The sequence below is a fragment of the uncultured Helicobacter sp. genome (genome assembly GCF_937906905.1).
Taxonomy (GTDB): Bacteria; Campylobacterota; Campylobacteria; order Campylobacterales; family Helicobacteraceae; genus Helicobacter_B.
In genome coordinates, this window is the sequence record NZ_CALERY010000002.1 from 230,685 (window position 1) to 287,610 (window position 56,926).

At 45.5% G+C, this 56,926-nt stretch carries 54 protein-coding genes, 1 tRNA gene and 2 pseudogenes (1 of these 57 running past the window's edge); 25 read left to right on the forward strand and 32 right to left on the reverse strand.

Going from position 1 to position 56,926, the window contains the following annotated elements; genetic code table 11:
* The 4 genes from glnA to Q0171_RS01150 all read left to right on the forward strand — a co-directional run.
* On the forward strand, positions 1-578 hold the 3' portion of the coding sequence (gene glnA / locus Q0171_RS01135) for a type I glutamate--ammonia ligase (protein WP_299325794.1). It extends 859 nt beyond the left edge of the window; 578 of the gene's 1,437 nt are visible here — the last part of the coding sequence; its start codon lies beyond the left edge, outside the window; its stop codon occupies positions 576-578.
* A gap of 60 nt (positions 579-638) precedes the next feature.
* A complete protein-coding gene (locus Q0171_RS01140) occupies positions 639-962 on the forward strand; it encodes a histidine triad nucleotide-binding protein (protein ID WP_299325795.1) in 324 nt (107 codons plus the stop codon).
* 271 nt (positions 963-1,233) lie between these two features.
* Positions 1,234-2,283 carry an AI-2E family transporter gene (locus tag Q0171_RS01145; RefSeq protein WP_299325796.1) on the forward strand — a complete coding sequence of 350 codons (1,050 nt, stop codon included), beginning with the start codon at positions 1,234-1,236 and terminating at the stop codon, positions 2,281-2,283.
* A 50-nt stretch (positions 2,284-2,333) separates the two neighbouring features.
* Positions 2,334-2,549, forward strand: coding sequence for a hypothetical protein (locus tag Q0171_RS01150; RefSeq protein WP_299325798.1), 216 nt, complete (start codon positions 2,334-2,336; stop codon positions 2,547-2,549).
* Positions 2,550-2,560: 11 nt separating this feature from the next.
* Here the strand turns inward: Q0171_RS01150 and Q0171_RS01155 are convergent, their stop codons facing one another.
* Positions 2,561-2,782 (reverse strand): hypothetical protein, encoded by a 222-nt coding sequence (locus Q0171_RS01155; RefSeq protein WP_299325894.1) that lies wholly within the window; start codon positions 2,780-2,782, stop codon positions 2,561-2,563.
* Between Q0171_RS01155 and Q0171_RS01160 the strand changes: the two genes are divergently transcribed.
* The 8 genes from Q0171_RS01160 (at position 2,735) to Q0171_RS01195 (ending at position 11,612) form a co-directional block, all read left to right on the forward strand.
* Positions 2,735-3,382 carry an alpha-1,2-fucosyltransferase gene (locus Q0171_RS01160; RefSeq protein ID WP_299325885.1) on the forward strand — a complete coding sequence of 216 codons (648 nt, stop codon included), beginning with the start codon at positions 2,735-2,737 and terminating at the stop codon, positions 3,380-3,382. The two genes, Q0171_RS01155 and Q0171_RS01160, sit on opposite strands and share 48 nt — an antisense overlap.
* A 163-nt stretch (positions 3,383-3,545) precedes the next feature.
* A complete protein-coding gene (locus tag Q0171_RS01165) occupies positions 3,546-5,192 on the forward strand; it encodes an ABC transporter substrate-binding protein (protein WP_299325800.1) in 1,647 nt (548 codons plus the stop codon).
* A gap of 23 nt (positions 5,193-5,215) precedes the next feature.
* Positions 5,216-6,295, forward strand: a complete 1,080-nt coding sequence (locus Q0171_RS01170) for an ABC transporter permease subunit (RefSeq protein WP_299325801.1) — start codon at positions 5,216-5,218, stop codon at positions 6,293-6,295.
* A 9-nt stretch (positions 6,296-6,304) separates the two neighbouring features.
* On the forward strand, positions 6,305-7,216 hold the full coding sequence (locus tag Q0171_RS01175; RefSeq protein ID WP_299325802.1) for an ABC transporter permease subunit: 912 nt from the start codon (positions 6,305-6,307) through the stop codon (positions 7,214-7,216).
* Complete coding sequence (locus Q0171_RS01180) at positions 7,206-9,023, forward strand: ATP-binding cassette domain-containing protein (RefSeq protein WP_299325803.1); 1,818 nt, start codon at positions 7,206-7,208, stop codon at positions 9,021-9,023. Before Q0171_RS01175 ends, Q0171_RS01180 begins: the two co-directional genes overlap by 11 nt.
* A gap of 122 nt (positions 9,024-9,145) precedes the next feature.
* Positions 9,146-10,471 carry an ankyrin repeat domain-containing protein gene (locus Q0171_RS01185; RefSeq protein ID WP_299325804.1) on the forward strand — a complete coding sequence of 442 codons (1,326 nt, stop codon included), beginning with the start codon at positions 9,146-9,148 and terminating at the stop codon, positions 10,469-10,471.
* A 35-nt stretch (positions 10,472-10,506) separates the two neighbouring features.
* A complete protein-coding gene (locus Q0171_RS01190; protein WP_299325805.1) occupies positions 10,507-10,692 on the forward strand; it encodes a hypothetical protein in 186 nt (61 codons plus the stop codon).
* A gap of 5 nt (positions 10,693-10,697) precedes the next feature.
* Complete coding sequence (locus tag Q0171_RS01195) at positions 10,698-11,612, forward strand: glycosyltransferase family 2 protein (protein ID WP_299325806.1); 915 nt, start codon at positions 10,698-10,700, stop codon at positions 11,610-11,612.
* Positions 11,613-11,658: 46 nt separating this feature from the next.
* On the opposite strand, the gene Q0171_RS01200 is transcribed toward Q0171_RS01195, so the two are convergent.
* The 3 genes from Q0171_RS01200 to Q0171_RS01210 form a co-directional block, all read right to left on the reverse strand.
* Entirely contained in the window at positions 11,659-12,453 is a 795-nt protein-coding gene (locus tag Q0171_RS01200) for a hypothetical protein (protein WP_299325807.1), read from the reverse strand.
* Between the two features lie 68 nt (positions 12,454-12,521).
* Positions 12,522-14,366 carry a M20/M25/M40 family metallo-hydrolase gene (locus Q0171_RS01205; RefSeq protein ID WP_299325808.1) on the reverse strand — a complete coding sequence of 615 codons (1,845 nt, stop codon included), beginning with the start codon at positions 14,364-14,366 and terminating at the stop codon, positions 12,522-12,524.
* Entirely contained in the window at positions 14,363-15,070 is a 708-nt protein-coding gene (locus Q0171_RS01210) for a 3-methyladenine DNA glycosylase (protein ID WP_299325809.1), read from the reverse strand. The genes Q0171_RS01205 and Q0171_RS01210 overlap by 4 nt, the downstream gene beginning before the upstream one ends.
* A gap of 134 nt (positions 15,071-15,204) precedes the next feature.
* On the opposite strand from Q0171_RS01210, the pseudogene ribD reads away from it, so the two are divergent.
* Positions 15,205-16,017 (forward strand): annotated as a pseudogene (gene ribD / locus Q0171_RS08585) (bifunctional diaminohydroxyphosphoribosylaminopyrimidine deaminase/5-amino-6-(5-phosphoribosylamino)uracil reductase RibD); the annotation flags it as partial.
* 491 nt (positions 16,018-16,508) lie between these two features.
* The gene (locus Q0171_RS01220) at positions 16,509-17,507 is read left to right on the forward strand and encodes a 50S ribosomal protein L11 methyltransferase (RefSeq protein ID WP_299325811.1); all 999 of its coding nucleotides are present in this window, start codon (positions 16,509-16,511) and stop codon (positions 17,505-17,507) included.
* A gap of 404 nt (positions 17,508-17,911) precedes the next feature.
* Here the strand turns inward: Q0171_RS01220 and Q0171_RS01225 are convergent, their stop codons facing one another.
* From Q0171_RS01225 to fliW, 7 genes and pseudogenes are all read right to left on the reverse strand, one after another.
* Entirely contained in the window at positions 17,912-20,320 is a 2,409-nt protein-coding gene (locus Q0171_RS01225; protein WP_299325812.1) for a hypothetical protein, read from the reverse strand.
* A 59-nt stretch (positions 20,321-20,379) separates the two neighbouring features.
* Positions 20,380-21,816, reverse strand: a complete 1,437-nt coding sequence (argJ, locus tag Q0171_RS01230; RefSeq protein ID WP_299325813.1) for a bifunctional glutamate N-acetyltransferase/amino-acid acetyltransferase ArgJ — start codon at positions 21,814-21,816, stop codon at positions 20,380-20,382.
* Positions 21,809-22,144, reverse strand: coding sequence for a GNAT family N-acetyltransferase (locus Q0171_RS01235; RefSeq protein ID WP_299325886.1), 336 nt, complete (start codon positions 22,142-22,144; stop codon positions 21,809-21,811). Before Q0171_RS01235 ends, argJ begins: the two co-directional genes overlap by 8 nt.
* Before the next feature lie 96 nt (positions 22,145-22,240).
* Positions 22,241-22,402 (reverse strand): annotated as a pseudogene (locus tag Q0171_RS01240) (GNAT family N-acetyltransferase); the annotation flags it as partial.
* Positions 22,403-22,476: 74 nt separating this feature from the next.
* Positions 22,477-23,541, reverse strand: coding sequence for an N-acetyl-gamma-glutamyl-phosphate reductase (argC, locus tag Q0171_RS01245; protein ID WP_299325814.1), 1,065 nt, complete (start codon positions 23,539-23,541; stop codon positions 22,477-22,479).
* A gap of 89 nt (positions 23,542-23,630) precedes the next feature.
* Positions 23,631-24,818, reverse strand: a complete 1,188-nt coding sequence (locus Q0171_RS01250; RefSeq protein WP_299325815.1) for a UDP-N-acetylglucosamine--N-acetylmuramyl-(pentapeptide) pyrophosphoryl-undecaprenol N-acetylglucosamine transferase — start codon at positions 24,816-24,818, stop codon at positions 23,631-23,633.
* A 30-nt stretch (positions 24,819-24,848) separates the two neighbouring features.
* The gene (fliW, locus tag Q0171_RS01255; RefSeq protein ID WP_299325816.1) at positions 24,849-25,256 is read right to left on the reverse strand and encodes a flagellar assembly protein FliW; all 408 of its coding nucleotides are present in this window, start codon (positions 25,254-25,256) and stop codon (positions 24,849-24,851) included.
* Between the two features lie 145 nt (positions 25,257-25,401).
* On the opposite strand from fliW, the gene Q0171_RS01260 reads away from it, so the two are divergent.
* The gene (locus tag Q0171_RS01260; protein WP_299325817.1) at positions 25,402-26,187 is read left to right on the forward strand and encodes an SDR family NAD(P)-dependent oxidoreductase; all 786 of its coding nucleotides are present in this window, start codon (positions 25,402-25,404) and stop codon (positions 26,185-26,187) included.
* A complete protein-coding gene (locus Q0171_RS01265; RefSeq protein ID WP_299325818.1) occupies positions 26,184-26,747 on the forward strand; it encodes a hypothetical protein in 564 nt (187 codons plus the stop codon). Before Q0171_RS01260 ends, Q0171_RS01265 begins: the two co-directional genes overlap by 4 nt.
* 157 nt (positions 26,748-26,904) lie before the next feature.
* Here the strand turns inward: Q0171_RS01265 and Q0171_RS01270 are convergent, their stop codons facing one another.
* A complete protein-coding gene (locus tag Q0171_RS01270; protein WP_299325888.1) occupies positions 26,905-27,168 on the reverse strand; it encodes a helix-turn-helix transcriptional regulator in 264 nt (87 codons plus the stop codon).
* Between the two features lie 229 nt (positions 27,169-27,397).
* Between Q0171_RS01270 and Q0171_RS01275 the strand changes: the two genes are divergently transcribed.
* Together Q0171_RS01275 and Q0171_RS01280 are read left to right on the forward strand one after the other, a co-directional pair.
* On the forward strand, positions 27,398-27,664 hold the full coding sequence (locus Q0171_RS01275) for a hypothetical protein (RefSeq protein WP_299325819.1): 267 nt from the start codon (positions 27,398-27,400) through the stop codon (positions 27,662-27,664).
* A gap of 23 nt (positions 27,665-27,687) precedes the next feature.
* Complete coding sequence (locus Q0171_RS01280; protein ID WP_299325820.1) at positions 27,688-28,641, forward strand: HTH domain-containing protein; 954 nt, start codon at positions 27,688-27,690, stop codon at positions 28,639-28,641.
* 79 nt (positions 28,642-28,720) lie between these two features.
* On the opposite strand, the gene Q0171_RS01285 is transcribed toward Q0171_RS01280, so the two are convergent.
* From Q0171_RS01285 to hisF, 12 genes are all read right to left on the reverse strand, one after another.
* Positions 28,721-30,607, reverse strand: coding sequence for a hypothetical protein (locus Q0171_RS01285; protein WP_299325821.1), 1,887 nt, complete (start codon positions 30,605-30,607; stop codon positions 28,721-28,723).
* Positions 30,595-31,356 (reverse strand): hypothetical protein, encoded by a 762-nt coding sequence (locus tag Q0171_RS01290; protein ID WP_299325822.1) that lies wholly within the window; start codon positions 31,354-31,356, stop codon positions 30,595-30,597. The genes Q0171_RS01285 and Q0171_RS01290 overlap by 13 nt, the downstream gene beginning before the upstream one ends.
* Before the next feature lie 28 nt (positions 31,357-31,384).
* On the reverse strand, positions 31,385-33,766 hold the full coding sequence (locus Q0171_RS01295; RefSeq protein WP_299325824.1) for a hypothetical protein: 2,382 nt from the start codon (positions 33,764-33,766) through the stop codon (positions 31,385-31,387).
* A gap of 9 nt (positions 33,767-33,775) precedes the next feature.
* Positions 33,776-34,585, reverse strand: coding sequence for a rod shape-determining protein MreC (gene mreC / locus Q0171_RS01300; RefSeq protein ID WP_299325826.1), 810 nt, complete (start codon positions 34,583-34,585; stop codon positions 33,776-33,778).
* Positions 34,585-35,625 carry a rod shape-determining protein gene (locus tag Q0171_RS01305; protein WP_023929674.1) on the reverse strand — a complete coding sequence of 347 codons (1,041 nt, stop codon included), beginning with the start codon at positions 35,623-35,625 and terminating at the stop codon, positions 34,585-34,587. The genes mreC and Q0171_RS01305 overlap by 1 nt, the downstream gene beginning before the upstream one ends.
* Positions 35,626-36,906 (reverse strand): ATP-dependent protease ATP-binding subunit ClpX, encoded by a 1,281-nt coding sequence (clpX, locus tag Q0171_RS01310; protein WP_299325831.1) that lies wholly within the window; start codon positions 36,904-36,906, stop codon positions 35,626-35,628.
* A complete protein-coding gene (lpxA, locus tag Q0171_RS01315; protein ID WP_299325832.1) occupies positions 36,903-37,688 on the reverse strand; it encodes an acyl-ACP--UDP-N-acetylglucosamine O-acyltransferase in 786 nt (261 codons plus the stop codon). Before lpxA ends, clpX begins: the two co-directional genes overlap by 4 nt.
* A 2-nt stretch (positions 37,689-37,690) precedes the next feature.
* Positions 37,691-38,176, reverse strand: coding sequence for a 3-hydroxyacyl-ACP dehydratase FabZ (gene fabZ, locus Q0171_RS01320; protein ID WP_299325834.1), 486 nt, complete (start codon positions 38,174-38,176; stop codon positions 37,691-37,693).
* A 508-nt stretch (positions 38,177-38,684) separates the two neighbouring features.
* Complete coding sequence (locus Q0171_RS01325) at positions 38,685-39,944, reverse strand: epoxyqueuosine reductase QueH (protein ID WP_299325836.1); 1,260 nt, start codon at positions 39,942-39,944, stop codon at positions 38,685-38,687.
* A 240-nt stretch (positions 39,945-40,184) separates the two neighbouring features.
* The gene (gene rlmN / locus Q0171_RS01330; RefSeq protein ID WP_299325889.1) at positions 40,185-41,312 is read right to left on the reverse strand and encodes a 23S rRNA (adenine(2503)-C(2))-methyltransferase RlmN; all 1,128 of its coding nucleotides are present in this window, start codon (positions 41,310-41,312) and stop codon (positions 40,185-40,187) included.
* A 74-nt stretch (positions 41,313-41,386) separates the two neighbouring features.
* Positions 41,387-42,004 carry a purine-nucleoside phosphorylase gene (locus Q0171_RS01335; RefSeq protein WP_299325838.1) on the reverse strand — a complete coding sequence of 206 codons (618 nt, stop codon included), beginning with the start codon at positions 42,002-42,004 and terminating at the stop codon, positions 41,387-41,389.
* A gap of 17 nt (positions 42,005-42,021) precedes the next feature.
* Complete coding sequence (gene hisF, locus Q0171_RS01340) at positions 42,022-42,786, reverse strand: imidazole glycerol phosphate synthase subunit HisF (RefSeq protein WP_299325840.1); 765 nt, start codon at positions 42,784-42,786, stop codon at positions 42,022-42,024.
* Between the two features lie 187 nt (positions 42,787-42,973).
* On the opposite strand from hisF, the gene rsmA reads away from it, so the two are divergent.
* From rsmA to Q0171_RS01360, 4 genes are read left to right on the forward strand one after another with little or no spacing between them, the layout of a single operon-like run.
* Complete coding sequence (gene rsmA, locus Q0171_RS01345) at positions 42,974-43,810, forward strand: 16S rRNA (adenine(1518)-N(6)/adenine(1519)-N(6))-dimethyltransferase RsmA (protein ID WP_299325842.1); 837 nt, start codon at positions 42,974-42,976, stop codon at positions 43,808-43,810.
* The gene (locus Q0171_RS01350; protein WP_299325844.1) at positions 43,807-45,822 is read left to right on the forward strand and encodes a ribonuclease J; all 2,016 of its coding nucleotides are present in this window, start codon (positions 43,807-43,809) and stop codon (positions 45,820-45,822) included. The genes rsmA and Q0171_RS01350 overlap by 4 nt, the downstream gene beginning before the upstream one ends.
* A gap of 10 nt (positions 45,823-45,832) precedes the next feature.
* Positions 45,833-46,849 carry a KpsF/GutQ family sugar-phosphate isomerase gene (locus Q0171_RS01355; protein ID WP_299325846.1) on the forward strand — a complete coding sequence of 339 codons (1,017 nt, stop codon included), beginning with the start codon at positions 45,833-45,835 and terminating at the stop codon, positions 46,847-46,849.
* 9 nt (positions 46,850-46,858) lie between these two features.
* Positions 46,859-47,098 carry a DUF2443 family protein gene (locus Q0171_RS01360; protein WP_023929689.1) on the forward strand — a complete coding sequence of 80 codons (240 nt, stop codon included), beginning with the start codon at positions 46,859-46,861 and terminating at the stop codon, positions 47,096-47,098.
* Positions 47,099-47,141: 43 nt separating this feature from the next.
* On the opposite strand, the gene Q0171_RS01365 is transcribed toward Q0171_RS01360, so the two are convergent.
* Both Q0171_RS01365 and Q0171_RS01370 read right to left on the reverse strand, forming a co-directional pair.
* Positions 47,142-47,981, reverse strand: coding sequence for a hypothetical protein (locus Q0171_RS01365; protein ID WP_299325848.1), 840 nt, complete (start codon positions 47,979-47,981; stop codon positions 47,142-47,144).
* Positions 47,982-48,083: 102 nt separating this feature from the next.
* Positions 48,084-48,159, reverse strand: a tRNA-Phe gene (locus Q0171_RS01370).
* A 119-nt stretch (positions 48,160-48,278) separates the two neighbouring features.
* On the opposite strand from Q0171_RS01370, the gene Q0171_RS01375 reads away from it, so the two are divergent.
* Positions 48,279-49,034 (forward strand): exodeoxyribonuclease III, encoded by a 756-nt coding sequence (locus Q0171_RS01375; RefSeq protein ID WP_299325850.1) that lies wholly within the window; start codon positions 48,279-48,281, stop codon positions 49,032-49,034.
* A 137-nt stretch (positions 49,035-49,171) separates the two neighbouring features.
* Here the strand turns inward: Q0171_RS01375 and Q0171_RS01380 are convergent, their stop codons facing one another.
* The 4 genes from Q0171_RS01380 to dnaA all read right to left on the reverse strand — a co-directional run bounded on the left by Q0171_RS01380 (position 49,172) and on the right by dnaA (position 54,383).
* Complete coding sequence (locus Q0171_RS01380) at positions 49,172-49,420, reverse strand: superinfection immunity protein (RefSeq protein ID WP_299325852.1); 249 nt, start codon at positions 49,418-49,420, stop codon at positions 49,172-49,174.
* 25 nt (positions 49,421-49,445) lie between these two features.
* Entirely contained in the window at positions 49,446-51,773 is a 2,328-nt protein-coding gene (gyrB, locus tag Q0171_RS01385) for a DNA topoisomerase (ATP-hydrolyzing) subunit B (protein WP_299325854.1), read from the reverse strand.
* Between the two features lie 26 nt (positions 51,774-51,799).
* Entirely contained in the window at positions 51,800-52,912 is a 1,113-nt protein-coding gene (gene dnaN, locus Q0171_RS01390) for a DNA polymerase III subunit beta (RefSeq protein WP_299325856.1), read from the reverse strand.
* Positions 52,913-53,066: 154 nt separating this feature from the next.
* Complete coding sequence (gene dnaA / locus Q0171_RS01395; RefSeq protein ID WP_299325858.1) at positions 53,067-54,383, reverse strand: chromosomal replication initiator protein DnaA; 1,317 nt, start codon at positions 54,381-54,383, stop codon at positions 53,067-53,069.
* A gap of 212 nt (positions 54,384-54,595) precedes the next feature.
* Here dnaA and ruvC point away from each other — a divergent pair, with 212 nt between their 5' ends.
* Positions 54,596-55,072, forward strand: a complete 477-nt coding sequence (gene ruvC / locus Q0171_RS01400) for a crossover junction endodeoxyribonuclease RuvC (protein WP_299325860.1) — start codon at positions 54,596-54,598, stop codon at positions 55,070-55,072.
* 97 nt (positions 55,073-55,169) lie between these two features.
* Positions 55,170-55,997 carry a prephenate dehydrogenase gene (locus Q0171_RS01405; protein ID WP_299325862.1) on the forward strand — a complete coding sequence of 276 codons (828 nt, stop codon included), beginning with the start codon at positions 55,170-55,172 and terminating at the stop codon, positions 55,995-55,997.
* Between the two features lie 18 nt (positions 55,998-56,015).
* Here Q0171_RS01405 and Q0171_RS01410 read toward each other — a convergent pair whose 3' ends face one another.
* Both Q0171_RS01410 and Q0171_RS01415 read right to left on the reverse strand, forming a co-directional pair.
* Entirely contained in the window at positions 56,016-56,294 is a 279-nt protein-coding gene (locus Q0171_RS01410; RefSeq protein ID WP_299325864.1) for an acyloxyacyl hydrolase, read from the reverse strand.
* Entirely contained in the window at positions 56,257-56,703 is a 447-nt protein-coding gene (locus tag Q0171_RS01415) for a hypothetical protein (protein WP_299325866.1), read from the reverse strand. Before Q0171_RS01415 ends, Q0171_RS01410 begins: the two co-directional genes overlap by 38 nt.
* Positions 56,704-56,926: the final 223 nt, after the last annotated feature.

The window sequence follows — 56,926 nt, forward strand, 5'->3', positions numbered from 1 at the left end:
ATCTCTTCTGCGGAGATAAATATCAAGGACTAAGCGATACAGCACTCCACTTCCTTGGCGGAGTGCTGAAGCACGCAAGGGCATTAGCCGCTTTCACAAACCCTAGCACAAACTCCTATAAACGCTTAATCCCGGGCTTTGAAGCGCCAAGCATTCTTAGCTACTCCGCGCAAAATCGAAGTGCTAGCATTAGAATCCCGCACAACAGCGGAGGCAAAGCAAAACGAATGGAGTTTCGATTCCCTGATAGCTCGGCAAATCCTTACCTCGCCTTTGCAAGTCTTTTGTGCGCGGGGCTTGATGGGATTAGGAACAAAATCGATCCGGGCAAGCCTATGGAGATCAATCTCTTTGAGCTAACATTAGATGAAATTAGAGAAAAGGGCATTAAGCAGCTGCCCCACACGCTACGCCACGCTATTGAAGAAATGCTCGTAGATAAGGCGTATTTGAAAGAGGGTGGGGTGTTTAGCGAAGAGTTTATCCAAACTTATAAAGCCTATAAGTTTGAGACAGAAATCTGGCCCTGGGAAGCCCGCCCGCATCCATTTGAGTTTTTGACGACTTATAGCTGCTAGATTCTAGCGGCTATAAGTTGCGCAGTGCAAGTCTTATATACATATCCCAAAGGAGTAGCGATGACAATCTTTAGCAAAATTGTGCGAGGCGAGCTTCCTTGCAAAAAAGTCTATGAGAGTGATGAGTTTTTGGCATTTTATGACATCGCCCCAAAGGCAAAGGTGCATATCCTAGCGATCCCAAAGCGCGAGCTAAAAGACTTCAACGACATCACCCCAGAGCTTATGGGGCGATTTAGCGCGTTTATCTTAGAGGTTGTAGAAGTTGCAGGGATTAAGCAGAGCGGCTATCGGCTTATCACCAATACAGGCACAGATAGTGGGCAGGAAGTGCCGCATTTGCATTTTCATATACTAGGCGGAGAGCGGCTAGGGGGGATATGATGGATTTGGCTTTTGCTAGTAGGGATTCAGCTTTGGGTGAGCAATGCGGTTGATTGCGCTATTTTTGGGGCAGTCATTACCGCTCTAGGTAACTCCTACCTCAAAAATAGCGCAAAGCAGCCACAGCCCCACCGCAATTCCTAGAATCCTTTGAAGAAGAACAAGGGGCTGAGTGTGAAAAGTGGATTCTAGGGAAACGCCTATTTTCTGTCATCGCGAGGCTTGAAAAGTGGCGTGGCAATCATAAGTAACAAACACAAAAGGAGCAAAAGTGGATTCTAACCCACAATCGCAGCAAAAAAAGATATTTTTCGCCTGTGCGTTTGCACTATCTCTTGGGCTAATTATATGGCTTTACTACGCCTTTTTATACACGATAATTATCGCGGCACTGCTTTGTATCGCGACTTATTGGATCAAGGAGTTTTGCTACCACAAGACTAGGAGCAATCTGCTTGCCTCTGCCCTTAGCGTGCTTATCTTGCTGGCATTATTTATTATCCCGCTGTATTTTGTGATCCATCGTGGGGCAGTGGGGATTCTAGGGGTGGATTGGAAGCAAGCAGAAGTGTGGTTTCTCCAAATCAAAGAGCTTATCCGCAGTGCGCTGCATTATCTGCCCTTTATCCAAGCCCAAGATGTGCTAGCAAACTTTTCTTTCTCATCAATCGCTGGCTTTGTGAGTCGCCTTAGCACCATAGTGGGCAAAAGTAGCGTGGGCTTTGTGGTTGATGCGTGCTTCATCGTGCTGTTTTTATCGGTGTTTTTCTACTATGGTGGGGCGTGGTATGGGTATGTGCGTAAGCTCCTGCCCGTGCGCGATGAGCAAATCGACCTTATAGCCGCAGATGTAAGTGGCGTGCTACGCGTGGTGTTTTTCTCTACAATCTTAAATGTCTGTTTGCAGGGCTTTACCTTTGGGGTGCTAGCAAGTGCCTTTGGGCTAGATGGTGTGCTGCTTGGCGTGCTATATGGGCTTTGCTCACTTATCCCAATCGTGGGCGGTGCGCTTGTGTGGCTGCCTGTGGGGCTTGTTTTGTATGCGCAAGGCGAAGTGGTGCAAGCGGTGGTTTTGGTGATATATAGCGTTATTTTTATCGGCTTTGTTATCGATAATATTATCAAGCCCTTTCTTATCCGCATAGTCAATCGCAAGCTCTTAGATAAGCCGCTCAATATCAATGAATTTGTGATATTTTTTGCCATTTTTGCAGGACTCTCTGCGTGTGGATTCTGGGGCATTATCATAGGACCTGCGATCACGGCGTTTTTCATCGTTATGGTTAGAATCTATGAGCGCGACTTCGCACAGGGCAAATGACAGAGCAGCGCAAGCAAATTGCCCAAAATACAGATCACAAGGAATAGAGTATGATGAAAGTTTTACTTCAAGGTGGGCTTGGAAACCAAATGTTCCAATATGCTTTCGCGCGTGCTCTTGCGCATCGTGGGTTTGACATCGCGCTCGATGCGAGCTGGGGTTATACCAAACGCCCCAATATACGCGCCATCACAAAGAATGCAAAACTCATAGCCCCAGCCACTGCCCATGAGCAGATAGGGGGGGGGACTCTAAATATTCTTTAGATTCCAGCACACTAAACTCCAACCCCCACACTCGCAATCTCGAGCTTACTAGATTTCAAATTAGCCTGCCGATCTTGCACCATGAGTGCAACTCCTGGCTTGATTACTATAGCTGCATATATCATAAGGCATGGCAAAGACTTCTCCATAGAAACAAGCCCTATGCTAGAGCCATCTACGCCCTCATACATACTCGAGATTCTGCCAAGCTCGAGCAAGATTTTCATGCACATCGCCGATTCCATCAGTATAAATATTTTGAAGGAGATTTTACAAATCTTTGCTATTTCGCCCAGATAGATTCTATCCTACGCAAGGAATTTACCCCATGCCATATGAGAGAATCCACAAAAACCCTCCAAACCCAAATAAAACGCACAAGCAATTCTGTCTTCCTCCATATCCGCCGAGGAGACTATCTGCGGGCAGAAAACTGGGAGTATGTCAAGGCTGGAAGTGCTTACTACAACGGCGCGCTTAGGCTTATCACTTCATATTTGCATCGCCCGGTGGTGTTTGTGTTTAGTGATGATCTGGCATGGTGCAGAGAAAATCTCCTCTCCCTCCTAGATTCTAGGCTATGCGAGAAAGCCGAATTTGTCTTCATGGGCAATGATGATGAAAGCAACGCCACAGATGATCTGGCTCTCATGGCAAGCTGTGAGCACGCTATAATCGCAAACTCGACTTTCAGCTTCTGGGCTGCGTATCTCATCGCAAACCCAGATAAAATCGTTTGCGTCCCTAGCGTATACCTCTGGAATGGCGCTATGCCTAAATGCTATCCACAATCTTGGCATAAACTTGATGTGCATTGGGGACAAAAAGCTTGAAAAGAGCTTAAAAATCACTGCCAAGCACGCTGCTAGATCTAGCCATATAATCCAGACCCTCACCTAGCTCCACTTGACTAAATATTACATAAATAAAAATTTTAATAATATAATTGCGTCTCATGTATCCTAAGTGGATATTCCAATAAACTAGGGGACGATAATGAGACTTTCAATATTTCGCAGATTTTATGGGCAATTGGGGAAGATTCTCCATGCGGCGCTTCCAATACCCCTTGCCATAGCAATCTATCTGCCAGCAAGCCTAAGCGCCCAATCTACCAAAACACTCACTATCGCCATATCCTCCCCTGTGGGCGCGATAAATCCCCAAGGCTATGGGAGTAATGCAATGTTTGCCCAAGACCTTGTCTATGAGGGGCTAACCAAGCTTGATACCAAGGGTGATATTATCCCAAGTCTCGCCATCTCATGGAAGATAAGCCCTGATGGCAAACGCTATACATTTCGCCTGCGAGAGGGTGTTAGATTCTCTAACGGCGAGGTGTTTGACGCTGATGCTGTGATTCTCAACTTCCAATCAATCCTGCGTCATAGAGAGGCGCACAGCTGGGCAGGGCTCACGCGCGCACTGGAATCTGTCCAGAAGCAAGATAGCCACACAATCACGCTCATACTCAAATACCCCTACACTCCCACGCTAAATGAGCTTTCTTTCGTGCGACCATTTCGCTTTCTCGCTCCTAGCGCATTCCCAAGCGATCTTGACTTAAGCAAACACGACCCTACCCCCATAGGCACAGGCGCTTATACCCTAGCTAGCCATGAGAAATCTCAAGAAATATTCACAATAAATCCCTACTATACGGATAGAGAGAGTGGAAAAGTGCCATATTTTGACACGATCATCGCACGCATAATCTTTGACCCAAACTCCAAGCTCGCCGCGCTTAAGACCGGGCAAGTCGATGTCATCTATGGACAGGATTCTATCTCGCTTGATAGTTTTAGCCAGATTGTCCGCGCACAAAGCGCGCAGCCCAAGAATCCAAGCAACTCCACAAGCCGCGATTCAGTCTTGCGCGCATATACAAGCCCGAGTGCCTTTACAATCTCGCTTGTGCTAAACCCAAACTCCCCCGCTCTCGCCACACAATCCACCCGCGAAGCACTCATCAGCTTGATTGATGTCGATACGCTTATCCACTATGTCTATGGAAATCTCGCTACCAAAGCGCATTCTCTCTATGCGCCAAACTCAACCTTGCTTGCCAGCCTAGATACCAAAACCCCAGAATCTAAATCACCCAGTGCGACTAACCATACCCACGCTCGCACACTTTCTGCGCTTATAAACCCAGCTAAACCACTAGAGCTAATATTTATCAGCAATAACCCAGCCCAAAAAATGCTCGCAGAGATTATCCAAGCCCAAGCCAAATCCTACCATATCCCCATAGCACTCAAAGGCATAGAGCCTAGTGCTTACACGCGTAGTGTCGTTTCTGGGCACTTTGATCTGGCGTTTGCGCAGACTTGGGGCGCACCCTATGAGCCATTAAGCCATCTCTACTCCATGCAGGCACAAGGACATATAGAATACACGCTATTTGCCAATCTCCCACAAAAAACCCAAATCTATGAGCAAATCAATCGCGCGGTATTTGCCACAAACACTACAATAATGGAAAAGCATTTACGCCAAGCACTAGCACTTATCACAGAAAGCGCTACCATTCTCCCGCTCGCCCATGAGCGCAATCTCGCCCTCACCCGAAGCGACATAGAGGGCATAGATATGGGCGTAAATATCATGGATCTCCCCGTAGCCAAGTGGTATCGCAAATGACCCCAAAGGATCGACAATCCCCCATGAGCCTCCAAAATCCAGCAAACCAAGATTCCACAGCCACCACACCGCCCACACCTAGCATGCTAGATTCTAGTGGCATGATAACCACTCAAGCAAGCTTTGGGAAAAACTCTTGCCCCAGATTCTGGCACGCTGGATTTTGGCATAGTAGATTCTGGCGATACACATTTATTCGCTTGCTCTATTTGCTGCCTGTGTTGCTGGTGGCATCGTTTGGAGTTTTCATGCTGCTGCGACTTGGCGGAGGAGACCCTGTGGCGCAGTATCTCTCCCTCTCTAATCTCCCAAGCACACCCGAGAATCTAGCGCTTACTCGCGCGAAATTTGGACTTGATGAGCCACTGCTACTGCAATATATCTCGTGGCTTGGCAGGGCTATTTGGCTAGATTTTGGTAGCTCATTTATGAGCGGGAAGGAAGTGGCGAGCGAGTTTTTCTCGCTGCTGCCTACGACACTAGCGCTGGTAGGAGCTGGGCTTGTGCTTGTCATCATCTGCTCGGTAATCCTAGGCACGCTTGGCGCACTCTATCAGGGCAGAATCCCAGATATGCTTATAAGTCTTTTTTGCTTCATTGGTGTGTGTATGCCAAGCTTTTGGCTGGCATTTTTGCTGGTATGGGGGTTTAGTATCACGCTAGGGTGGCTGCCTGCGGTATGGAATGGCTCACCAGCAAGCTTTATCCTCCCAAGCATTGCCATCGCACTTATGTCTGCTTGCGTGAGCGCTCGTGTGCTACGCGCGAACATGATTGAAGCCTCTAGTGCGCGCCATGTCATCTATGCCAAAGCACGCCTGCTTCCCAGAAGCCTTATCACCTTTCGCCATATATTTACCAATGCCCTCCTCCCGCTGCTAGCGATGATTGGCATGCATGTGGGGGAACTGCTTGGTGGTGCGCTGGTGGTGGAGAGTATTTTTGCTATTCCAGGGATTGGGCTGTATTGTATCCAAGCAATCAACAACCACGACTATCCTGTTATCCAGTGCTTTATCCTAGTGCTGTGCGTAGTTTTCACGCTATCAAATCTGCTTGTCGACCTCATCTGCGCCTATCTCGACCCTAGAATCCAGCCATAAACAAAACCCATGAAAACAAAATCTACACAAGCACAATCCCCCACGCTAGAATCACGATTCTCCTCTCTGCGCAAACACCAGCATTCACACCTACACAAACGCTTCTCCCTGCAAGGCAAACTCGCCATCACAGGGCTTGCGCTCCTAGCTCTCCTACTGCTCCTTACTCCCATTTTCAGCCCCTATGCGCCAGATTCTATGGATCTTTCCCAGCGATTCGCCCCACCTAGTAGCACACACTGGCTGGGCTGCGATCATCTAGGGCGAGACATGCTTACGCGGCTTGTCTATGGCGCCTATATCTCACTAGAAGCGAGCGCGTGTATCATCATACTTGCTATGGCTGCTGGGATTAGCATAGGCTGGGCTTCTAGTATGCTAGGGGGTGTGTGGGATAGGCTCATTATGCGTGTGTGCGATGTTTTCTTAAGTCTGCCTACACTGGTGCTAGCGCTGTTTTTCATCAGTGTGCTAGGCAGTGGGCTGGCAAATGTCATCATCGCAATCGCGCTCACACACTGGGCATTCTACGCGCGTATCGCACGATCACTCACCCAATCTTTGCGCGCACAAGAGTATATCGCCGCTAGCTACATGCAAGGCGTAAGCTTCTGGGGAAACTTCTGGAGCAATTTTGCCCCCACAATCACCCTGCATATCCTCGTGCTCGCTACCATGGATATTGGGCATATCATGCTACATATCGCAGGGCTATCATTTATCGGGCTTGGCGTGCAGCCTCCGCTAGCGGAGTGGGGAGTCATGCTTGGCGATATGCGCGAGTATCTTTACAGCGCGCCAGAGCTGCTACTCTACCCTGGGGTCGCGCTCTTTGTATGCGTGGCGCTTTTCTCACTGCTGGGCGATAGTTTGCAGCGGTATTTTTCGCTGCATTTGGAGGATATGTATCATGGCGCATAAGCTAAGACTTGATCGTGTAAGCGTAAGATTTGGGGAGAAACAGCTGCTAAAAGAAGTTTCTCTCGCAATCACACGCGGGCAAATCACTGCACTTGCTGGGCAAAGTGGTAGCGGGAAAAGTCTCTGCGCACTCACATTGCAAGGACTGCTCCCACCAAATCTCACACTAGATTCTGGGCAGATTTTGCTAGATGATATCCCTATATCTGGGAAAGAAGTAAGAAAAAGCTGCGCTATAATCATGCAAGCCCCCCGCACCTGCTTCAACCCTATCTATACGATGAAAACCCATATCCTAGAAACTTTACGCTCGCATGCGTGTGGTGCTCGTGATGGGGCAATATATAAACACGATGAGGCACTCTCTGGTGTGCTTGCGCTATTTCAGCGGCTAGGGCTGGAGGAGCGCGTGCTTGCATGCTATGCTCATGAGCTAAGTGGTGGCATGCTCCAGCGCGTTATGATTGCTATCGCGCTGCTTAGCGGGGCGGAATTTCTTATCTGTGATGAGGGGACAAGCGATTTGGATAGTATCTGCACGCGTGAGATTCTACATCTCCTGCGTGAGCTATGCGAGAACCCTACCCTGCACACCACCAGCCCAAACACCGATGAAGCCACAAAAGCAAAGGGGCTTGGCGTGCTACTTATCACGCATGATCACACACTTATGCGCAAAAGCGATGTGTGCTATATGCTGGATTCTGGGAAAATTTCCGCACCCATACAGAGCGCTTCACTAGCAAGCCTAGATTCTCACCCACCCATTACAAGATCTACTAGATCTCAAGCACCGACATTATCCACAAGCCAGCCAATAGCGCAAACCAAACCTCTCCCTAGAATCCAAACCACCCCTATCATCTCTCTCCATGCGCTCTGCAAATCTTATACACCCAGATCCCCAAGCCCGCTTGATAGACAAATCGCTGCCACAAATGTGCTTGATTCTATCTCGCTACAAATTATGCAAGGAGAAAAAGTCGCAATCATAGGTCGCAGTGGCAGTGGGAAAAGCACGCTGGCTAGGATTATCGCGCGGCTAGAGCCCTACGACTTTGGCAAGCTCATCTACACTCCACCAAACGCACAAGAATCTAGCCAGAATCCACCGCACCCCACGCTACATAGGAGCGCTAAAGCGAGTGCAGGACACAGAGAAACAAGCGTGAGCCAATCTCGCATGGATATAAAAGCACGCAGGGGATTCTACCGCGAGGTGCAGCTGCTCTTCCAAGATCCGCTAAGCGCCTTTAATCCACGCAAACCTATCTGGGAAAGTCTCACACAAGGGCTACGCGCACTACTTGACATACATGATACAAGCACACAAGAGCAGATTCTCTTCCCACTATGCTCGCAGTTGGAGCTCGATAGGGAGCTGCTTTTTGCCTATCCTAGCATGCTCTCTGGCGGACAAGCTGCACGCATGAACCTTATCCGCGCGCTTTGCATAGATCCGGCACTGCTTATTCTTGATGAAGCGACTTCTGCGCTGGATTTCGCGCTGGAGGAGCGCGTGTGGAGCTATCTTGATCGCGGGGTAGATTCTGGGAGTTTTTTACATCAAGAATCCTATATACCCAAAAAATCAAGTAAAAACCCAATATATCTAGAATCCATACCCCCCAAACTATCACCAATCTCATACAAAAAGCATAAGTCCTTGCTTTTTATCACACACGACATCGCGCTCGCGCGACGCCACTGCGATCGGCTCATGCTGCTAGATTCTGGGCGGATTATTGAGAGTGTGAGTAAGGAAGAGCGTTTTTCTAGCGCACTTGGCAGAGCGCTAGAGCCCTAGTAAAATCCAACCAAAATCCACTCAAAACACAAAGAGGCGTGATTATGCTACACTTGCACCCTTGATTAGCCAGGAGAACACAAACACACTCATTTCTAAATCCCATACACCTAAGGAGACTCATGAAAGTGCCACTTACCCTACGATTTCTCTTGCCACTACTCCTACTTGCCCCTTGTATCTCTCTCTATGCCAAATCCTTAGAATCCACCGCCAGTGCCACTAGCGCAGAAGAAGCCAAGAGTGCCGCGCTTGATGAACTCTCCCAGAGTATCATCGTGCAAGTAAAAGCCCGCCATGAAATCACCCAATCCCAGCACCAAAAGCCAGAATCCAGCGATACAGAAGAGACTCTAAGTCATATTAGCCACATCACCCTAGAATCTAGCGCGCAGTTTATCCAGCCCAAAATCACCTACAAAAAACTCTCCAAACACTCCTACCAAGCCCATATTCTCATTGATGACCCAGCACCCTATAAAGCTGCGATAGAAAAGCTTAGCACCCAAATAGATGCCCTAAGCATTGGTATAGAGTCGCCTATCACCCAGCGCGACTTGAAAGACAGAATCTACAAGCTCGAAAACATCATCACCATGTATAGGCAATACACAGCCTACGCACTCGTGCTAGAAGCTATGGACGAGCGCGTAGAGCATGCACCACGCGAGAGTCTAGGATATTTTGCTAGCAAATACGCCGCGCTTGACCCCAAGATGTTTGAAAAGACACCCGAACAAAGAGCCAAAGAACAAGCCCCTGCAACTTCTCAAGCAAGCATATCCTATCGCCTTCTCCCAGGCTATGACTCCAGCACTGCGCTTCTGCACGCTATCAAGGAAAATAACGCTGATGGCGTGTATTCTGCGCTCAAACATAAACTCAACCCTAATTTGCTTGATGACTATGGCACACCCTTATTGATCCTAGCGATTGAAAATCCAAAGCTTACTGCGCTGCTGCTGGAGTTTGGAGCTGATCCAGAAGAGCCTGACAATGAAGGCTACACGCCTCTGCTCTACGCCATAAACCAAACCGATATGCAAAAGACCTGCCGCTCTATCCGCGCGCTCCTAGAGCACGGAGCCAGCCCAAACCACAGCGCGGAAATTGATGGTAAAACACAAATCCCACTGCTAGAGTTCTACCGCAAGTTCTCCATGTCGCCAAATTTCGCAGGCAAATTCTGGGAAGATCAAGGCATATATTACTGCGATAAACGCGAGCTCATCGAGCTATTTATCGCCAAGGGTGCAGACATCAATGCCCGCGATGATAGAAATGCAAGCCTACTAGGAGAGGTAGCACTATCTAGCGATCTTGATCTTGCGCGGCGGCTGCTGGATCTTGGCGCCAAGCCCAGCCCCCACTACGATCGCGCTAATACCAACACCCCTGCGGGTAAAAGTATCCAAGCGCTGCTCGATCATGCCTACAATAGTAAGTGAGCCATGTCAGCCATATCCCAAACCAAAGGAGTCTTATGCGTTTTATCACATACGCCAGAAAATCCATCATAAAGCCTATATTGCTGCGCTTTCTTAATGAGCGCCAGATCATCAAGCTCCACTTCATCTACAAGCGTAGCCCTGCGAAATCTCCGTATCAGCGCTTTTATCTGCGAGGTATGTTGCAGCAAATGCGTATGCGCACTAGGCATAGCACCTAAATTCCATGGGGGGGGGGGATAACCAACTAACCACCCCAGAATCCACTCCATACGATCCGGATTCTCCTAGCTCCCAAAACTCCATTCAAAACCCCGCCCAAGCCAAATCTACAAACACAGAATCTAGCCCAAAGCAGACCAATCCCCCAGCACCATTAGCAGTATCGCTCACCTCTTTCCCCGCGCGCATAGGCTATCTTCACCACACACTCTACTCGCTTTTCACCCAGAGTGATAGAGATTTCACCATAGCGCTTTTCCTAAGTGAGGAGGAGTTTCCCAAGCGGCGCCTCCCACTTATCCTGCGAGTGTTTGCGCGCCTTGGGCTGCTGCATATCCACTGGGTGCGCGAAAATCTCCGCGTGTATAATAAGCTATTCTACTCTTTCCAGACATACCCAGAGCATGCAATCATCACTATCGATGATGATCAAATTTATGACTCGCAGCTCATTAAGCTTCTGCGCGCTTCCTATGCACGCTTTCCTACATGTATCCATACCAATTCATCTTACATTGAAGAGATTGCCCACGCACTTGGAATCTCGCTTGAATACTACACCCCTATCATACAAGAATCCCGCCCACATATCGCACTCTCTTTTCTAGGGGTCTCTGGCACGCTCTATCCGCCTCATGCGTTTGATGAGCGCTTCTATGCTACCAAGCAGATTCTAGCGCTCTGCCCGCATGCTGATGATCTATGGTTTTTTATCATGAGTGTGCTAAATGATGTAGAAAAAGTGCTCATATCTGGCGCGCTGGGGCACTCTAGTGAGCCTGCTATCGCAGTATTTGAAAGCCCAAATCTCTGGGAAATCAATGTCAGCCAAAACCAAAATGACTCCCAGCTCCAAGCTCTCCTAGCAGCCTATCCAGAAGCCAAGCAAAAGCTCCTAGACTCACTAGCTACATGCTAGGAGTCTGCAATTTAGCCAGAGTGGGACAGCGCATTACAATCTAGCCCTAGATTGAGAAGTCGTAGTAACACACGCTCACCACAAACGAAAATCCAAAAAACTTCGGCTCGCCATACGCGCGCGCATTTACCCCGCGCAACACCACGAGTGGATAGGCGTAGCTCGCCTCGGCTTTGAGCCCAAAACCTCGCATGAGATTGACAAAAAGCCCTGCATTGAAATTCGCACCATGAATATTGTATTGATTAGGGTCGTTGGGGAAAGTAATATGCTGGAGGTTGTAGCTTATGCCGATACTTGGGATCACATAGCGGGCGATAAGATAGCTCGCGCGCAAGCCAAAATTCAGCGAATAGTCTTGGGCTGCGACGCCATTGACATAGCCTCCTAGCATGAATGCGTTACTTGAAGCCATCTCCCCAGAGCCTGCCCAGTGCAGCCCCCGCTCAAGCCCGAAAAACACTCCACGAGCCACACGCGAGAAGCTAGAATCTAAGGTAGATTGGCTGGCAGCGGGACTAGGCGCTGGGCTCGCGCTAGAATCTGGCGCGCGTAGGGTAATGCGTGGAGTGTGCAAATAATTTTGCGAGTAGCCTATGGAGAAAGAGCCATAGGAGCGCTTGGCGATACTAATGGGCTGATAAAGCTTGGTAAAAGAGAATGGGCTGCGGGAGGAATTAGAAGCGGGAAGTTGGGAGGAGGTGGATTTTGGAGTGGGGTCTGTGGTGGATTCTGCGGGGCTAGAATCTAGTGCGAGCGGGGTAGATTCTGCCACACTAGGCTTGGCATGTAAGACAAATGCTAGTAACAAAGCGCCCATCATCAAAATCACTCTAGCCAAATCACTATCCTTTAAACAATACATATAATGCTTATCTCAAATCATCGAGCACATCTTAAGATTTTGCGCTACAAGCTTTTCAAAATCCGCTCCAATACTTGCAAAAACTCCTCGAAGCTCCCAAGATCTAGCCGCTCTTTTGTCGAATGGGGATACAAAATTGTAGGACCAATACTTGCCATCGCCACAGGTGCTAACCCCATGGAGCAAAATCGCCCATAGAGTATCCCGCACTCTAGCCCCGCATGGATCTCGCCCACCTCTGTGTGCCGATGTGCAAATCCATCGATAATCGCGCGAAGATGTGGGTCATCATCAGCGAGCTGACGCTGCCAGGGTGAGTAGGAGTTGCTAATTGTAGCAGGATTTGGGCAATACGCCTGCGCAGTGTGGGCGATGTGCGTGCGCAAAGTCTCCATGAGAGCATCAGTATTGGCACGCGCTTTTAGTGTGAAAATAAGCGTGGGTATGGGGCTTTGAGTAGTAGATTCTGGTATAGATTGTGTGGAGCTAGATTCTTGGGCAAGGCATGTTGGGGTGGAACCTAAGGATTCTTGGACTGGGGCTTGATCCCGTGTAGAATCTAGCTCGGTGGTGTGGGCAAGCGCGATATTGAGCGAGCTTTGCACGATGTGTGATGAACGCGCATGCACACCATGTCCAAGTGTGGCGACAAACTCCGCGAGCCTGCCCAAATCCCAGCCCCAAAGCGCTCTGTGCTGGGGAGATAAAGTAGAATCTATTATAGATTCTGGCGCGCTAGATTCTCGCAGGGACTCCGGGCTAGATTCTACACGCACGATAAAGCCTGCACTCCCATTGTCCTTGCTCCCATCAAGGAAAATCCGCCATTCATACTGCGCTATACCATCAGTATCTACAATGCTCGGTGCGGTGGATTCTATGCGATAGGGAGAATCCAGCCCAGAATCCCTATCAACCACATCAGCAGTGGATATAGGGGATTCATACAGGGGCGCGCTGGGAAGTGCGGAGAGAAGCATAGGCGGAAGTGAGGGAAGTGCGATTCTCGCACGAAGCCCCACGGCAATAGAGTTTGACTTCTCCCCAGCATGCAGGCTTAGAAGCTGGGGCTTCATAATATTGTAGAGTTTTTTATCTATATCTTCGTATATAACGCTAGATAGTTTAAAAAACTCTACAATACTTGAAGCGATGTCTTTGTGGATATCCACCCCACTATGTCCCCCAATGAAGCCAAAGCTCTCCACACTAAGCACGACAAGTTCATTAGATTTTCCAGATTCTCGCGCTGGGATTGCATGTGTGAAGCTCTGTGTATGGGCAGTGTTTTCATAAGTGATTTCATGCGCTGGGATCTCGCACACTGCGTCAAATCCACCAGCACAACCCACAATAATCTCGCCAAAAAATTCACTATCTAAATTTAACAAAAACGGCGCAGATATGGCTAGCTCGAGTGCATTTGCCCCGCAAAGCCCCACCTCCTCATCATTAGTAAAAAGCACCTCAAAATCCCCCACCCCCTGCTCCATGAGCCAGAGAATCGCCGCAATCGCTGCGCCATTATCTGCGCCAAGCGAAGAATCTCTAGCGCGTAAATACTGCCCATCATGCCAGAGCTCTAGAGGCTCTCCGTGCGCTGCTGCCCCTACGCCTACCATATCATAATGCGCTTGCAAACAAACCTTTGGGGCATGAGCTTTTTGGGAAGATTCTGGAGAGAAGGGCTCCGCACCAAAATCCTTGCCAAAATCCTGCCCCCAAGACCCCTCTCTCGCCCTATGTGCATAGATATTACCAGCACAATCTTTTTGCACAATATAGCCTAAGCGCACGCACTCTGCACAGAGAAACTCACCTAATGCTTGGGTGTGAAATGAGCGGTGAGGGATATGACAAATCGCTTCAAAATACTCCAGTGCGCTCATTTATCAAAGCTCCCAAAATCTACATCTAAAAGCCTTTGTATAGGAAGCTTTTGCTTACTAAACTCGACAATTTTCCCATGATAGCGCGCATAAATCTGTGCTAGCCCTATCTCACTATACGCCAAATCCCCATACAGCCCAGCAAGATCACGCGTAGTAAGATTCATAAACCACTGCTGGATATCCTCGTAGGACTCCATCTCTCTGCCAAGTGCGCCAAGCAATCGTGCGCTATAACTATCTACGACCATAATAGCCCTACCGCACGCATAGTTTAAGATAGAATCTGCGCTTTCAAATCCTATACCCTTGCGCGCAAGCAGCCATTCACGGCTCACTTCAAGCCCAAATCGCTCAAAGCTCCCAAACTCTGCAAGGATATCTCGGGCGAGAGCGAGGATTCTGGTAGATTTTTGTCGGTAAAATCCACTAGGAATGATAAAAGACTCGATAGAATTGCAGTTTGCAAGGTTTTGAAGGCTCTGCTCACTGGATTCTCCCCTACTAGAATTGGTGCAAACCAGAATCCCAGCGGTGCGTAGATTCTCCAATGAGCGCTCGACATTTTCCCATTTGGTATTTTGGGTTAGGATCGCGCCTATAACTACATCAAAGCTTAGCGCTCTCTCCCACCACCATGGACTGGCATTCGCGAGAAGATCAAGGGATTTAAGCCTAGTGAGAAGAGAAATGCTATCAAGCATACTATGTCCTTGATGTGGATTGGTGCGCATGCTATTGTAGCACAAGCTCTAAAAGAGTAAAATGCCCGCACAATCGCGCGCTATCTACACCCAGAATCACAAAAGCCGCGGAATAAAGACAAGGGCACAGAGGTATGTATATCGATGAACTAGTGCTAGAGCGCTGTATGCAAAAAGCATGGGAATACCAAACTCTCACATTGCCAAACCCTGCTGTGGGTGCAGCTGTATATGATGAAAACCACGAAATCCTAAGCCTAGAGGCTCACCAGAAAGCTGGACTACCTCATGCCGAAGTGCTGGCACTATTTTGGGCATTTGTAGCACTCATAACGCGCGAGAATCACACACAAAATCCGCAAAAAAAAGAGCGCGCGCTGCTTGCGCTTGCGCCACTTTGGGAGCAATTTCAGCAAGAGCAAAGGGGGTTTGGCGATGTAACGCTTGCTGACTTGCCCACAAACTCCGCGGCAATCCATGCGTTCTTATGCGCATGCCATGGGGGAAGATTCTCTGGCAAAACACTTATCCTAACACTTGAGCCCTGCAACCACACTGGGAAAACCCCACCTTGTGCCAAGCTCATTGCTGCGCTTGGACTTAAGCGTGTGCTTATCGCCGCGCGCGATGAGTGGGGGGAGAGTGCGGGAGGGGCAGCGAGGCTTGTGCGCGAGGGGCGAGAATCTGGGCATGAGATTTTGGTAGAGTTTTTTACTAATCCACACCTACTACAAAAAGCACAAGATCTACTTTATCCATTTCTAGCATATCGGGAAAGTGGTGGGTTTTGTGTGTTTAAACTCGCTTCTAGGCTTAATGGTGATTATAAAAGTGGGCAGATTTCTGGGGAGAAATCGAGAGAATTTACGCACAATCAGCGTGCAGTAGCGGACAATATCATTATCTCTGGAGCAACCGCACGCGCAGATAGACCGCGGCTTGATACACGCTATGCAAGCAAAATCTATGGCTCACAGCTCCCAGATGTAGGGATTTTCACAACAAATCCTACAAACATCGATCGCTCTATGCCGCTTTTTGACGAAGCGTTTAATCGTGTGGTGCGCTTCTATGATGAGCGGGATTTTTTGGTGGATTTTGCCAAAGCTAGCCAGCCAAGCACCAGAGTGCAAACCCACCAGACTCCAGGCACTCCGCACATTTCAAGCACTTGCCATGCTCCACAAACACCATGTATTCAAGACCTGCATATCCAAGGCTTTCATATCATAGAGGGGGGATTTGGGCTTTTTCACACACTCTGCACTATCGAGCATTTTGCCACCATGCCAAAGCTCATGCTGCTTCATCTCTCCACCACACTTGCTGCGCATGGATTTTCCCCCATGCGAGATATCCCCCTCTCTAGTTTCAGCGCAGAATCCATGACTCATTTCACCCTGCTGCACACAACCCAGCTAGGCGAGGACTTGCTCCTATGGCTCAAGCCTTGAGATTCTACCAGCTCGCTGATGGCTATGCGTATAATAGCGATAGCTTATTGCTGCTGGATTTCGCGGCGAATTTTCTCTCTAGCACTCCTGCTAATCTACCTACAAATACCACTAAAAAGCACTTACAAACCCAGCATACCAAACCCCTAAAAAGACCTATGCGCGTGCTGGATATGGGCACAGGCTGCGGGATTTTAGGGGTTGCTTGTGCGCTACATTTTGGCGCACAAGTCGTGGCAATCGAGCGTAACCCGACCATGGCATATCTTGCGACGATAAATGCGCGCACAAATCTCCAAAATCTCCGCACACACTCCACGCAAACCACCACATATCGCGCCCAGCACATAGCACCCCATAGTAGCGATACAAGCAAATATCAAAGCGGATTTTGCGAGGTAGTTTGCGCAGATTTTTTAGATCCTGACATACCAAATACAGCACTCTCTATACTAAATCCTCCGCGAATGTCCAATCAAGATTCTAGGGCAGAATCTAGCACAAATATGGCACATACAGCTTCCACCACCAAGCCCCAGCGATTTGATACTCTTATCGCAAATCCACCTTTCTACCATGGTGGCACACTAGAATCCACAAATACGCATCTAGCCCTAGCCCGCTATGAGCGCGCGCTCCCGCTACGAGCGTGGATACACCAGAGCAAACGCCTACTGACCCCGCGGGGAGAGCTGATTTTCTGCTACCAGGCAAGCGCACTGCCGCGCGTGCTAGAATCCCTGGAGCTTGAGGGCTTCACCTGCGAGCAGCTGCGTCTCATCTACCCGCTCATCAATCGCAGCGCCAAGCTCGCCCTCCTCTATGCGCGGCTAGATTCTCGCGCCAAGCTCAACATTCTCCCCCCGCTCATCACGCATAATTCCCCAGAGCAAAGCGATTTCACACAAGAAGTCGCAAGCATTTATATGCGATACCCAACACATAGCATCAAAGTCTATGCCGATGATGTGGTGGAGACATAGGGATTTGATTTTGATTAGCTTTGCGCGATAAATGCGACTCTATGAATGAGCCACATAGCAGAATCTAAAAGCTAAGAATCTAGCGCAAAGTGGATTTTGGTGGCGATTGACATACTCTTGCTTGGTGGATTACCCATTTGGGCTAAGGGCACGCCAAAAGTGGATTCTAGGGCGATAGATTCAGTCTTGGGATAACATTAGCGCGATTATGGGCTTTTTGAGATAGTCATTACCACTTTAGGTAACTCCTATCCCAAAAAGCCCACTAAGCCTATCCACAATCCTTGGAATCTTTTTAAAACAATGTCTTTCTCTGTGTTGCAAATGGTGCTTGCGCCGCGTGGCAATGACAAAAAGCTAGAATCTAAGTAAAGCCAAGTCAGCGCGCTAGAGCCTGCTAGATTCTAGCGCAGTGTAGAGCGCAGCTTATCGCACGCGCCATCTTCGCCATTCTCACAGGCTTGGTAGTAGTAGATCTGCGCTTTTTGCTTATCTCTCGCCGCTCCCCTACCCAGCCAATACGCATCGCCCACTTTCGAGCAGCTAGCATAGCTATTTAGGCGTAGTCTATCCACATAGCCCGCGCGCTCAATCTCAAGCACATCACACGCCTTTTTATAGAGCTGGGCTTGCTCAACGCTCCCTTTAGATTCTGGCTTCCTAGATTCTAGCCCAGCTAGCACAGCGCAGCTCTCGCTATCATCACGCGCGCAAGCAAGCTCGGCTACCGCACGCAAGCTATCTCTATATTTCTTAGGGCTATCATAAACCTTATCATAAGAGCGCATAAGTGTCCTGCACGCGAGGTTTGAGCCATCTTTGCACACCTTTTCAAACTGCGCTAAATCCGCCTTTGTCAGCTTGCCATCTTCATAAATCACCTTTAGCATAAAGGTCTTTTGCACTTCTAGGATTGCATTTGCTTTTGTTTTATCGCAGCCTTCTAGCAGGTATTCTAATGGCGCGCACGCACTTGCTACAAGCTCTTTGGCAGAATCCACAAGCTTGGCTGCTTCATATTCTTTAGCACGAGCGAGAAGCCCTAGGCAGCCTAGCTCCTCTCCACGCGCACAGGATTTTTGCAAGTAGGGCAGTGAGCCAGCTAGATCGCGCGGAAGCGATGAGACATCAAGCCCCTTGCTTGCAAAGTGCTTGATCTGCTCCTGCCTTAGCGCAAGTAGCTCACCTAGCATAGCACACGAGCCGCTATGCCCTAGCTCACAGCCCCTTTTGCTAGCTTCTAGCACCTCTGCAATGCCCACTTTGCTCCCCTTAGCCTTTTCTGCGCCCTTTTTTGTATCTCTGCCCTTTGTTTCATCTTTGCTTGTTGCTTGCCCTGATAGCACTAGCTCGCTAAACATCGCGCAAGACTCCCCCACCCCTGCCTTGCAGTTTGCTAGCAAGAGGTGTAGATCTTTTGTGCGAGCAGCGGTGATTTGGCACGCTTTTATGCTGCCCTTTTTACATAGCTCGCTGATTTTTTCACTTGAAAGCTTGCTGAAGTCTTGCAAATCAAGCGCGAAGCTTGGGGATTGTATGCGCGCTAGGATTGCTTGCTGCTTAGGGGATAGCGCGGAGTCTGTGGGCGTTGGAGCAGGCGGCGCAGGGTCTTGCAGTGATTCTTCTAGCGATTCTTGCGCAAGCTTTTGCGCGCTTTTTTGGAGCGTTTGACACATCGCGCTGGTATTTGTGGGGCTTGGGATTAGACGCAAATGCGTGGAGTCTTTTACCTTATCTTGCGCCTTATCTTGCTCATAGTATAGCTCGAAGCAGTTCTGCCTATCTTGCAGGAAAAAGACTCGCTCTCCCCTTACCATATCTGGCAAATCACTCTGCGATATATACGCGCTTTGCAAGCATAGCTTTTGAGCCTGCTTTGGCAAAATAGCAGAATCTAGGCAGGGAGCAAGCCCACTTTGTGCCATAGATTCTAAGATCTGCTTGGTTTTGCTTTTTTGCGTGTAAAAGCGCAAGAGATATTTAGCGCGGTAGAGTCTGGAAAGATACTCGTGTGCAAAATACCCTAGAAATGCCTCAAACCACGCATTATCTTCAAAGCCTTGCAGCTCCTTTATAAGTGGTTCAAGCTCTTTGCTAGGATAAGCACGCAAGCTCTCAAAGCCCAAGTCCTTGAATAGCTCGCCAGAATCTTGGATATTAGCAACTAGAGCAAAAAGCGCGAAGCCTTGCATACCATATCGCAAGACTTCTTGGAGCTGTGGATCTTTGCTTTGGAGCGAGCGGAAAGTATTGGCAAGGTTAAATAGCTCACTCTCGTGCCCGCAGCCCCCGCTGACACAAACCTTTGTCGGCTTGTAGCTGCTAAGAAAGTGGAAAAACTCTCCCCCAAAGCTTAGGACAAAGGCATTTTGCTCTGCCAAAAAGCTCTCCCAAGCAAGCTCTATCTTTTTGCGTGCGTGCTCTTCTTTTGGCACAACGATGTTAGATTCTCCTATGGAATCTGTATCGAAGAAAGCAGCCAAGCCGCCATTATCGCGCACATACTCTGTGGCAAAGCGCAGCAAAGCTATGCGCAAAAACACTTCATAGGCTTTGACGAAGTCTTTTTGCTCCTGTGTTGTAGCAAGCTTGCGTAAATGCGCGATCGCAGGAGAATTGCTCTCCGCATACTGCCCACTTAGATCCCACAACCGCGCTTGGGGCGTCTTGCTAAGTGGGGGCAGTGTAGCTTGGGGCTTGGCACTGCTAGAATCCACTTTGCTCTGCTTAGATTCTAGCATCAGCGGCACAAAGCGTTCAAGCCCACAAACCCATACTACACAAAGCCCTAAGATGACAATGATTTTTCTCATACCCCAAAGCTCCTTTATAAATTTCGATGTAGAGTGTTTTCCTAGATTTTACGAGCAGTTTATGAGCGATAATCAGCATTGATTCGCACATAGTCATAGCTCAAATCACAGCCATATGCACGCGCATTTTTGCTCCCACTTTTGCAATCAATAAAGATATCAAGCTCCTTTTTTCCTAGCAACCTTTTAGCCAGCTTCTCATCGATTGCTTGGGCTTTGCCATCACGCATGATAGGCAGCTCGCCCACAGCACTAGCAATCGTTACATCTACCACATTTGGGTCAAACTCCCCGCCACTATACCCCATAGCGCATAAAATCCGCCCCCAATTTGCGTCATTCCCAAACATTGCGGCTTTGACAAGGCTTGAGGAGATGACAGATTTTGCAATTTTGCGTGCGTCTTTTTTGCTTCTGGCATTGTGGCAGTGTGCGGTGATAAGCTTGGTCGCTCCCTCGCCATCACTTGCCACTTTTTTAGCCAAAATAGTCGTAAGAGTCGCAAGTGCTTTGGCAAAAAGTTTATAGTCGGTATCTTTTTCACAGATGATTGGCGGGTTTTTAGCTCTGGCATTGGCTAGCGCTAGCACCATGTCGTTTGTCGAAGTATCGCCATCGACACTAATCATGTTGAATGAATCTTTGACATCTTTTTTCAGTGCTTTTTGGAGGAGCTTCTGGCTAATAGCGCAATCTGTGATGATAAAACATAGCATTGTCGCCATATTTGGGTGGATCATACCACTACCTTTGGCAATCCCCGCTAACCGCACGCGTTTGCCATTTGAGGCGACAAACTCTACTGCGGCTTCTTTCTCCACAAGATCAGTTGTCATGATCCCCTGCGCCGCAGCCTTAGCAGCCTCTCTCGTGCTGGCTTTATGCTGGGAAAGCAGCGCGATGCCCTTTTTGACCCGATCGAGCGGGAGCTGCACGCCAATCACACCCGTAGAAGAAAGCAGAATCTGCTGGGGCTCTATACCTAGCAATGCACCCGCGGTGATCGCACTCTCTTTACACGCCTTTTCCCCTTGTGCGCCCGTGCAGGCATTGGCATTGCCAGCATTGGCGACTATAGCGTGAAACATGTGTCTTTTCTTAAGTATTTGCTCATCGTATTCCACGCATGCCGCGCGGACTTTGTTTGTCGTAAAAACTCCCGCCCCAACGCATGGATAAGGGCTAAAAATCAGGCTCATATCTTTGCGTTTTTTGTATTTGATCCCAGCCTCTATGCCAGAGTATTGGAAGCTTGGCAGTGCAGCTAGACCACTGCGCAGGAGTTTTATATTAGGAGCTTTGGAGGCTTGAGGGACACTTTTATCCGCAGTGGATTTGGCTGGGGATTTGACAAAATCCTTAGCAGCTTTTTTGGTAAGCACAGATTTGGCAGCTTTTTTGACAATCGAGCTCGCAGTCGTGGCAAGAGAAGTCGTAGTTGCTCTGGCATTGCTTGTGGCATTAGGAGTTTGGGCTGTTTGCTTGGATTTACTCATGATGGCTCCTTTGTGATTGGGATTGTGGCTCATGCGGGGTGGTTTTGTGCATAGTGTTAGCGGAGTTTAGGCTAAACTCATAACGATTTGCATTTGGTTTCTGTATCCAGCCCTGCTTGCGCCAAAATGCGTTGCCAATGAGATTTTCGCTAAAGGCGATAAGAGAAATACTAGAGATTTGCTCGTATTTGAGCGCTTCTAGTGCGGCTTGCACCATACGCGAGCCAATCCCTCGCTTGCGAAAATCCCTATGCACGCAAACATGATAGAGGCTGCCATATCTCCCATCATGCCCACACAAAATACTCCCGATGATACGCTCTTGCATGCGCTGATGATTCTGGTGTAACTTTGGCTTGGATTTTGCGGGAGAATCCAAGCCAGAATCCGCGCTAGATTCTGCGGCAAGCTCCCCGCTCGCTGGTTCTTGGATTGTCGCGACGACACTGGTGTTTGGATTGCGCGTAAGGAAGCGCGCGATACCCTCCCTCGAGTCATCGATACTGCGGATATAGAACCCATCAATTTCCTCCCAGAGCCTAGCGACCTTCTCGTAATCCTCTATGCGCATGGGGCGGATTGTTATGGATTCTATGGTTTTGTAATCTATCATGGAGGTCGTGGTAGAATCCACCGCGCGATCGCGTGTCGTAGGCTGCATCATGGAAATATCGGCGCGACTTCAAGTCCGCTAGATTCTGGTAAATCAAACATGATATTCATATTCTGCACCGCTTGTCCGCTCGCACCCTTTATGAGATTGTCAATCGCGGCAGTGATGATAACGCGGTTTGTGCGCATATCGACAAATGGCGCAATGTCGATGAAATTACTGCCCTTCACCCAGCGAGTCTGCGCACTAAGCCCCGGCTCAAGAATCCGCACGAAATACTCACCCGCATAAAACTCTCTATAAATCTCGCGGAGCCTAGCAGAATCTAGCGCAGATTCTGCTCCAAAGCCTGCCCCGCGCAAGTTTGCATAGCTCGTAGCGAGAATCCCGCGATTCATCGGCACAAGATGTGGCGTGAAGCTTAGTGTAATGGGCTCCCTGGCAACATCACTTAGCCCCTGCTCGATCTCTGGAGTATGGCGGTGGCTGCCAATCCCATAAGCCTTGAAACTCTCATTCACCTCACAAAACAAACTATCCTGCACAGCCTTGCGTCCAGCACCTGAAGTGCCGGATTTCGCATCGATGATAATGCTTTGTGTATCGATAAGATTGTGTGCGAGAAGTGGCGCGAGTGAAAGGATTGAGCAAGTGGGGTAGCAGCCTGGGTTTGCCACGAGCTGTGCAGCTTTTATCTGCTGACGATTTAGCTCGCAGAGTCCATAGACACTTTGGGCTAGTAGGGTTGGATTGGCATGTGTGCTGCCATAATAGCGCGCGAAAATCTCTTCATCTCGCAGGCGAAAATCTGCACTTAGATCGATGACTTTGGTAGATTTGAGGATTTTAGGCGTAAGCACTTGGGCGCAAAAATTGTGCGGTGTAGCGCAAAATAGCACATCAATCTGCTCGCATAACTTCTCTAAATCTCCAGAATCCACACATGCCAAATCAAAAATTTTGAAAAAATTCTGGTAGCTCTCATGGTAGGGTTTATCGATTTGACTTTGCGAGCCAAGCCACATGATTTGTGCGTGTTTATGCCCTAGCAAAATCCGCACAAGCTCATTTGCAGTGTAGCCGCTCGCTCCTAGAATCCCTACTTTTATCATCGATTTTCCTTGAGAGAATGTTGTGAGAGAATGTCGCTGGCTATTTTAGCCAAATTTTCCCATAATACTAGGCGCAGCGCTGGCTGAACCTATCTCATCGAAATAACTTCATCGATAATCATCTGCGCGCCATTTTGTGCGCTAAGTGCTAAAAGCCCCTGTGAAATAGACTCGATATTATCCACTATAGGTGCGAGCACGGCTAGAATCTGCTTGGCTAAATCCTCTGGGCTTGTCTCTTGCAAATCCTCTTCAAGCACTAGCTTGCCAAGTCCCTTCTGCACGAAATACTGGGCATTATGGTATTGGTGATTTTTGGCAGCGTATGGATAGGGGATATAGAGCGTAGGCAAGCCAAGCGCAGCATTTTCCCAGACGCTAGAAGCCCCAGCGCGCCCCACACAGATATCCGCGCACGCCAGATGTGCAATGAGATTTCTATCAAAGCCAAACAGCGTGATAGAATCAGCAATCCCCAGATTCTCATAAGCTTCTTTCACACGCAAAAGCTCTTTGTCGCCGCACTGGTGGGTGATGACAATCCCATGCTTCAGCAGTGTTGGCGCGATGGCAAGGGCGAGATTATTCACCGCGCGAGCCCCTTGCGAACCCCCAATAAAAATGATGTGCCTAAACTCCGCGCGAATCCGTGCATGCTCTTTGGTAGCAAACTGAAGCGGGTAGGGTGTCGCAGGTGTAGTAAAAGCGCTAAACACACGCGTAGCAAATGGTGAGAGCAATGTGTTTAATGTGCCTTTTATGGCGTTTTGCTCGTGGATAAAAAGCGTGCGCCTAAACACAATCGCGCCAATACTCGCAGGTCCCGCGCTAAATCCGCCCACACTAATGACTGCACGCACATTATGACGGGCAAAAACTGCTCGCACCTGCACAAGTGCTCGCACCTGCGCCCAGAGCGCCTGGAGCTTTTTCAATCCGCGCTTATTCACCACGCCAAAGGTATTAAGAAAATAGCATGCTTCAAAAAGTGGATTCTGGGGGTTACTGGATTCTGGAGTGGTAGATTCTGCGCGAGAATCTAAGGATTGTATCGGCAAAGATTCTGCACCGACATCTTGTTGAGCAGAATCTCGCGCAGGGCTTTTTGCGACGCTTCTTGCTTGATCTCCAAACCACATTTGGTCCTGCCCATAGAGCGAGCCGATATAAATCACTGGAATCTCACGCCTTTTTAGCTCCTGTGCTAATGCCCTAGCTATGGCGAGATGTCCGCCTGTGCCTCCACCTGTGATCGCAATAACACCTGATTGACTCACTATATCCTCCCTAGATTCTGGCTTCTTAAACTATGCGCCCTTTTGGAGGAAAGATTTTAGCGTATCTTTGAAGCCTAAATCTGGATAATCCATCATCGAGAGCGCGACTTGTCCTGTGAGCTTATCTTTGGTGTTAAAAATAAGTGGAGCGAGAAAATTTACCATTGACTCTTCGAGATTGCGCTGGAGCACGATGATGCAATACACAAGCACAGGGGACTCTCGATCAAGCCCAAGCAGTAGCTCGATGTATTTTGGGATTGTGAAACTATACTCGCGCAGCATGTAGGGATTAACCAGCATCATTTCTAGGCTCTTATCAGGGCTAGTGATTTTGGCAAAATACTCATCAAGCTCAAGCAGCTCGATTTCTGTGATATGTTCAAACCCTAGGATTGGAGCTTTGATGTGGTAGGTTTGTGGGTAGATTTGCGGCATGGCATGCTCCTTAAAATGTTTATGCGATGATATGGTGATTTGGCGTATTTATCGCTAGATTTGCTACCTAGCTGTTAAGCAAAAGTTATGCCACAAGCCTTTATAATGGGCGCGTTGCCAATTAACTTATCGCAAGGAATGTCTCATGGTTGTGCTTATCACAGGAGCGTCTGCTGGGTTTGGCGCAGCATGTGCCCGGGAGTTTGTCGCTAGAGGAACAAAAGTCATCATCACAGCGCGCAGAGAGGAGCGGCTACTAGCACTTCAGCGCGAGCTTGGGGAGAGCTCTTGTGCGATAATCGCGCAAGACATCGCCGATACTGCCACCCTAGAATCTAAACTCACCGCTACACTAGATTCTCGTAGCTGGAAGCTTGATGTGCTGGTAAATAACGCCGGACTAGCACTTGGGATAGCGCCTGCATATGCGTGTGAGATTGGCGATTGGGAGCGCATGGTAGAGATCAATATTCTCGCACTTATCCGTCTCACACATTTCGTATTACCGGGATTTGTGGCGCAAAAATCTGGACATATCATCAACATCGGCTCAATCGCTGGGAGCTATCCCTATCCAGGAGGCAATGTTTATGGCGCGAGCAAGGCATTTGTGAAGCAATTTAGCCTAAATCTCCGCGCCGATCTCTACGACAAAAACATTCGTGTAACGGATATTGAGCCAGGTCTTGCTGGGGGGAGCGAGTTCTCCCTGGTGCGCTTTAAAGGCGATGGGCAGCGTGCTGCCGATCTCTATCGCGATACAGCCCCACTGCTCCCAGAGGATATCGCACAGGCGGTGTGTTTTGCAGCTTTTGCGCCTAGTCATGTAAATATCAATCGCCTAGAGCTCATGCCCACCGCCCAAGCCCCCGCCGCGCTTAATGTGCATAAAATCTCACAAAATACCCCAGAATCTAAAGGTGTGCAATGAGCCAAGCCAGCACAAACCAAACCACTTTAACCCAAACGCCCGCCCAAACTCCCAGCACCCAATCCCATGTGCCCCAAACACGCCAAAATCAGCCCCAGAGCTACAGGAGATTTTCATCATTTGAAACATTTCTCATTCGCTGGAAGACTCGCTCGCTTGGCACACAGATCGATGCGCTGATCCTTATCTTAAGCGTGCTTGTATATATGGGGCGTGATGAGCTGGAGCAGCAGCTCGAACATGCTAAAGCAATCATCTACTCGCGCGTGCGGCTAGGCACAATGGCACAAATCATCTATGAACGCGTGGAAGTCGAGCTTGCCCAATACATGCAAAACGAGGAGCTCTATATCAAAGCGCGCAACAAGATGTTTGAAGTCATCATCAGCGATATTCAACTTTATGGGATTGCACTTGATTTGCTCCAAGGCGAGCAAAACGCCCACAAACTCCAAATCGTGCGCTCCGTGGTGCAAAAGGCATATGATGAGCAATTTATCCTAGATAAAGAGGCAAGACGGCTATTGGAGGCACAGGAGAAGACCAACGCGCGTATCTAGAGCGCATTCGTGCATAGGGAAAGTCTAGCGCTTGTGATGAACTGCTAGTTTGTGCAATGAGAGAGTGCGCTTGCGTATGTAACCAACACCAACCAAAACTATCGGTAATTTCTTACCACAAACCTAAACCCCCTAGAATCTGCTCCATCACTTGACTCTAAGCCTTAGACAAGGCAAAAATATCTGCAATATCAATTTCAAAGGCTTTGGCGATTTTGTAGCAATGCTCTAAATTAAAGTGCTTGCCATAGCGGCAGCTCTCACAATTGGAGTAGAACGCCACTGACTTAATGCCAATCTCAAGGGCTAAATCAAGCTGGGAGACTCCGCGCTTCTCACGCAGGATTCTAATATTAGCAGATACGCGTTTGTAAAACTCGCTAATCTCCTCTTGCGTGGCGTTGCCATAAAGCTTTTGTATCACTCAAAGTCCCTTGATAGCCGTGGCTAATATTTATCCTATAGGATTAAGTAGAAACTAAAATTTACAAAGATACAATCCGCTTTTATATATCCTATAGGATAAATTTTTAGGGAAAGGGTATAAAAAATGAAGAAAGTAATCTTGGGCTTAGCATTTTCTATAGTGTGTGCTTTTGGGCTTGAAAAAGAACAAATGATAAGGGAGTTCTCAAGCGGAATGATACTTGGTGTGTGCAGCAAGAGAACAAGCAATAGCGGATATGCGCATAAACAATGGTATGGATGCAAAAACAGCTGCAGAGCTTATAGCAAAAGATCTCAAAGTATGCAGCCAAGCAATATTCCCATGGCGACCAACGAAAAAATCTTATAAAAACAAAAAAGAACTGCAAGCTGCTGATGCCATCTTTGAAGGAGGTATCAAAGTCGGTCAAGAAAAGGCTACGAAACTTATTGAATATGCTATGGATGAACTAGACTATATATCAAAATAACAAAAACAACTAAAGGAATCCCTATGTCTTACACTTATCTTCATCTAGCACAAGAAGTTTTGCACGATTGTGCTACGCCTTTGCAGCTTGGGCAAATATGGAATCTAGCTAAGCAAAAAGGCTTAGACAAAAAGCTGGAGAGTGAAAATCCTAGAAAACAAACCTTATCAGTTGCCTTGCACTCACCAATAAGGCGTGAAGCCTACAATATTTTTGCATTTTCAAAGTCTCCCACACTCTTTGGTATCATAGGCAAACATCAAGCCATAATCCCTGAAGTTGCAAACGAAGCACAAGAAAATGAGAATGACAAAGCAAGCAAAGAGCTGCTTGAACGCTCTCTTCACCCGTTATTTGTAAAATTTGCTAGAGAGAAACTCAATCTTTTTTGTAAAACAATCTATCACGAGCAAAGTAAGAAATGTAGAAAAGGTAAAAATGAGTGGATTCACCCTGATATTGTTGGTGTAGAATTTGTATGTCAAGACTATCAAAGTCAAACACTTAGTTTTATCAATACCTTTAATTACCCTAAAATCAATCTCTATTCATTTGAACTAAAAGTGGAGATAAAATCTACTGATTTGAAAAAGATATATTTCCAAGCGGTGTCAAACTCCAGCTGGGCGAACTATGGCTACTTGGCAGTATTTAATCCCATAGATGATTTTGTCAAAGATGAGTTAAGGAAGCTTAATGCACGATTTGGCATTGGCGTTATTAACTTTGGCATACCAACAGAAAATGAAGAAAAAGAAGAATGGGAGATTCTTTTTCCAGCTAAAAGGCGAGAAGATATTGATATTTCAATGCTTGATGAGCTTGTTGAGCTAAATCCGGGATTCAAAGAGCTAATAGAAAGTATTGTGGCAGGAGCGAACGATAGTAATGAGCATAATGGCTATGATAAGTATTTGGAACACGAGGAGGAAGTGCAAGACCACATTCAAACACACAAAATTATACGCGACCAATAGAGATAAGCACACCTAGAATCTACTTTAGCCACCTACCTTGCTCACACTACTCCCAACCACAGCACACCAATCATCAAAACTACTTAGCAAAATCTAGGCTACCCATAGCGATAAATACCGCTTCATTATCGCTTAGTAGATATGTTTCACGCGGATAAATGAGCAAGATTCTAGTCGCCTTCTCCTGCTCACTTAGCAATACAATATGCGCTTGCGCTGGGTAGTTGTAGCCCTCTCTATCATAGGACACAAAGCGATCGCCGCCATATTTGTGGGATTTATCTATGCTGCTATGTTGTAGGCTTATAAGCTCTAGTGGGGAGAGTCCTAGCGCATTAGCTTTGGCAAATGCCTGCTTGAGACTCTTTAGCCCTGTGTATCGGTAGCCTTTTGAAGATTTGTTATGAAAAAGTGCGTGCGTGGTGGAATCTATGGGCTTAAATTCCGCATTTTCTATGATGGAGAGCATTGTTTTTGCAAGCGCGTAATTTGGCAGCGCACTGCTATCAGTATCCTTGCACATACTTATGCTATCACTAGCGATATAGCCACTTATCAGCGGTGAAGAGCTATGGTGGAAAGCAATGGACATAACACTTGCGCTTTTTGGGTGTGCTTTAGGCAAAGTTTGGAGCAAAGCAAGCTCCCCCAAGGCTAAATCTAGCTTATCAATCCTTGTAGAAAGCTGGCTTAGCTTACTATCTGCATAAACTTCCAAATACCGCTTGTAGCGTAAATTACCCCCGATACACAATCTAGGCTCCTGCAGGCTTTGGCTAGATTCTAGCTCTAGTCGCACAAGCTTGACTTCTGGCTCAAGGTGCAAATACGACAGACTTGGCATATCAATATACATACGAAGTGCGGCATTGATACTAGGACGCCCAAGCGACTTGGCTTTATCGGCAAGCTTTATGCGATCTGCGTGGCTTAGGTAGTAGTCAATCTCCTGACTTATAGGCAGATAGGGCAAAAGTGCAGAATCTGCAAGCGATATGCGCCCACTTTTTGTATCAAACACCACGGCAATAGTGAGCATTTGGGCTAGATCTTTGGGCTTAGGCTTTAGCAGGGTGTGGATCTTCTTTTGATGGGTTTGGCGCATTTCTTGCAATGTCGGCTGCCTAGTAAAAAGTGTCTTTGTGAAAGCTGGGAGCGCACTTGGGGCAAGCTGGGTAGCATTGGCTGGTAGTGCTTGTATCGCTGCTTCATCAATATAGCCCCAAAAATACACCGACTCATTGACAATCACCACCGCTTGGTAGAATCCTTTCTCATAGCCGATGAGAAACACCCTATCCCCTAGAATCTGCGCGCGCTCGCGCTCATCTAGCAGCGCGGTTTTGGCTTTAGCTTTGGCAAGCGGCTCTCTAGACGATGTATAAGGCTGTGGTGCGGCGTGTATCTCTAGCACTACATTTTGTGAAATTTGGGGTGTTTTATACAAAGTAAGCTTCTGTCCTGCTTCAAGCCTTAGCTCATAGAACACATTGAAGCTTTTGAGCCACCACTCTTTTTTGTCTATCTCTTCACCTGTTCCTATGCCTATTTGTCCCATTACATTGCGCTCTGCCACCATCTCTATGCCATTGTGCGTAGATACACTCCCAAAGGCGTAGCGTTTATACAGCAGGGGCAAGCCACTATCCTTGCTAGAATCTAATGCCACAAGTGTAGGGATTATTGTAGGGCTTATGATTATATTAGAGTGGCTATTACTTAGGCAGGTGTCGCTAGCTTGGCAGTAAAACTCCCCAGACTCTTTATCTAAGACAAGCACTTGATTGGGCAGGATATAAGCGGGAGAGGACTCTGCTTTGGCATTTGGCTTAGTATCCACTAGGAAATATGTCCTATCTCCCACATATAGCGCACGCCCATAGGCAAAATCACTCCCAAAAGCTTGACTCAAGGCTGCTTGGCAAAGCCACAAGCCCAGAGCTATGCTAGCTCTTACTCCTGCCATACTTTAATCACCTTAGGTGGTGTGAAAAACACCGGCACATCGGCATACGCCCTATCAAAGCGCACGAGCGGACTGCCCTTAGGTAGGGACTTGATCGCAGACTTTTGGACAAACGCATTGATAGGCGTAATCTCTCTGGCAAGCTTCATTGCTTCTTCTACATACTTGGAAGTCATAATGCGCTTTGCATTGGGGAATATAATCACTTGGTAAAACTTCTCATCACTTGTTAGTGAGAGTGGGAAAACAAGATCATCTTTTCCTAGTTTATGAAGCCTTGTCGCGCTTTGGCTTGGTTTATCTTGTGCTATCGCCCCTTTCTTAAAATGTTTAGCATAAGGTAGCAGACAGCCAATACCTGTTGGCATATAGCAGAGACTTTTATCTTCATTATCTAGGATTAGCTCATTTGACTTAGACCAAAATGCCCAAATCCAAAAGGGCACGCTACTATCATTCACTTCTGCGCCTAAATCCTGCGCCCAAGACATAGCAAATATCTCATCAATAGGCGTTATGCTCTTTTGCACAAAGCTGCTGGTATAAGCCAAGCTAAGGGGGAACTCCCACGGATCAAAGCGGGAGAAATCTACTCCATTCTCATCTTTGAGCGTATGCCCGACCCAATTTAGCTGCACGATTAGCCCATCTTCAGGCTTAGGCTCATAAGCACTATCCACCCACTCTGCTTGCAACGGCAAAAGACAAGCAGCAAAAGCAAGCAACGCTCCAATCAGTCTAGCCCTCATATTCTCTCCTATCAATTCGTTGTTTCGTTTATGCCAAATGCTCCCTAGCAAATGCCAAAAAATACTCCACGCCAAGTCGCGCCTTTATCTCACTATTCACCGCGTGGATAGCGGATTGTATCGCTATTTTTCTCGCATACTCACTAGAATCTAGCTCACACAAACGCATAATATGCGTGGCTTTCTCCACATACTCTGCCTCGCTAAACGCGCTAGTTTCTCTAACAAATCCTAAGACGCACTCCTTGTAGCTGGCAAAGTCGCTGAAAAAAGTGGATTCTAGGGCATTGTGTAATAGCGCAGAGTTTTCACCCCTAGAATCCACTTTTTCACCCCCACTATTTGCACATCCGCACTCATCGATAATCGCTTCTATAATCCCCCTTGTCTCATCAAGCTGATGCGCAAAAGTGGATTCTAGCTCTTTGGCTGACATAGTGTAGTAGCGCAGACTAAGCCCCCGTCCCTTTGCCACATACTCAATCCTGCTCTCGCCTTGCTCCATAGGGAAGCTATCTGCCCAAAAGTCCAAAATATGCCCATACACCGCGCTATCCACATAGCCACTAAAGAAAAAGCGCGGAAGAAGCTGGGGATTGATTTGTGAGATTTTTTGCTTGATCTCGCCTTCATTCCCAAGCCCACAAGCTAAAAACCTCCAATGTGGATTCTGCTCCAAAATCGCACAAATACTGCGCAAATATGCGAGCGAGTCGATCTTCACCAATCGCCCAATCACGCCAAAGAGATACACAGGCTGCTTCGCACTAGAATCCACATAGCAAGCGCGTGTATTAGCGATGAGCTCTTGTGGGATATTGGGATTATAAAAGCTCCTATCCATTTGCACCGGGATTCCACAGAAGCTAAAGCCGCTATGCGTGATGTGCTTTTGGTTATTGCAAATATGCGTTAGGCGCGCATCGATTCCGCTCACATCATAGACAAAATTCCCGTGCGTCCAAAATACCTGCACCCTAGCACATCTGCTTGCAAGCAGAAAATCGCTAATCCCATAGCCATTGTTTGGGCTAATGAGCATAGCCACCTCATCTCTACACATAATCTCGCGCAGGGCTAGGGCTTTTTGCAAGTGGGAGTTGTAGAATCCAGCTTTGTTAAAGCCAAGTCCAATATCGATGGTTTCTATACCAAGTTGCGCTAGTTTAGCGATGGCTTGTGGGTTGTTTTCGGACTTTTCTATAAGGCTCATACAATAGATTTTGATTTCGTAATGCTGTGTAAATTCTGGGCTTGCAAGGAGATTTTTTATCAAGCTATACTCGACCTTGAAGGGTGAGTTTTCTACAATCCTATCGCGCAATATGCCAATGATTTTGCGCTTGTTGGTGCTTAGGCTAGGCTTAGGCAAATGTGGCAAAAACTTTGCAGCAAACTCCGCATAAATAGGCACAGCATATTGAGAAATCTCGGTATTAAACCCCTGCCACTGCTCCTGCTTGCTAAAACTATTACCACAAATATGATAGATGAAAAACTGCAAGTAGAGCGCGAGATCCAGCCATTGCGCAAGAGCAGGGGGCATATCAGTGCTATCATCTATACCACGCAACACCTGTGCTGCTTGCTCTAGCGCAGCATAGAACTGCTCCCTCCACACAGGATACAAACGCAACCACTCGCGGTTGTTAAAGAGATTTTTTGCATTCCAGAGAATATGTAACTGCCAATTACAAATATTGCGTGTAGTGATTGGGTAGTTTGCTTGAGAGAGTGCCCGATTTACGCATGATTTGATATATGAAAACCCTATATGTGGGATTGAGAAAAATTCGATGAGAAATTCTGCGGCGCGTGCAACCCCCATGCCACCGGAGCTTTCGATATTTGTTTGAATAATATTTGATAGGAAAAAGGCTACGCCATCATCATCGCAATATTCCCCAGAATCCACAGAATCTAATTTTGCTAGTTTTTTAGGCTTATTATCCGTATAGATAGGATTTTTTATTTGAATTTCTTGCGAAATATGTTTAAAAAGACTTAGATTCTGGCATGCAGGATTTGCCAGCACTCGAGCAATTGCGCCAAGCTCCGCAAGCATAATAGCCTCCTCTTGGCTTGGATTGCTATCAAGGAGCTTTTGCGCAGAGCGGATAAAAGGCAAGAATCTATCATCGCTTGCACGATTCTCTGGTACAATAAAGGCTAAATATAAAAACACACAATCAAGTATATCCCCCTGTATAAAAATCTGCAAAATCTTTTCACAAAAAGTGCCAAATATCTCTTCATATACCCCGATATCTGTGCGCAGATTATCATAAAATCTAGGAGAATCTATATCTTTAACTAGGCTTGAGATAAGCGAGAGCAGGACTAGGCGAAGATCCTGCTTGCTCTGCGCTGCTTTAGCAAGCTCTAAAAATTGCCCAGCAGTTCCTACCATGAAAATCCACTATGGCGCAAGATCCAGTGCCACTGACTGCTTGGGCAAGAGCGTATCCACTAGCCAAAGATAGCCAAGCTTTGAGCGCTGGGCATAAGGCTTGATCTCTGCAGAAATATAGCCAAAATCATGATTGATGCTCACCACCTCACCCACAGAAATCCCCTCGATAAAAATCCCATCAAGCCCACTTGTAACGACCAGATCGCCCACCTCGACCTTCCGCCATGATGGGATAAAGTCCGCTGTAATGTATTTATGATCAAGCGTGCTAGCATGCACTATCGCAGGAATCTTCTCATCGCCTATAAAGACACTATAGCTACTTTTGCGCTCGCCATTAAGTAGCCCCATGAGCGCACCATTATGGACGACAGCTATACCTATAGCTTTGTTGTCTTGCACAAGACCAAAGATTTTATCCTGCGCATAATTGCTCACATCAAACTTAATCCACACACGATTATATTCCCCCATGCTCACATACGAATATGCACGCGCTGGCGAGAATCTAGCATCATTGATAAATGCCTGCTGCGTATCAAAAATAGCAAGTGCGTCAAGCTCATTGCGTGTGTGCAGCAGCTCTAGCTCGAGCTGCTCGTAGTTTTTGAGCCGCTCTTCGTATTCTTGGATTTTCTTAGCTTGATTGATGTATTTATCATATGAGAGTGCGATACTATCTTTTGTATCAAGGATAAAAAGTTTTGCAGCGTCCCCAAGCGCGATAATATGGCGCTGTAAGAAATTGCTAGAATCTATGACGATAAACGCTATCGTCATAACAATCACAACAATCGTCAGGGATTGATAGCGCATTATTCGTAGCGACTAGTATTGTGCAGCGTATCAAGCTCTTCTATGGCTTTTCCTGTGCCTTTTGCCACTGCTAGTAGCGGCTCATCGCCGATGAAAACAGGAAGCTTCACAGTATCAGACAAATACCTATCAAGCCCCCTAATAAGCGCACCACCACCTGTAAGCGTCAAGCCATTTTCTACCAAATCTCCCGCTAAATCCGCTGGCACAGCTTCTATGACACTTTTCACCGCGCTGCTAATTTCTCGTAGTTGATCCTTTATCGCTTCTCGTATATCTTCACTTGTAAGCTCAATGGTATTGAGTAGCCCACTTACTTGATCGCGCCCTTTAATCTGCATAGAAAGCGGTGTATCAAGAGGAGCTGCTGCACCTATTTTGATTTTTATCTCCTCGCCAGCACGCTCACCAATAAGCAGATTATAATGCTTGCGGACATGATTGACGATCGCCATATCAAGCTTATCTCCAGCTACGCGGATAGATTTTGAGATGACAAGCCCACCAAGAGAGATAACGCCAATCTCTGTCGTCCCACCGCCAATATCAACAATCAAGCTTCCTTGAGGCTCTTTGATAGGCAGTCCTGCGCCAATAGCTGCTGCCATTGGCTCCTCGATGAGATAGACTTCTCTCGCACCAGCACTCATAGCAGATTCTTTCACGGCTTTACGCTCCACACCTGTGAGCCCATAAGGCACACACACCATAATCCTAGGGCGGATAAGAGACTTGCGGTTATGGGCTTTTTCAATAAAATAGCGGATCATTTTTTCTGTTACATCAAAATCCGCAATTACGCCATCTTTCATCGGGCGGATAGCTTGGATACCGCTTGGGGTTTTGCCAACCATTTCCTTTGCCTCGTGCCCAACTGCCAGAATCTCTCCATCTCTATCGTATCGATCCACACGCACCGCTACGATAGAAGGCTCGTTAATAATAATCCCCTGCCCCTTTAGCAAAACAATTGTATTTGCCGTCCCTAAGTCAATCGCAATATCATGCGAAAACATACCAATAAGCTTATTTAATAGCATCTACGCTCCTTGTGTTTTAGATTCTCGTGGCTTTTTGGGCTTTATAATAGTGGGCTTTTGCTTGTGCTCCACGCAGTCTTTGGTGATGATGACCTTAGAATGCCGCATACTAGGGAGATCAAACATAATATCCGTAGCAAAGCTCTCAATAATCGCGCGCAAGCCTCGCGCACCTGTTTTCCTAGCGATAGCAAGCTCGGCAATTTTTTCAATCGCATCTTGCTCAAATTCTAGCTGCACATCATCTAGCTCAAAGAGCTTGGCGTATTGCTTGACTAGCGAATTTTTGGGCTTGGTGAGAATATCTACCATAGCCTCTTTAGTGATAGGCTGCAATGTCGCTAGGATATGCAGCCGCCCAATGAGTTCTGGGATAAGCCCATAGCTCACCAAATCATCTGGCTCTACAAGATGCAAAACATCATCTTGCTCGCTCTTGGTCTTCTGCACCTGTCCAAAGCCCAGCACATTGCTACCCATTCTGCGCTTGATAATCTCACCAAGCCCATCAAATGCCCCACCGCAAATAAACAAAATATTTGTCGTATCAAGCTGTATAAACTCCTGATTTGGGTGCTTTCTGCCGCCTTTTGGTGGGATATTTACTACACTTCCTTCAATAATCTTTAGCAACGCCTGCTGCACGCCCTCACCAGAGACATCGCGCGTAATGGAGCGGTTTTCTGACAGCCTAGAAATCTTGTCAATCTCATCGATAAACACAATCCCCATCTGCGCTTTTTTCTCATCATTCCCAGCCGCTTGATAAAGTCTTGTAAGGATATTTTCCACATCTTCGCCCACATAGCCAGCTTCTGTAAGACTTGTCGCATCACAAATAGCAATAGGCACATCTAAAAACCGCGCTAAAGTCTGCGCCATAAGTGTTTTGCCGCTACCAGTAGGACCCACGAGCAAAATATTTGATTTTGTGATTTCCACATCATTTGTCTCTGCCATATTGCTTGCTATGCGCTTATAGTGGTTATACACTGCCACAGAAAACACTTTCTTTGCTTCTTCTTGCCCTACGACATATTCATCAAGCTTGGCTTTCATCTCTCTGGGCGTGGGAATATCGATGAACTCCTGCTCATCATCTCCAAGCAGCTCTCGAGAAGTGCTTGGCATACTATCAAAGCCAGCCATATCAAACCCCTCCTGCGTGAGCCCCTTATACAATCCGCTAACGCAATAGTGGCAAATTTTACCCGCTAGCTTACCATGCCAGAGCTGGGTATCATCTAGCCTTTTGCCACAAAAATCACAGGTTTTTTTCATTCTTTTCCTTTTCTTACCGGGATTCCTCGCGATGAATCAAGAACGAAACGGCAAATTTTGGCGATGGATTCTAGCTCCACACCAGAATCTAAAATCTGCTTGGCATAATCGCGCATAGAAGTCGCAGCGAAAAGTTGCTTATAAAAATGGCTGATTTTATCGATTTCTTCGCTTGAAAAAAGCTTGCGCATTCTGTGTTTATTGAGCCCACGGATCACAGCACGATTGCCCTCTGCCATACAAAATGGTGGGACATCTTGGGAGAGCGCGCTTGCTCCAGCAATCATCGCCCCATCACCGATTTTGACAAACTGATGCACAGGAGTCATGCCCCCGATATTGACATAATCCCCCACCTCGATATGCCCACCAAGCGTGGCGTTATTTGCAAGGATACAATGGTTACCAATCACACAATCGTGAGCGATATGCACATACGCCATAAAAAGATTATGATCTCCTATGATCGTTTTGCCTATGCCGCCCTGTGTCCCCGGATTAAACATACAATGCTCGCGGATAAGATTATCTGCACCGATGATAAGCTCGACCTCCTCGCCAGCATATTTCAAATCCTGTGGGATTGTGCCAAGCACAGCATAGGGAAAAATTGTCGTGCGCGCACCAATACTGGTATTACCAAGGATAGTAACACCATTATAAAGCTTGCAGCCAGAGGCGATTTTTACCCGCTCGCCGATGACACAAAAATCCCCTATCTCCACATCATCAGCGATTTGCGCGCCTTTATGGACAATGGCAGTTTTCGCAATTTTTGCCATTCTTAGCCTTGTGCCTCTTGATTATCCGCGACCATTGCTTTTAGCTCGGCTTCACACACAAGCTTGCCATCGACAAATGCTTTTGCATCAAGCGACCAAACCGCGCCTTTGTGTTTTAAAACGCTCAAATGATACTCTAAGCGATCGCCCGGTGTAACAGGCACGCGGAATTTCACCCTATCAATCGTCATGAAATATACAATTTTATTCTCTGCAGCCTTGAGATCATCGCCAAACATACTCACAAATGCCAGCACACCGCCAGCTTGTGCCATACCTTCGATAATCATAACGCCCGGATATATGGGCTTACTAGGGAAATGCCCCAGAAAAATCTCCTCGTTAATCGTTACATTTTTGTAAGCTTTGATATAGCCATTTGGCGTGCTCTCATCGGTATTTCGCACAAGCTCTGTAATCCTATCAACAAGGAGAAGCGGATAGCGGTGGGGGAGAATCTTTTTGATTTGATTGACATCCATCATCATGAATTGTCCTTTCTCTACAATCTATAAACCAAGTGCTAAGCAAATACCCCAAAAAACCTCGAGCAAATCTCGAGCTGCTCCCTATGAAAGCAAAGCGCACCCGAAAGCAAAAATGCCTGCAGATCTCACACGCGCCAAGGGGCAGAGATAGATTCTGGTCAATCTACACCTTAAGAATCTAGAGAATCTAGTCGCAAGAACATCATAATGTGTTTGATCTTCTTGAGGCTCGCGGGCTCTTTGGTGGGGATTTAGGCTTGATTTATGCGACAAAATGTGGCGATTATACATAATATTTTCCAAAACTTTATTTAATTTGCCCAATTTTCTTTAGCACGAGGAAATGTTTTGAGGCACTTGGGCACAATGGCTCTTGGGTGTATTGGTCGAATATGCTTGAATGTCTCTAGCTAGATTCTAGCTAGATTTCATAAGCGCATGGGAATCTACTCGAAGAGTTTGCATCAAAATCCATGAACCAATTTTGTATCGTAGGTTCTAAGAGTTTTTATAAAATAGGTATCGTATTAAAGGTCTTTTCATCTTGAAAAATCGCCTCTATCTCTATATCAATTTTCTCCCATGAGTGCCTAGAATCAACAATGATGATTGGATTTATACTCTCGCTTCCGCAAAGCAGATTTCGTAGCCAAAGCTCCAGAGCATAGTCAATAGGATTATGCACAAGCTCTAACACATTTGCAAACTGCGTATGTATAAGTGCATTAAAATCCTCCAAACACAAAAATATGCTATCGTCTTTTGAGCAAAATCCAAGTCGTATGCGTTCATCATATCTTTGTAGATTCTGCGAGGGCGATGAGGATTCCAAACAAGGTTTTAAAGCATGTCCTGCGTAGGACTCTATGCAAAAAGCCTTACTAGCAAGATTTATCCTACTAGTATCCATCAGCGCTTGCAGCGACACATCTCTCCAAGTAATGGCATTAGCTTTTGACTTTTTAGATTCTGAGTGTGCGAGAATGTAGCTATTGATTACTGCTCTATCGGGCGAGACATTGCTCGAACCGCCAGCCAAAGCACTGCTAGAGATTTTTCCCCAGAGCAGGCGCCAAATCCGCCGCTTTCTCTGTGTAAGAATATAATCTCTCCCGCCAGATTCTAGCTCATCTCGCTGGGCGAAAATTGCCTGACGCTCTTTGATACTGCCTGGCAGCACCCTGCCACCTATCTCGCTCATCATCTCTAAGCTCAATCGATCTTGTTTCGCGCGCTGCTTGGATAGCGCAAACTGACAGCCACAATAGTTTTGACGATAGAGATTATCTCTTTTGGCAAGCTCATTTTGCTTCTGCACACCGCCATTTTTACGCACATTGATTTTGATAAAGTCTAAGCCATAGCCTTGCGCGATTATATCGCCCTGCTGATAGAGAGTCTCCTGCTCTTTCATAGGGCTTGATAGCAGCGTAGTGGTGAAAGTCCTCTCTCCAAGATCCTTGGCAATTTGCGCGCTTTTTTTCAAGCGAACATCAAAGCAAGTGCTACATCTAGCCCCCTTTTCTGGCTCATCTTCTTGCCCTTTCACTGATGAAAGCCATTTTTCTAGCTCGTAATCCCCCTCAATAAGTGGGATTTTTAGCATATCGCAGCTTCTACGCACATCGTTTAATCGCAAGTCGTGTTCGGCTTTTGGGTGGATATTTGGATTGTAAAAAAACCCGACAAAGCTCTCTTGCGGATAAGCCTTTTTCAACTCGCTCAAAAAATAATGACTATCCACAGAGCAACAAATATGCACTAGCATTTTATCTCCTATTTTTATTGTTCTTTTCGCTATTGACAAATAGCATATATCCAGCAATGCTACCGATAACAAAAACTACCAAAAATACAAGCAGTGTAATCTCTAATATATCCATGTTGTTCCTTTATCTGTGATTGGATTTCAGGCAAGACTGCCCGGCAGATATTTGATTCTTCAATTTCCAAGAAAGCATGTTTCATATGAAACATGCTTTTAATCAAATATTATCTGCTAACACTCCTACTTGATATCCTCTTGAATTGCTTTTTTCTCTGGCATTTTTTTCTCTCGTAGCTGACCACAGGCTGCAGAGATATCTATGCCTTTAGATTCTCGTATGGTAGTGAGCAATCCCCTGCTAGTCAAAAAGTCTGCAAACATTCGCACTTTCTCCATCTCCGGACGTTCAAATTTCGCTCCGCTATGGGGATTAAACAAAATCAAATTGACCTTTGCTTTTATGCCATTAAGCAAGCTTAAAAGCTTTTTTGCGCTAGAGATATCATCGTTAATATCCTTGATGACAAGGTATTCAAACATCACTCGCTTGCGTGTATCTATGGGGAACGCCCGCACCGCATCAATGATACTTTTGATATTGTAGGTTTTATTCATAGGGATAAGCTTGGAGCGCAAAGCGTCATCTACAGCGTGGAGCGATATGGCAAGCTGGACGCCTAGATTCTGCTTGCCTAGATCATGGATTCTGGGGCTAATGCCGCTCGTAGAGATTGTCTGGCGCTTTGGTGAGATAGATAGACCATCAAGATTACTAAGAATTTTTATCGCTTTTATAAGATTATCAAAATTATTCAATGGCTCACCCATACCCATATAAACAATATTTACACGCTTTTCTGCCGGGAGATCATTTAGCTTTTTGAGATTTACCACTTGCTCGACAATCTCCCCACAGCTAAGATCACGCACGAAGCCACCTTTAGCCGTGAAGCAAAATGCACACCCCACTTTACAGCCAATTTGACTAGAGATACAAAATGTGTATTTCTCTCCCTCGATAATCTTCCCATTTTCATCAAGCTTTTTATCACGCATTTTGATACATACACTTTCAAATGTATGCCCATCTCGTGTCCGGAAGAGATATTTTCTTGTGCCATCGCTACTCTCTTCCTGTGCGATGAGCTTGAGATTATCCACGCTATAAAGCTCATGCAAAGTCTTGCGAAACTCCTTTGGGAGATTGCTCATATTCTCGAAATCTTTCTCATAACGCGTATAGAGCCAGTTATAAATCTGCTTAGCTTGATAAGGCTGCTGACAGACTGCTTGTAAATCTTGGAGAGAGAAGCCATAGATATTTTCTTTCTCATTAGATTCTGGAGATTTTTCCTTGGATTCTCGCATGCTAGAATTTACTCCGCCAGATCTCACAGCTGAATCCCTACCAGAATCTAGCATAGTCAAATTCTCTCTAAGCATTAGACGCCCCTTATAGGTTTATTTTCTTCTCTCTTATCTTTACTTGTAAGACCTGCGATAAATTCTGCTAGGATTTCTTTCGCTTTGGTGTGATTGCGCTTAAAGTCAGTTCGTGCATTTTTATCGCAGTAATTTGTGATACAAAACACGCCAAATGCCGGTATGCCAAACTCCCTCGCCACAGCCAGCACGGAGAAAAACTCCATATTTTCTATCGCTATACCTGCTTGGCTCATCTGCGTGGCGACAACAGAATCAAGTGTAATATAATTCGAGGAATTGACCACCACATCATGCGAACCAATTATATTTCCAGATGACTTCCGCAATGTTTCGCGTGAAACACTCTTGCCCATCTCTAGCTCAATAACATTATCTAGCGGTGTGTAGCTCGCACCGGTAATGAGGCTAGATTCTATCTGTGTCGCACGCGAGCTCACGCATACAGTAAGCAGTGGTAAGTCATAAGAATATGCCCCAGCCGAGCCAATGAAAACAAGATTTTCCACATACTCTTTCATACACAGACGAGTCAGTCCAATGCTAGACTCCACCAGCCCCACCCCTATGGGTGTAGCATAGGAAATGATCTCGTTGTTCCCTGCACAAACTACCACATTACCCCCATATTATCCTACAATCTTACAGAGATTCCACGATCATGCAGGTATGATTTAAGCGAGCGGATAGCAATTTCTTCATTATGAAAAATACTTGCTGCAAGTGCCGCATCTGCCACATCGAGTGAAAAAACCTCTGCAAAATCCTCCAGCCTCCCCGCTCCACCAGAGGCGATGATAGGCAGTGAAACCTCTTTACGCAGAGCTGTAAGCGCAGCGATGTCATAGCCACTTTTTGTCCCATCAGTATCCATACTCGTGAGCAAAATCTCCCCAGCACCTCGATCCTCTGCAATTCTCGCCCACTCCCTTAGACCAATCCCAGTCCTCTCTCTACCACCTTTGACATAAATCTCATGCCCATTTTTACCAGATCGCACATCCATAGCTACGACCACGCATTGCGAGCCAAATCGCTTAGCAGCCTGTTCTATCAAGCTTGGGTTGGCAATAGCAGAAGAATTTAAGCTGATTTTATCCGCACCAGAATCTAGCAGCAGATAGATGTCTTCCAGCGTGCGTATCCCGCCACCGATTGTTAGTGGGATATAAACCTCTCGTGCAATCTGCCTAATAAGATCGATAAGAATCTGTCTATGCTCAAACGACGCGGTAATATCCAAAATCACAAGTTCATCTGCAAGTGCATCATTATAGAATCTAGCTAGAGCTACTGGATCGCCGACATTTTGCAAGCCGACAAAATTCACTCCCTTCACCACTTGCCCATCTTTTATATCTAGACATGGGATAATTCGTTTCGCAAGATGATTAGTCATCTTAGCATGCTCCTTAAAATAACATCTATAGCAAATAGTGCCCACTAAATTTCCAAAATGAATTGCAAAGTATAATGCAGAGATATAAAATTCTCCTAAAATCCATTAACTTTATCAATTTTTGTAAAGCAGATATAAGAAAAACTCGATACAATGTTAGGGATTTTAGATAAATGCGAGCGGATAGATGCGAGCGAAAAAGCATTTTGGACAGAATTTTTTACACAATCCGTTCATACTCGAAAGAATCCTCCAAGCAAGCGCCGAACTACTACAAGGTCAAAAGCTTATAGAAATCGGGGTTGGCTTGGGTGATTTATCAGAGCGGCTTTTGTCTCTCTCGAGTCTTACGACTTATGAAATCGATGCCGATCTGTGTTCTTTTGTTTTGCAGAAGTTTTCATCACGCACTTTCACTCATCAATTCGAGCTTGTGCATAGAGATGTTTTATCTATCCCTTTTGATATGGATTCTGGGGCAGAGGCGGAGCAGAGGGAGAATCTAAAGTCAGCTGGCTGGCTTGCCAACGAGCCCTATATCCTCGTCTCTAATCTCCCATACAATATCGCTACTCGCATTGTGCTCAATCTCTTGCATGATCGCTTGTGCGAAGGGTTTGTCGTGATGACACAAAAAGAGGTCGCTTTGAAATTCTGTGCCAGCGCACACGACAGCGATTTTTGCGCGTTAAGTGTGCTTGCGCAGAGTGTGGGAGAAATCGAGCTACTTTTTGATGTAGGAGCGGAGAATTTCACTCCTGTGCCAAAGGTTACTTCATCAGTTTTTCGACTTAGACGCTATGAGAATGCTTTTATAGAGAAAGACTTTGAATCCATGCTCAAAGCTGCTTTCAGCGCACCACGCAAGAAGCTCTATACAAATCTCCAGCCCTATCTGTGCCAAAGCAGCCAGAATCTACTCGAGATTTTCGAGCGAGAATCTATCTCCACAAATGCGCGACCTCACGAAGTTAGCACACAAAAGTATCACCACATTTACAACTCACTTAAAGGACATTCATGAACGAGAACCACACACAAAATAGTATCAGCGAGAAATCTCAACAAAAGCGTCGATTTTTTAACCCGAGGTTTAAGAAAGACAACCAGCAAGCCAACACACAAAACAACTCAAGCCCTCAACAGAATCCAAATAGAGGCGCAAACATCAATCCAAATACCAACAGAGGAGGCGAGCAGCAAAGACGCCAGTGGCCCAACCGCAACCGCCAAGAGAATCAAAGTGGCGCAAGAGAAGTGCAAGGAGCAAGTGAGCGAGGAAATCTAGCATTCCACAAAGACTTGAAAAAAGGTGTAGAGACAAACACTAGAATCCAAAAAAACAGCCTAAACCCACACAACAAGCTCAATCTCAACACAAAAGCCAGCGTGCGTATCACGCCACTTGGTGGGCTAGGAGAAATCGGCGGCAATATGATGGTAATGGAGACAGAGAAGTCTGCCATTATCATCGATGTGGGTATGAGCTTCCCAGAAGAAAATATGCACGGCGTGGATATTTTGATCCCAGATTTTACTTATCTCCACAGCATAAAAGACAAAATCGCTGGCGTTATCATCACCCACGCACACGAAGACCACATCGGCGCAGTGCCCTATCTTTTCAAAGAATTGCAATTCCCCCTCTATGGCACGCCCCTAGCACTTGGAATGATTGGGGCGAAATTTGACGAACACGGGCTAAAGAAATTCCGCCCTATGCTCAAAGTCATTCAAAAGCGCGAGCCTGTGCAAATTGGAGATTTTGAAATAGAGTGGATACATATCACACACTCTATCATCGATTCTTCCGCGCTTGCGATTAAAACAGAAGCAGGCATTATCTTCCACACAGGAGATTTCAAAATCGACCACACGCCCATTGACAATCTCCCCACCGATTTACACCGCCTAGCGCATTATGGGGAGCAAGGCGTTATGCTACTGCTTAGTGATTCTACAAACTCACACAAAAGCGGCTGCACACAAAGTGAAGCAGTTGTAGGACCGACATTTGACTCACTTTTCAAAAGCGCGCAAGGACGCGTGATAATGAGCACTTTTAGCTCCAATATCCACCGCGTGTATCAAGCGATCACCTATGGGATCAAATATGGACGCAAAGTTTGTGTCATAGGGCGATCAATGGAGAAAAATATCGACATAGCACGAGAATTAGGCTATATCGATTTGCCAAACTCCATTTTCATCGAGGCGCACGAAGTAGAAAAATACCCAGAGCACGAGATTCTAATCGTTACCACAGGCTCACAAGGCGAGACGATGAGCGCGCTATATCGTATGGCGACAGATGAGCATAGACATGTCAAAATCAAATCAAGCGATTTAATCATACTCTCTGCCAAAGCAATCCCGGGCAATGAAGGCTCCGTATCAGCGGTGCTAAATTTCTTAATGAAAGCAGGAGCAAGCGTAGCTTACCAAGACTTTAGCGAAATCCATGTTAGCGGGCACGCCGCACAAGAAGAGCAAAAGCTTATGCTGCGACTCATCAAGCCCAAATTTTTCCTCCCAGTTCACGGAGAGTATAACCATGTCGCCAAGCACAAAGATACTGCTATTAAATGCGGTGTGTTAGAGAAAAATATCTTACTTATGGAAGATGGCGATCAAATTGAGGTCAATCCAAGCTATATGCGCAAAGTTGGTAATGTCAAATCCGGCAAAGTTTTCATCGATAATCAAGCGTGCAAAGAAGTGGATTCTAGCACGATCAAAGATCGCCAAGATCTAGCAGATGCTGGGCTTGTGAGTATGGTGGCTTTCATCGCACAAAGCGAGCAGAAAATCCGCTCCCTAGAAATAGAGATGATAGGCATAGCAAATCAAAAAGAGCAAGATGAGCTACAAAAAGAGCTCCAAGGTGCGCTTGAAATGTCTATCCGCACGATAAAGCCAGAGGTGATTAGCAATAAAAAGCTTTTAGAAGGAGAGATACGAAATCTCACAAGAAAACTACTCTTCAAAAAGCTTAAAAAATACCCTGCGATTATGCTCCATATCTTTACTGCATAAGAGCCACGCGATGAGCCACACACAAAAGCAAGCAGAATCTAGCCTAGATTCTGCCAAATACGCGCAAATCGCACGCGAAGTTTTACTCCTAGAAGCAAAAGAGCTGCAAAACACAGCCCAAAAATGTGCGCACATTGCTTGGACTCCCATTATAGAATCCATTATTAAAGCTACGGATAAAGGCGGCAAGCTTATTGTCTGTGGTGTGGGGAAAAGTGGGCATATCGGCAGTAAAATCGCCGCTACACTTGCTAGCACAGGCACACCGAGCTTCTTTCTCCACCCCACCGAAGCTCTGCACGGCGATCTTGGAATGATAGGAGAAAATGACATCATTTTAGCCATAAGTTATAGCGGAGAGAGCAGTGAGATCTTAGCGATAATGCCGCATTTCAAACGCCTTGCAGATGTCATCATCACAATGAGCAAAGCCACAGACTCTGCTTTAAGTAAGCTTGGGGATTATTTCCTACCTATTGCCATAGAGCAAGAAGCCTGCCCCATACAAGCCGCCCCAATGAGCTCCACTACTCTTACCCTAGCTATGGGCGATGCCCTAGCAGCCTGTCTCATACAAGCAAGAAATTTTAGCAAATACGACTTTGGCGCATTGCACCCGGGCGGAAGCTTGGGGAAAGAACTCTTTGTCAAAATCGCCGATCTTATGCAAAAAGACAATCTCCCCATCATCTCCCCGCAAACACCGCTCAAAGATGCCATCATCACAATGACGCAAAAGCGGCTTGGAAGCGCGCTGATAGCCGAAAACAACGCGCTTATAGCAGTGCTTAGTGATGGAGATTTGCGGCGAGCTATGATGAGAAGTGATTTTGACATCAATGCCAATGCAATCACCTACGCCACACAGAATCCAAAAACCTGCCAAAATCCCAATCTCCTAGCCAAAGAAGCCCTAAAAATCATAGAAGCAAACAAAATCCAGCTGCTTGTCATCACAGATGAAAAAAAGTGGATTCTAGGGGTTTTGCATATCCATACTCTTCTTAGCGAAGGTATCACACCATAAGGAGCAAAAATGTTTGAAAAAATCAATGAAATAATCATTAGAATCGAAGAAATCCGCGATGAAATCCAAATCCTACTTGGTATGGGGAAGATTAGCTTTGTGGATTATATAATGATAAAACGCGGCTCTATGGATATGCCAGAAGAGCTAAAAATGGCGGTGTTAGAGCAAATAAACGAACAAGTCGATGCACTAAAAGAGCAAATCGATAAACTCAATAAAATCAAACGCGAAATGCTAGTGTTTTAATCCTTATCTACACAGAAGCCAAAACTACACCTACTAGGCTTTATCAATTAAACGGCGCATTAAGCCCTATACCAAACTCAAGCATAAGCGCAAAATTATTTGCTTCAGGGTGGTGGAGTGTCTGTGTATCTAAATAGGGCATAGTAAGGGCATTCATATGATAATACACTCCCTTGATTCTGGCGTAGAAATCTGGCATTTCAAAGCTTGATTTTTGTGCAAGCACTTCACCTAGATCTTCTACACTATTGTAAGCATTGCCACGATAGAGTATCCCTAGAGATAGCTCTGCTTTGTAGCTGCCATCAAACGCACCAGCAACATCGCTAGAGAGCACATTATAGCCATAGCCAGCAAGTCGGCGTGTGGCATTCCAAGCGATATTAGCTCTAGGCTCTAGTGCAAATCTATCTGTAAGCATTATCCTATGAAACGCCCCCACACCAAGAAAAAGCCCAAAATCCCTAAATCTCCCACGATTATTTTCAAACCCTACATCGTATAAATCTGTAGAAAATGACATATACAAAAATGTAGGCTTCTCTAATGAGCCAAGATTCGCCCCAGCATTGATCGTAACAAGAGCAAGCCAATTTCTATCGCTGATACTCTCATACTTACCACTTGCGCTTGCTATGCCGCTCATTGACGAGCCACCAACTCCAGCCAATAGCTCTCCACCTAGATAGAACCACTTCAAATATAAATCTTCTTGCAAAGTGAAAAAGCCACCACCATTGTGCGTGCCAACACGCGGCGAGTTTAAATGTGCATAATATCCACCAAGCCCTATACGAGAATCTTGGCAGCGAACTCCATAATGACATTTGTAAGCCCAAGTAAGATTACAGAGTAAGAAAATGAATAAAAATATCCGCGCCATTATCAAATCCTTTGCAAAGGCAAATGAGTTAATGTAGCACAATGTATGTAAAAGATAAAAATACTTATCATAAAAAGAATGAAAAATTATTAAAAAGAAGAGTGGTGGCTCGAGGCGGAATCGAACCACCGACACGGAGATTTTCAGTCTCCTGCTCTACCGACTGAGCTATCGAGCCATAGGCAAAATGAAGTAAATTTAGATTCTGCCTTACTTTGATTAAAAATCCGCTTAAATTATGGGAATAATAAGAACTTTTAGCCTATAATCGCGTATTTCATCATTTAAGGATTTACATTGAAATTGATTTCTTGGAATGTCAATGGGCTAAGAGCGTGTATGAATAAGGGATTTATGGAGTTTTTTAACGCTGTAAATGCAGATGTGTTTTGTATCCAAGAATCAAAAATGCACAGAGATCAAGCAGAATTTGACTTCAGCGGCTACTATGAATACTGGAATAGTGCAGAGAAGAAAGGCTACTCTGGTGTGGCAATTTTTAGCAAGCAAGAGCCTTTAAGTGTTAGCTATGATATGGGGATCGCCCACCACGACAAAGAAGGACGCATTATCACCGCAGAATATAGCGATTTTTATCTTGTCAATGTCTATACGCCAAATTCTAAAAGGGAGCTAGAACGCCTAGAATACAGAATGGAGTGGGAAGATGACTTTCGCGCATTTTTGAAAGCCCTAGAATCTAAAAAGCCCATAATTGTCTGCGGTGATCTCAATGTCGCGCATAAAGAGATTGATTTAAAAAACCCAAAAACAAACCGCAGAAATGCAGGCTTTACCGATGAAGAAAGAGAGAAAATGAGCCAGCTTTTAGATTCTGGCTTCACAGATACTTACCGCCACTTTTACCCTGAAAAGCAAGGGGCTTATACTTGGTGGAGCTATATGGGCAAGGCTAGAGCAAATAACACAGGATGGCGGATTGATTACTTTCTCTGCTCTAAAGGTTTGGATTCTAGACTAAAGAGTGCGAGCATTTACCCAGAGATTCTAGGGAGTGATCATTGCCCTGTGGGATTGGATATTGGACTCTAGGACTTTCAAGCAAGCGAGTTTTATCTCATTGCGAGCTAATTTATCGGTGTAGCGATGCACATTTTGCAGTAGAATCTCGCAAAAAGTAGGAAAAATAACAAAACACAACAATTTCTACGGCTTACAATAACTAGATTCTAACGGCGTAGCAAGCTCCAACCAAGCGCTAGAATCCACCCTAGCACACTCCAGCCAAAAAACACATTCACTACAATAATAAGCACCTTATCACTATGATGTCGCATAAGCGCGATAAAACTTGGCAAAAAATACACACAAAAGCTCGCCACGCAAATAAGCACAAACACTCCCATAGAGAGATAATCAATGCCACTTGAAACGATTTCTACCCCATCGATTATGGTGATTTTCTCTTGCTCAAACATGCTAGCTCAAATCTCAAGCAAAATCTTAGACATCAAGGTTTTTCACATCTTTGGCATGTAGCTGGATATATTCTCTTCTAGGCTCGACTTCATCGCCCATAAACAGCGTGAAAATCCTATCTGCTTCCTCTTCATCTGGTAGTGTTACACGCAAAAGTGTGCGATTGCTAGGGATCATGGTCGTCTCCCATAGCTGCTCGGGATTCATCTCTCCTAGACCTTTATAGCGCTGCATATCGTAGCTTTTTTTCGTGGATTCCTCGATTTCTTCAAGTGCTTTTATGATGTTTTTCCCCTCTAAAAACGCCAAATCCCGCTCCTGGATTTTCTCATAAATATCACATGCCTCTTTGAAAAAATTATTCACAAATAGCTCTTGGCTAATCGTGATTTCTACAAGCCCTGTGGGGGTTTGCACATAGAGAGTGAGAAAATCTTGTGCAATGGTTTTATTAAGAATATTGCACTCAATAGTTGGCAGAAATTTTTCAATCTCTTTAAACATCTCTGCGAACCCAAGCTCGCGCGCACTTTTATTTTCTATCAAAAACCGCACGATATCCATCATCGCATAGCGTTTCTCAAGCTCTTTTAGGATAAGGCGATAGTGAGAGATTCGCTTTAAAATCTCAAGCAACTCTTTCTCACCCACACCCTCAAATGTGAAGTTCTCAATGCCGTTTTCTATGAGAAATTCACTTAATGCTTTGTCGTCTTTAAGATAGAGCTCTTTTTTCTTATTTTTCTTTAGCTGAAGGCGATAGAGTGGGGGCTGCGCAATGTAGATATGACCATTTTGCACAAGTGGCTTCAAATAGCGATAGAAAAATGTCATAAGCAGCGTTTGGATATGGCTTCCATCAACATCAGCATCAGTCATAATGATGATTTTATGATAGCGTAGGCGCTCAAGGCTAAAATCCTCGCCAATCCCACAGCCAAAAGCAGTAATCATATTTTTGATTTCTTCACTTTTTAGGATTTTATCTAGGCGAGATTTCTCGACATTTAGGATTTTTCCACGAAGTGGTAAAATCGCCTGATATGCGCGATCACGCCCCTGCTTGGCAGAGCCACCTGCAGAATCTCCCTCTACAAGATAGATTTCGGATTCTGCAGGGTCTTTACTTTGGCAGTCAGCAAGCTTTCCGGGCAATGTCCCTACGGAAAATCCTTCTTTTTTGCGTGTAAGCTCTCTAGCCTTTTTAGCTGCTTCCCTCCCGCGAGCAGCGAGCAATGCTTTTTGCATAATAGCTTTTGCATCATTTGGATTCTCTTCAAAATATTTGCTTAATCGCTCAAATGTAAGCTTTTGGATAATTGGCTTGATAAATGAGCTTCCTAGCTTGCCTTTTGTCTGCCCCTCAAACTGCGGATCAATAATGCGTGTAGAAATGATTGCCACCAGTCCCTCACGCACATCATCACCTGTAACCTTAATGTCTTTTTCGCGTGCGTTAGCGTTTGCCTCGATGTAGTTCATAATCACACGACTAAGCCCTGCCCTAAAGCCCGCTTCATGTGTCCCTCCATCTGGCGTGCGGATATTATTCACAAAGCTTAGGACATTTTCATCAAAGCCCTCATTATATACAAGCGCAACTTCCATTTCAGTGTCTTGATCAGTGCCTTTGAAATAGATTGTCGAGGCGATAGCTGGGCGTTTGTTAATGTCTTGTATAAACTGCATAAGCCCATCTTCAAAATGATATGATTCCCTAAAATCACAGCGTTCATCGATAAAATCAATCGTTAGATTCTGGTTTAGATACGCCATTTCTTTGAATCTGCGTGTGAGAACATCTTTGTCAAACTTCACGACTTCCATAATGCTACCATCAGGGAAAAATTCAATAATCGTGCCGTTTTTCTTAGTTTCACCGATGATTTCTAGCTCTGAAGTAGGAATCCCAGCGGCAAATTCTTGACGATAGATATTGCCGTTTTTGTGGATTGTCATAATGAGCTTCTTTGATAAAGCATTAACAACAGAGACCCCAACTCCGTGCAAACCACCAGAAGCTTTATATACTTCACTATCAAATTTTCCCCCAGCGTGCAGCACTGTTAGCACCACAGTAGCGGTGGGGATTTGCTCTGTGGGGTGGATATCTACGGGAATCCCTCGACCATTGTCTTCGATAATCGCGCTGCCCTCTTTTGTGAGTGTAATACTAATACGATCACAAAATCCTGCCATCGCTTCATCAACAGAGTTATCCACCACTTCATATACCATATGGTGCAAACCATTGATATTTGTGCTACCGATATACATTCCTGGGCGTTTGCGGACAGCTTCAAGCCCTTTTAGGACTTTAATATTCTGCCCGGTGTAAGATTTTTCTTGCATAGTGTTCCTTTAGATTCTGGGCAGTGCTAACACAAAACAGGCATAACGATTGTAGAGTATTGATTATCACGCACCATAAATGGCATATTGCTTTCGTTGATGAGAATTTCAAACTCATCACCACTGACAAAATTCAAAAAGTCAAGAATATATTTAGAATTCATACCAAGTGTGATAGATTCTGTGATAGTAAGTGAGAGTTCGATTTTATCCCGCGCGACTTCCCCACTTTCAGCATTCATTGATTCGAAAAACAGCCCTTGAGAATCCAGCGTGATTTTTACATTTGTAGAGAGAGAATTAACTTTTTTGATAGCTTTGATCATCTCACTTTTGGGAAGTTTGGATTCAAATTTAAACTCCTTTGGGACAATTTTCTCATAATCTGGGTATCTACCATTGATAAGTTTTGTGGAGAAAATATAGTTTTGGGATTTGATAAAAAGCATTGTAGGGTCAGATTCTGGTTTTTTGTTGATATAGATTTCAAATTCATCATAGAAGAGTTTAGAAATCTCCATAATCGCGCGTTTAGGAATGATGATAGAGATTTGTGCGCCCACGGATTGAGTATTTTGGCGGATAATTGCAAGTCGTCTAGTGTCCGTGCCTACGAAATTACAATGATAATCTTTGACATCAAGTAGTGTGCCAGAGAGCTCAATCCTATGCATATCGACTTTTGGGGTGTCTGCTGCGACGGCGACTTTTTTAATAGCTTCGATAAAGGCGATAGAATCTAGATTGATTTTTGTATCAGAATCTGTAATTTCCGGGAATTTCGTCGCATTGTTAAATTCTGCGGCGTTGAATGTAGGGAGATCGACTTCTGTAGTTTTTTGTTTGATCATGATTTGACCATTTTTTGTCTCTAAGGTGATTTCTCCATTATCAAGTGGTTTAATGATAGAGAGAATCTTTTTCCCTTCAATTGTGGCGATTCCATCTTCGAGCTTTTCGAGAATATCGATTTTCGATTGAATAGAAACCTCATAATCTGTGGCTTTGAGGAGGAGTTTATTATCGATAGTTTCAAGATAGATGTGAGATGTGATTTGTGAAGAGTCCTTTTTATCGAGAAATGATTGGAAATTATTGAGCACGATTTCGAAGTTATTTTTGTTGAGCGTGATTTTCATCGCTATTCTCCTTTTAAAATTTTAGTAGTATTAGTAGGGGCTGTGAAAAAGTGAAAAAGCTTTCTAAAGCCCTTAAATACGAAGTTTAGTAAGCTCTGGCATAGGTAAGTATTTTTCACTTATTTTCACTTATTTTAGCAAAATTCTCATGAAATTAGAGAGTTTTTTCGTTTTGGATTTTGGCTTTGAGATTCTGTGTGAGGCGTTTGAGCTGCTCGTCTTGCTCGATTTTTTTTACAATCTGTGTGAAAGCTTTGGAGATTGCGCTGTGGTCTTTCATATTGAGCTTTTGAGCTAGAATGCCCATAGAATCTATGTTTGAGAGTGTGCGGGTGAGGTAGATGACAAGATGCCGAGCTTGGACGATTTTGGAGATTCTGGATTTGGAAATGATTTCACTTGGTTTGACATTGCATTCTTTTGCCACAGCTTCGATGATTTTTTCTAGGCTGATTTCTTCGTTTGATTCTTTTTGGATTTCTTTTAGGACATTTTTTGCCATGGCGATGCTGAATGCTTGGTTTGTTACAGAGTGATGAAAATTTAGTTTCAGCACGATACTTTCGATTTGACGGACATTTTCGTTGATGTTTTCTGCGAGAAAATTGATAATGTCTTTTTCCATGTTGATTTGATTATCACGGCATTTTTGCTCGATTATGCGGATTTTGGTCTCGATTTCTGGGGGTTCGATTCCCATCATCATGCCACCTTCAAACCTTGATCGAAGTCTCTCTTCAAGTCCTTGAATCTGTTTTGGTAGTTTATCACTAGTCATGACGATTTGTTTTTGGCTTTTGTAGAGGGCTTCAAATGTGTTAAAAAATTCTTCTTGTAGCCCACCCTTTCCGCTGAAAAACTGCACATCATCGATAAGCAGATAGTCGCAGTTTCTATAATTGTCGCGGAATGTATCCATGGTGCCTTGTCGTATATGCTTTTGCCACTCATTCATAAATTCTTCTGTGGTGATATAGACAACTTTTTTGTTGTGCTCTATGGCGGTATTGCCTATAGCGTAGAGAAGATGAGTTTTGCCAAGACCTGTATGTCCATAAAGTAGGACTGGGTTATAGAGCTTGGCTTGGTGCTCGGCGACAGATTTTGCGATGATAAGTGCGGATTTATTGCTTCCACCCTCGACAAAATTATCAAATGTCTGTTGGGAATTTAGCAGGCTAGGATTCTGGTGGCGTTGCACCTTTTGGCGCGAGTTTTTCACATTTTGTTTGTCTTTGGCGACAGAAATTTTGACTTCAGTTTTTGTTTTAGTATGGAGCTCGAATGTATCAGCGATGGTTTGGGTGTATTTGGTTTTTATCCATTTTTCGATGTATGGATTTGGCACGATGAAGACAGCTAGATTACTCCTAGATGCGTTCTCATCGTATTTCATGAGAGATATGTATGTGTCAAATTCATATGGAGATATTTTGTCTTTTATAGTGAGAAGCACTTCGTCCCAGATCATATATACTCCTTAGAAACGCGTCAAAATATGGGTGATTGCTTTTCACATGTGAAAAATTCGATGTGAAAAATTTGTGAAAAACTTTTTGCATTTTTTTGGTATTTTTCACAAATTGTTTTAGGATATTCCGCGTCTAGCTAGATAATCAGTCATGCTAGTTTTAGCGCGGATTCTAACAAATCCAAGATATAAAAAACATAAAATGAGCAGACATGACTATCTTAGGTATTGATCCAGGCAGCAGGAATTGTGGCTATGCTGTGCTAGAATCCACCCCTAGGCTAAGACTTTTAGAAGCGGGGTTTATCAAAATCACAGAGCGAAATCTCCAAAGCCAGATTTTGGAGTTTGTCGAGGGGATAGATCTTGTGCTAAAAGCGCATAATATTGATTCTGTGGCGATGGAGGGGATATTTTATGCGCATAATCCGCAGAGTGTATTAAAGCTTGCCCAAATGCGCGGCGCAATCAGCTTAAAAATTTTGCAAGAGTTGGGGAATTTCGCAGAATACACTCCCTTACAAGTGAAAAAGACTATTACAGGTAAAGCCAAAGCTGATAAAGCGCAAGTTGCCTTTATGGTGAAGCAGATTCTAGGGATTAAGCAAGAAATTAAGCCACTTGACATCACAGATGCTATTGCTGTGGCTATAACGCATGCACGCAGTAGTAAAATCCAAGTGTGTTAGTTTTCGTGGCAATGCCTAGAATCCAACACAAAGACAAAAGCGCAGAATCTGCTATAATCGCTGGCATCACCATTTGATCAAAGATTAAAGGATTCTCATGCAAGCAGGGATTATTGGGCTAGGACTCATTGGCGGGAGTATGGGGCTGGCACTTCGAGAGAGTAGTATTTTTAAGACATTACTAGGCTATGATACAAGCCCACTGCATTCTAGGCAGGCTCTCTCTTTGGGACTTGTAGATGAGTGTGTGGAGTTTGAGGAGATTCAAGAATGCGATGTAATTTTCATCGCCACACCTCTTGATGGGATCATCTCCACCCTCCAGAAACTGCGCGCACCATCACCTACGACTACAATCATCGATCTAGGTGGCGCGAAGAAAAAGATTTTAGATTCTATCCCCCCAGACATTAGAAAAAATTTCGTTGCCGCACACCCTATGAGTGGCACAGAAAACTATGGTCCAAATGCTGCGCAAAAGGGACTTTTTGAAAACAAAATTGTGATTTTGACAGATTTAGACCAAAGTGGGGAATTCCAAGTTGCATTGGCTAAGCAGATTTTCGTCTCTATCGGCATGCGGCTTATTTCTATGTCTGCGGTGGAGCATGATAGACATGTGGCATTTATCTCACATTTACCTCATGTTATTTCGTTTGCCTTGGCTAATGCTGTGCTCTCCCAAGAAGAGCCACAAAATATCCTAGCACTCATTGGTGGTGGGTTTAAAGGTATGAGCCGCCTGGCGAAAAGCTCGCCTATCATGTGGCGTGATGTGTTTGCGCATAATAAACAAAATCTCTTAGAGGCTATCGATCATTTCGGCAAAGAAATGCTATATGCTGAAAAGCTTATCCAAGAAGATCGCTGGGAAGAGCTTATCGCGTGGATGAAAAAGGCAAATACTCTGCATACATTTATGTAAGCGGATAAGCAGCAGAATCTAAAACAACACGCCAGCATTCATGCCCATGAAGTTATACCCTGTGTTTGGGCGTTCGAGATTACCATTTGAGTAGTGTTTGATGATGAGTTCATAGCTCATGCTTGTGTGCTCTCCTAGTTTATGGTAAAACCCCACGAACACTCGCTCGCCAAAGGTAAAGGCACTGCCGATTCTGCCATCATCACCTTCATTTGAGCGGATATAAATCCCTATGCCAATCCCTGCATAGAATCTAGAGCTAAAGAGTGGAAGTATGATGTCTTGGCGCTGCGCCAAAGATGATTTGGGGTTTTAGGGTAGATTTGGTATTTGCTGGGTGAGAGGTTTGATTAAAGGCTGGGAAGAAAGCTTCTAGCTCGAGATTGATTCTGCCATTTATGCGGAAAAATGTGTTTGGCTGGGCGTAATACACACCAAGTGCATATACATCGGCAAAGCTTTTTTTGCTAAAGTCTGTGAAAACCCCGATTGATAGGCTATTGCGTGGGGAGGAGAGAGATTTAGTGGCAAAAAGTGAATGGAAAAGCACAGACTTTTGACATGGTTTTTTAGGCGGTATTTGACATGGCTGTGAAAGGGTTGGGCTAGATTCTAATGGTGATTTTGCTGGGCTAGGTTTTGCAAAATCTTTCTCTGCATGATCTTTTGCAAAAGCATTGAGCGATAGAGAAAAAGCATATAACACAATGCCTAAAATCGTGGGCAGAATATGGTGAGTATTTTGTCTAAAATCAGCTGCGGGGGGGGGTCGAATTATATGTGAGATGACAAGAAAAAGCCATGCAAAATCCTAAAGGAGAAATTCTAATAGGGAAATCCAAAATATAGGGTAGATCGATGTAGCTAGAGTGGTGTGCTCGGAGGGATTCAAACCCCCGACCTACAGGACCGCAACCTGTTGCTCTATT

Excerpts from the sequence above, each read along its gene's own strand:
- Q0171_RS01140 (WP_299325795.1), top strand. The coding sequence starts at position 639 with ATGACAATCTTTAGCAAAATTGTGCGAGGCGAGCTTCCTTGCAAAAAA.
- Q0171_RS01150 (WP_299325798.1), top strand. The coding sequence starts at position 2,334 with ATGATGAAAGTTTTACTTCAAGGTGGGCTTGGAAACCAAATGTTCCAA.
- Q0171_RS01155 (WP_299325894.1), bottom strand. The coding sequence starts at position 2,782 with ATGTGCATGAAAATCTTGCTCGAGCTTGGCAGAATCTCGAGTATGTAT.
- Q0171_RS01165 (WP_299325800.1), top strand. The coding sequence starts at position 3,546 with ATGAGACTTTCAATATTTCGCAGATTTTATGGGCAATTGGGGAAGATT.
- Q0171_RS01170 (WP_299325801.1), top strand. The coding sequence starts at position 5,216 with ATGAGCCTCCAAAATCCAGCAAACCAAGATTCCACAGCCACCACACCG.
- Q0171_RS01175 (WP_299325802.1), top strand. The coding sequence starts at position 6,305 with ATGAAAACAAAATCTACACAAGCACAATCCCCCACGCTAGAATCACGA.
- Q0171_RS01180 (WP_299325803.1), top strand. The coding sequence starts at position 7,206 with ATGGCGCATAAGCTAAGACTTGATCGTGTAAGCGTAAGATTTGGGGAG.
- Q0171_RS01185 (WP_299325804.1), top strand. The coding sequence starts at position 9,146 with ATGAAAGTGCCACTTACCCTACGATTTCTCTTGCCACTACTCCTACTT.
- Q0171_RS01190 (WP_299325805.1), top strand. The coding sequence starts at position 10,507 with ATGCGTTTTATCACATACGCCAGAAAATCCATCATAAAGCCTATATTG.
- Q0171_RS01195 (WP_299325806.1), top strand. The coding sequence starts at position 10,698 with ATGGGGGGGGGGGATAACCAACTAACCACCCCAGAATCCACTCCATAC.
- Q0171_RS01205 (WP_299325808.1), bottom strand. The coding sequence starts at position 14,366 with ATGAGCGCACTGGAGTATTTTGAAGCGATTTGTCATATCCCTCACCGC.
- Q0171_RS01210 (WP_299325809.1), bottom strand. The coding sequence starts at position 15,070 with ATGCTTGATAGCATTTCTCTTCTCACTAGGCTTAAATCCCTTGATCTT.
- Q0171_RS01220 (WP_299325811.1), top strand. The coding sequence starts at position 16,509 with ATGGCTCAAGCCTTGAGATTCTACCAGCTCGCTGATGGCTATGCGTAT.
- Q0171_RS01225 (WP_299325812.1), bottom strand. The coding sequence starts at position 20,320 with ATGAGAAAAATCATTGTCATCTTAGGGCTTTGTGTAGTATGGGTTTGT.
- argJ (WP_299325813.1), bottom strand. The coding sequence starts at position 21,816 with ATGAGTAAATCCAAGCAAACAGCCCAAACTCCTAATGCCACAAGCAAT.
- Q0171_RS01235 (WP_299325886.1), bottom strand. The coding sequence starts at position 22,144 with ATGCAAGAGCGTATCATCGGGAGTATTTTGTGTGGGCATGATGGGAGA.
- argC (WP_299325814.1), bottom strand. The coding sequence starts at position 23,541 with ATGATAAAAGTAGGGATTCTAGGAGCGAGCGGCTACACTGCAAATGAG.
- fliW (WP_299325816.1), bottom strand. The coding sequence starts at position 25,256 with ATGCCGCAAATCTACCCACAAACCTACCACATCAAAGCTCCAATCCTA.
- Q0171_RS01260 (WP_299325817.1), top strand. The coding sequence starts at position 25,402 with ATGGTTGTGCTTATCACAGGAGCGTCTGCTGGGTTTGGCGCAGCATGT.
- Q0171_RS01265 (WP_299325818.1), top strand. The coding sequence starts at position 26,184 with ATGAGCCAAGCCAGCACAAACCAAACCACTTTAACCCAAACGCCCGCC.
- Q0171_RS01280 (WP_299325820.1), top strand. The coding sequence starts at position 27,688 with ATGTCTTACACTTATCTTCATCTAGCACAAGAAGTTTTGCACGATTGT.
- Q0171_RS01285 (WP_299325821.1), bottom strand. The coding sequence starts at position 30,607 with ATGGCAGGAGTAAGAGCTAGCATAGCTCTGGGCTTGTGGCTTTGCCAA.
- Q0171_RS01290 (WP_299325822.1), bottom strand. The coding sequence starts at position 31,356 with ATGAGGGCTAGACTGATTGGAGCGTTGCTTGCTTTTGCTGCTTGTCTT.
- Q0171_RS01295 (WP_299325824.1), bottom strand. The coding sequence starts at position 33,766 with ATGGTAGGAACTGCTGGGCAATTTTTAGAGCTTGCTAAAGCAGCGCAG.
- mreC (WP_299325826.1), bottom strand. The coding sequence starts at position 34,585 with ATGCGCTATCAATCCCTGACGATTGTTGTGATTGTTATGACGATAGCG.
- Q0171_RS01305 (WP_023929674.1), bottom strand. The coding sequence starts at position 35,625 with ATGCTATTAAATAAGCTTATTGGTATGTTTTCGCATGATATTGCGATT.
- clpX (WP_299325831.1), bottom strand. The coding sequence starts at position 36,906 with ATGAAAAAAACCTGTGATTTTTGTGGCAAAAGGCTAGATGATACCCAG.
- lpxA (WP_299325832.1), bottom strand. The coding sequence starts at position 37,688 with ATGGCAAAAATTGCGAAAACTGCCATTGTCCATAAAGGCGCGCAAATC.
- fabZ (WP_299325834.1), bottom strand. The coding sequence starts at position 38,176 with ATGATGATGGATGTCAATCAAATCAAAAAGATTCTCCCCCACCGCTAT.
- Q0171_RS01325 (WP_299325836.1), bottom strand. The coding sequence starts at position 39,944 with ATGCTAGTGCATATTTGTTGCTCTGTGGATAGTCATTATTTTTTGAGC.
- rlmN (WP_299325889.1), bottom strand. The coding sequence starts at position 41,312 with ATGCGAGAATCCAAGGAAAAATCTCCAGAATCTAATGAGAAAGAAAAT.
- hisF (WP_299325840.1), bottom strand. The coding sequence starts at position 42,786 with ATGACTAATCATCTTGCGAAACGAATTATCCCATGTCTAGATATAAAA.
- rsmA (WP_299325842.1), top strand. The coding sequence starts at position 42,974 with ATGCGAGCGAAAAAGCATTTTGGACAGAATTTTTTACACAATCCGTTC.
- Q0171_RS01350 (WP_299325844.1), top strand. The coding sequence starts at position 43,807 with ATGAACGAGAACCACACACAAAATAGTATCAGCGAGAAATCTCAACAA.
- Q0171_RS01355 (WP_299325846.1), top strand. The coding sequence starts at position 45,833 with ATGAGCCACACACAAAAGCAAGCAGAATCTAGCCTAGATTCTGCCAAA.
- Q0171_RS01360 (WP_023929689.1), top strand. The coding sequence starts at position 46,859 with ATGTTTGAAAAAATCAATGAAATAATCATTAGAATCGAAGAAATCCGC.
- Q0171_RS01365 (WP_299325848.1), bottom strand. The coding sequence starts at position 47,981 with ATGGCGCGGATATTTTTATTCATTTTCTTACTCTGTAATCTTACTTGG.
- Q0171_RS01380 (WP_299325852.1), bottom strand. The coding sequence starts at position 49,420 with ATGTTTGAGCAAGAGAAAATCACCATAATCGATGGGGTAGAAATCGTT.
- gyrB (WP_299325854.1), bottom strand. The coding sequence starts at position 51,773 with ATGCAAGAAAAATCTTACACCGGGCAGAATATTAAAGTCCTAAAAGGG.
- dnaN (WP_299325856.1), bottom strand. The coding sequence starts at position 52,912 with ATGAAAATCACGCTCAACAAAAATAACTTCGAAATCGTGCTCAATAAT.
- dnaA (WP_299325858.1), bottom strand. The coding sequence starts at position 54,383 with ATGATCTGGGACGAAGTGCTTCTCACTATAAAAGACAAAATATCTCCA.
- ruvC (WP_299325860.1), top strand. The coding sequence starts at position 54,596 with ATGACTATCTTAGGTATTGATCCAGGCAGCAGGAATTGTGGCTATGCT.
- Q0171_RS01405 (WP_299325862.1), top strand. The coding sequence starts at position 55,170 with ATGCAAGCAGGGATTATTGGGCTAGGACTCATTGGCGGGAGTATGGGG.